The sequence below is a fragment of the Brevibacterium samyangense genome, from assembly GCF_039529845.1.
Lineage (GTDB): Bacteria > Actinomycetota > Actinomycetes > Actinomycetales > Brevibacteriaceae > Brevibacterium > Brevibacterium samyangense.
This window is the reverse complement of sequence record NZ_BAAANO010000023.1, coordinates 1-48,797: the sequence shown is the minus strand read 5'-3', so window position 1 is coordinate 48,797 and position 48,797 is coordinate 1. Positions and strand designations below refer to the sequence as shown.

The following is a 48,797-nucleotide window of genomic DNA, read 5'->3' as shown; positions in this document are numbered from 1 at the left end:
GGGATTATCTGCGGAATCAGGCGCAGGTGGTGGTGACGGTCCCGTACCTGAGCGTGTTCGGGAACCTCAACGGCGACAGTAACGGCAGCGGCGAAGGGGACGGAACCGGTCACCGGAACGGTGACGGGTACGGCCGCAGCGGCAGTCCAGGCGATGGGAACGGCCTTGGCGGCGGACTTCTGCCGGGCACTTTCCCGGATGGTTCCCCGGTCCCGGCGGAAGTCGCGAGAACCCTCGCCGGTTACTCGAGAACCCTGGTCCGGGTGCTCACGGACCCGGCAACAGGCACCCCGATCGATGCGAGAGCGAAGAAGTACGCGATTCCACCGGATGTACGAGCGGCCCTCATCCAGCAGTGGAGATACTGCACCGCACCGGGGTGCACGAGGCAGGCTGCGAAATCGGAAATGGACCACATACAGGAGTACAACCACGAGAACCCGGATGCGGGTGGGTTGACCGTGCTCGAGAACCTGCACCCGTTGTGTAAACGTCATCATCAGGCGAAGACCGACAGGAGACTCCGCGTATTCAAGACCCCTGATGGGGGTGTGCGGTGGGTGCTGCCCTACGGGAACGAGGTCACGGTGTTTCCTCCGGGGGATCCGGTGGAAGTGATGCACGCGGAGCAGTTCCGACGCCTGACCGACGGCGGTGACGACTCCGACGGTGATTCCGGCGGCGGTGGCGGTTCCGACGGTGATTCCGGCGGCGGTGGGGGTTCCGACTGCGGGGGTGGCGCTCCAGGGAACGGCGGTGCCGGTCGTGGTCCTGCAGGCCTCTCCGCACCGAGAGGTCCCAGCACGCCTGAAGGCCCGAGTGCGCCCGGAGGAGCACGTGTTCGCGATGTCCTCGGCCCCGTCGGCACTGTCGCCGCGGTAGAACGCACCTCTATCGCCGATCTCGGCAGCGACGCCGGTCGCGGAGTCGACCGTGGAAGCTCATCGGCTGCCGCCGCGGTCTGGCACACCGGCGGACTCGACGACCCGCCGCCCTTCTGAATTCCGAGCGGAACCCGAGGTTCGAGTCTGCGTACTACGTCGCATAATCGAGCTTAGCCCGCAAGGTGCGTGTCGGCTCCACCGCAGGGCGAGTCGTCCAGGGCGGGTGAGGCGAGCCAGGCCGGCCACCGCCGGTCGGGTGGGGCGGTCAGCCGCAGTCGGGGCCGTCGGGGTTCTCGATGCAGTTCTCCTCGACGAGGTACTTGTGGAAGCGGAAGACCTCGAAGGGGAGGGGTTCGCTGTCGACGGAGGCGGTGCCTTCGATGATGATCCAGTTGCCGCCGGCGATGGAGAACATTCCGGAGTACACGGTGGTGAGGCGGACGGTGACGGGGCCGGGTTCGGTGTAGCTGTGGGTGATGGTGGCTTCGTCGACGGTCTCGGGTGTGCCGCCGGTGTTGGTGGTGGAGTAGGTGGTGCCGTCGCCGAAGTCCCATTCGTATCGGACGGGTGTGGCGCGGACCTGGACGGGGAAGCCGAGGAGTTCGAGGTCGATGTAGCGGGTGCTGCCGTCTGCGTAGAAGCCGGTTTCGCGGTTGGTGACGGCCCAGGCCGCGGGGACGGCGTGGAAGTCGCTGGCGGGGATATCGAAGGACTGGAAGTCGGCGGTGGTGACCCAGGGGAGAACGACGGGTTCGGGTGGTTCGTCGGAGGAGGGTTCCTCTGGCGCTGGAAAGGCGCAAATGTACGCGGGCCGACCTTGCCCAAGGAGATTCACTAACCCGGCGGGAACACTGTTCTCACCAGAACCTGCTGAAATCGAGACGCCACAACCCGCGCTGCGTTTTCCAATGAAGCCGCAGCCGCCGGTAGCGGCAAATGCTGGTCCCGTCATCGCGAGCATGAACAGAAGTATGACTGTCGCGGCGACTGCGGAAATTGCTTTCAATTCGGCCTTCATGAGCAGTAGTTGCTCACGAGATTCTGCTCAGATACGAGCCACTGTTCGTCGTAGTTTCCGATGACGTACTCAAAGGTCGGGTCGTTCGGTGCTGGAGTACCTACCGCGTCACCGTGAGTGTCCACGAGCGAGAAAGCGGATTCGGAGTAACACGCTTGAAGTCGCACATAACTGATAGGCGACTCGGCACCTTCCTTGAGGTCGACTTCCGTCACGTCATACCCGTAATTCGTGATGCCTCCGTCGAACCTCCAGCCCTCGGACTCGAGTTGTCCGGCGTCGGCTTGCGACTGAAGGAGTACCGCATCACTTGCGACGTCCTTGAACTTCTCGGCTCCTTCGCCGCCGGCGCTGAATACCTCGTTCGACACCGCGATGTATTCCTCGAGGGCGGCCACTGCTGCGTCGGCAGCTTCCTTTTCCTTCACCGAGAGCGCGAGGTCGGTCGTGTAGTCGGGCGGGCCCGGGATTCCCTCGTCGGTCGCGCCGCTGTCGGAGCTGTCCTCGCTCTCCCGATCATGATCACCGCCGGTTCCAGCTGGAGCGGTGCCCGGGGGCCTGGGTCGTGTCGTCCTCCGTGGGTGATGTCGAATCGTCGCCGGGCGTCGGTGCCCCGGCGGCAGCTTCGGTCGCCGTCGGTGTGACGAGTTCGTGCGGCTCGCCGTCGTCGGTGCCGCACGCTGCGAGTGCGAGCGCGACAGTGAGGCTCGCTGCGAGCGCGAAGGCAGGACGACACGGACGCCGACGGGCCGCAACTCCGGGAGTCGAGGCAGAGATACCGGATGCGGCATGCGAACGAGGGGAGCGCGGCGGGGTCATGTTTCCGACACTATCGACGGGCCTCGAGCAGGAACAGATGCCATTCGTAAATTGTGGAAAAGTTGGAGACCGCGGATCTCGCGCGAGAGCCGGCTCTGCCCACGGAGCGAATCCAGCACTTTGCCCTCCGTGCACCAGGTCGATTCCTGTTTCACGGAGCAAACTGCTGCCGTGGGCGAAGTGAGCGTTCAACCCGGCCCCGAACACTCTCCCCGGCGGCTTCCTTGGCGGCTTCCCGCCGCCTGGCCTGACGGTGCCTACCCGACGGCGACCACGACGACGATCATGAGCAGCGTCGCGAGGAATCCGACGACGTAATTGAGCCGGATGAAGAGCTTCCACCCGCGGTTCGTACCGGCACTCGTGTCGTCGGTGACGTTCCAGAATCGGCCGGTGTTCCACACGTACGGGACCGCGAGCAATCCGGCCACGGCCACGGGCCACCCGGCGAACCCGCCACCGAACACCCCACCCGGTCCGAACAGCCCACCAGCAACGAGCACGACCCCGGCGACGACGAACGTCATCGTCGACAATCGCACCGTGGCCCGCGCACCGAAAGCCGTGGCGATCGAGCGCAGACCGCCGGCCCGATCGGGGAGGACGTCCTGGACGGCGCCGAACGCGTGCGCGGCGCAGCCCCACAGGAAGAATGCGAGAAGGACGAGCCACCCGGCTGGCGTCGGCAACGCCTCCGCCGCCCCATGTCCGAGCACCGTCACCGCGCCCGAGGTCGCGACATCCGCGAGGTCCTCGCTGCGTCCGTCCGCCGCCGCCAGCGCCACCCCGAGCCACGCCGGCGCGGAGAAATGCGTCGAGCTCGTGAGGGAATCGAGCACCGGGATCTCCTTGAACCGGAGGCCCCGCACGCTGTACGCGACCACGGCGAAGAGTGCGAGCACGAGGATCGCGTTCGACACCCACGACCCCACGACGAGGAGGAACAGGACGAACGGCAGACAGATCGCCGCCGACGCCCACAGGATCCGCGGATGCACGACCGCCGCGACCTCCCTCGACACGAGCCCACCCTCGACCCCGCCCTTGCGCGGGTTCCGGAGGTCCGACTCGTAGTCGAAGACGTCGTTGATCCCGTACATCGCGAGGTTGTACGGCACGAGGAAGAACAGGCATCCGAGCACGAACACGAGGTCGACCGGGGCACCCGCCAACAGGTACGCCGCGCCGAACGGGAACGCGGTGTTCACCCAGGAGATCGGCCGGGAGGCGAGCAGCAGCTCACGCATCATGGTCTCCTGCGGCGCGGGGCGCCTCGGGCGTGGAGGACCGCCGCCGAGGCGCCCCGGACTCCCGGCGCTCCGGCGCCGGGGTGCCGGACAGGGCTGCGCTCCGGTTCCCGAGCACGGTCCACAGGGCCGGGAGCGCGAGGACCGCGAACACGGTGTACGCGAGGTCCTCGACCGGCATGACACCGATCCGGATGCCCGAGGTCTGTGCATGCCCGTAGTCGACGAAACCCGCGGCGATCATGAGGTTGTTGAACACGAGGGTGAGGACGACGAGGAGCACCGCGGTGACGAGGAGAGCGACACCGGACACCCCGGCGGTTCCCGAGGTGTCCGCACGGAAGGAGGTGCGCGATACCCGGATCGCGGCCACGAGCAACCCCACCGCGACCGCGAGGAACACGAGATTCACGAGTGTGTACGTCATGCCGTCCCCCTCTGCTCGGTTCGCTCGGACGTGGCTGGCCGCTCGGACGCGGCTGGCCGCTCGGTCGTGTCGGATCGCTCGGGCGCGCCGGATCGCGCGGGCGCATCGGCGGGATTCGGCTCCGATGCCGTGCGCGAGCCCGCTCTCCCGCCCCGCGCCCGCGAGACGAGCCGTGCGCTGCCGCAGTACACGTTCATCGTGATCCAGCACAGGAAGAAAAGGAAGAAGGGTTCCTCGAGCGACATCTCGGGGGCGAGGGAGATGCCCGAGAAGTAGGGCGAGTCGCCCTGGGAGAAGCTCCCCGTGAGGATCCCTGCGACATCCCACAGGAGGAATACGAGCACACCGAAGCCGTGGACGAGTGCGGCGCGACGCCAGTGCGCGAACCAGAAGAGCCGGTAGCGCAGGTCGAGCATGCACATGCCGAACGTCGAGAACAGGAGACACCCGAGGTAGAGCCACTTCACGACGGCCCCCGCGCGCCGGTGTCGTGCACCCACCCGCCCGAGGTGTCGCCGCGGACGGCCTTGAGCACGTTCTCCGCGCCGATGAGGCACATCGGCAGTCCGACGCCGGGCGCACTGAACGCACCCGCGTGCAAGAGGTTGCCGACCTTCGGGTTCTGCGGCCTGCCGCGGAACCAGACGCTCTGGAACAGAGTGTGTGCCGGCCCGAGCACCGTTCCCCGCCACGCATGGAACTCGGTGACGAAATCGCCCGGTCCCATCGTCCGTCGGGAGACGACCCGGCTGCGGAGGCCCGGCACTCCTGCCCAGGCCCCGACCTGGTCGACGATCCGGTCACAGGCGGCCTCGAACGCGGGATCTCCGGCACGGGCGGATACATCGGTGGGCATCGGGACGAGGACGAAGAGGTTCTCGCGACCGGTCGGCGCGACCGTCGGGTCCGTCCGCGAGGGCGCACACACGTACACCGAGGCGGGGGTCGGGATCGCGGAAGGTGTGCCGCGGCGGCGCTCCCGCGGGCCGCCGCCGGGCCGAGCCGCCTTCCCGCTCTGACCGTTCGTCCCACCGAACACCGCATCGAAGTTCGCGTCCCAGTCGCGGGTGAAGAAGAGATTGTGGTGCTCGAGCTCCGGCACCCGGCCCTCGACTCCGAGCATCATGACGAGGCCGCCCATTCCTGGGTTCTTCCGCCGCCATGCCCGTGCAGGGATCGATCGGAAACGGGCGGGGAGCAGCTGCGTCTCCACGTGGTGGAGATCGGCGGTCGTGACGACGATGTCGGGGGTGAACACCTCGAGCCCGTCCGGAGTGCGGGCGACGACCTCGGTGACCCTTCCCGGTCCCGCACCCCTCACCCTGCGAGCGATGCCGGATCTCCGGACGTGCAACGCCGTCACCTCGGTGTTCGTGTGGATCCGCACGCCGGCGTCCACCGCAATGCGCGCGATCGCGTCGATGACGGTCCGCATCCCGCCGCGGGGGTAGTCGACCCCGTCGACGAGGTCGAGCCGACTCATGAGCTGGTAGATCCCCGGGGTCCGGTCCGGGCGGTTCGCGAGGAACACCGCCGGGTACCCGAGCATCTGCCGGAGCACCGGGTGCTGCACCGTCGCCTCGATCCGCTCCGCCAGCGAGGTGCCGAGCAGCGTCATGAGCGTGCCCGCACGCCGCACGACCTCCGGGTGCGCGAGCCTCGTGAGGTCCGCGAAAGTCGTGTAGAGGAAGTGCCGCAGCGCGAGGTCGTACGCCTCCGAGGCCGTGTCGAGATACGCGTTCACCCGCGGCGTGCACCCGGGTTCGAGCCGTTCGAACAGCTCGAGGACCCGGGCCCGGCCCCGGGGGACGTCGATCGGGAGTGCCCGAGGCGCCTCGTGAGTGGGGAGACCGAGCCGGGTGGGGAGACCGAGCCGGGTGGGGAGACCGGCGCCACCGGGAGACGGGACGGGTTCGGGGAACACCCGGTAGCCGGGGTCGAGGGGCACGAGGTCGAGTTGTTCGGCGCTCGAGGTGCCGAAGAGGCGGAAGAAGTGGTCGAAGACCTCGGGCATGAGGTACCAGCTCGGCCCGGTGTCGAAACGGAAACCGCCATCGACGTGGAGGCCCGCGCGGCCGCCCACCTCGGCGCCCCGTTCGAGGAGATCGACAGAGTGGCCCTCACGGGCGAGGAGCGCAGCGGTCGCGAGCCCGGCGATGCCGCCGCCGACGACGACCGTGTGCGGTGACGCCGTGTGCGGGCCGGCGGCAGCGCCTGTCATGCGCGTGCCCCGGTGGAAGCCCTGCCCGAGACAGCCCTACCCGAGAAAGCCCTGCCGGCGATGAGGAGTTTGCGGGCATCGGGCACCCGGACACGGCGGGTGAGGAGTTCGTGGGCGGGCGTCCGGCCGATCCGGGCGTTGAGCTCGGCGAAGATCCCGTGCGCGGTACGGACAGCGGGGCGGACCCCGGCCGGGAGGAGGTCGATCGTGGAGGCTGCGAGGTCGAGCTCCGCGGCGATCTCCGCGACGAACGCGGTCTTCGTGTCGTCGCTGAAACCGCCCGTGGAGCCAGTGACCGTGGAGCCTGTAACCGTGGGGTCGGTAGCGGAGCCGGGCGTGATGTCTGCGCCCAGGTACGTGCGTTCGAGGACCGCCGAATCGACCCCGAGGTCCCGCAGGAAGTTCACCTTCTGGAACGCCGACCCGAGGGCGTGGGCACCGGCGACGATCCGGGCACGGACCTCGGCGCGGACAGGGTCGAAATCGCCGTCGAAGAACGCGAGGACGCACATCTCGCCGACGACCTCGGCGGACCCGTGGACGTACCGGGAGAGGGACTCGCGGTCGTGCGGCTGCGGGTCGACGTCCTCGAGCATCGACGCGAAGAACGGGTCCCAGTGGGCCGGCCCGATCCCGGTGGCGCGCGCGGTGAGCGCGAAGGCATGGACGCACGGGTCGGTGGAGAAGCCCGCGTCGACGGCTCGGGCGACGCGGTGTCGGTAGTCGTGGAGCGCCTCGGCGGTGGCCTCCGGGGAGGCGGTGGGCCAGGCGCCGTCGACGATCTCGTCGGCAACGCGGACGACGGCGTAGATCGCCGCGATGTGCATGCGCACGCGGCGCGGCAGGGTGCGCGCGGCGAGGGAGAACGACGTGGAATACTGGTGGAGGACCTGGGCGGCCGCAGCGTACGCGGTCCGGTTCCACTCGGCTTCGGAGGTCATCCCTCAAGGGTAACCGGGCGGCCGCGGGCGCCACGAATACGGTGAGGGGCGCCACGGGAAGGTGGACGCGAAGAAACCCGGCACACGCCACGACCCCGGGTCGTGCAGCGGGAACGTTTACGCTCGGAACACACGCCCTCGTCCACACGTGCAAGGAGCCCTCCGATGGCCGAACTCACCGTTCTCTTCGACGGGTACTGCGGGATGTGCACCCGCAGCATGGAAGCCGTGAAACGCGTCGACCGGGCGGACCGGATCGAGCTCGTGGCGAACCAGGTGCCGGAGGTCCGCGAGAAGTACGGCCTCACGAAGGAGATGGTCGACTACCAGGTGTGGGCGATCGATGCCGCGGGGCGGAGGATCGGCGGCGCGCAGGCGATCGCGGCGATCGTCGACGTACTGCTCGGGCAGCGATCGGGCGTGCGCGGAGTGCTCGCGCGGACGACCTCGGTCCCGGGGATCGCGCACGCGATCGACGCGCTCTACCAGTGGGTCGCACGCAACCGGCGTCACTTCCCGGGGACGACCCCGTGGTGCGAGCGCCACGCGGGGGAGTGCCGCTGAGATGTGAGCGAGGTCCGACGACCGGAGCGACGTTGCGGATAGTGTGAGCAGCGAAGAGACCGACGACCCGAAAGGCCGTCCATGACCGCTCCGACCTCGTCCTCCCGTCCTTCGAAGCTCCTCGGCGCGTTCTCCCGGACCGCGGAACCGGCCCGCACCTGCCCTCGACCGAACCCCGGCGCCCTCGCGCTCGCCGGGACCGCCGCACTCCTCGGCGGTGCCGCGCTCGCCGCCGGCGGGTTCGCGCTCCACACCACGACCTACGCCGCGCTCGACCGGTGGCGTGCCGAACGTGCGGGATTCCGGACCGCCCACACCCTCGTGAACGGGTACGACCTCCACTTCGCGGAAGGCCCCGACAACGGCCCGGCACTCCTCCTCGTCCCCGGCCAGGGCAGCGATCTGTGGAACTACGCGCGGGCCATGCGCGAACTCGCCGCCGACTTCCACGTCTTCGCGATCGACCTGCCCGGACACGGGGAGTCCGAGTTCGACCCCGACCTCTACCACGGACCGGTCCTCGGGGAACTCGTCGCGGACTTCGCGGAGGGTGTCATCGGTGAGCAGGTCGTCGTGGCCGGGCACTCCTCGGGCGGGCTCGTCGCCGCGTGGATGGCGGCCTCCCGACCGGATGTCGTGGCCGCGGTGATCCTCGAGGACCCGCCGTTCTTCTCCTCCGAACACCCGCGCGCCCTGCGGACGTGGAACCACGTCGACCTCGCGAGCGCCGCCCATGCGTTCGTCTCACAACCGCAGGATGCCGACGAGGGCGAGAACACGGACCCGGAGTGGACCGACGACTTCGTGGAGTTCTACCTGGAGCACGGTGCGTTCTTCGCCCTCTTCGAGGGCCTCGAACCGACACTGCGGGCCTCCGGCCTGCGGAAGCGGGAGGCGAACCCCGAGGCGCCCGTCACCTGGCCGTGGATGCCGCCGGCCATGAACGAACTCATGCGCGGCCTCGACTCCTACGACCCGGCCTTCGGTGAGGCGTTCTACACCGGTGCCTTCCACGAGCACTTCGACCACGAGCTCACCCTCGCGGCGATCGGGGTGCCCGCCCTCCTCGTCGCATGCGACTGGGAGTACTCGGACGACGGGATCCTCCGCGCGGCGATGGACGCGGACGATGCGGACCGTGCCGCCGACCTCATCCCCGATGTCGAGTTCGTCCGGGTGAAGTCCGGGCACAACTTCCACTTCGCACACCCGCGTGAGTACGCCGCCGCGGTGCGTGACTTCCTGTCCGAGGCGATCGACGAGGTCGAGGTGTTCGCATGATGACGACGGTGTTCGCATGATGACGACGCAGGCAGAGCGCGCCGCCGTGAAGATGGAGGAGCATGCCCGGGCGATGCCCGGTGTGCACACGGTGCGGCGACCCGTCGTCGACGACGGTGTCGGGCGCCTCAGCGCGGACGAGGACGTCTTCGACCTCACGTACGTGCGGAACCGGGCGACAGCTTCCGGACCGCTCGTCGACCCCGGCACCTCCGTGCCGATCGTCGTGGTCCCCGGTGGGCCGGGACTGGCGTCCGTGCTCATGTACGCGCGGTTCCGGGAGGCGGCCGTGAAGCGGGGCCTCGACGTCGTCATGATGGATCACCGCGGTACCGGGTTGTCGCGGGTGCGCCCGGACGGCACGCTCCTGCCGCGTGAGGCGATGCGGTCGCGTTTCGTCGTCGACGACCTCGCGGCGATCCTCGACGCCGAGGGGATCGATCGGGCCGTCGTCGTCGGCTCCTCGTACGGCACCTATGTCGCGCAGGCGTTCGCCGTGGTCCACCCCGACCGGGTTGCGGGGCTCGTCCTCGACTCGCCGATGCTCGAGGTGTCGCCGACTGCCGCTCAACCCGCCGCTCAATCCGCCGCACAGCCTGCCGCACCTTCTGACAGAGAGACTGTCGCGCGGTACGCGGCCGCGGTGCTCGACACCCCGAAGTTCCGGTCCCTCGTGGAGGATGGCCCGATCGCGGGCGCGTCCGCCGGAACCCCGATTCCCGAAGCCGAACTCGGTGAACACGCGCGGATCCTCCACGAGTTCGCCGGCCCCGAGGTGCTCGATGCGTACCTCAACCAGCTGCGGCTCGGGAAGGCGCGGCGGACCCGGGAGTTCCTGACCTCCCTCGGTGGCAAGGATTTCGAATCGGACCGGCCGATGGTGTTCGCGGTCGACCTCGTGAACGAGATCGCGTACCGGGAACTCGGGTACGGGGTCGTCCCGGACAGCCCCTTCTCCGCCGCGGACCGGTTCCGTGAGGCCGCCGCGGGCTACTCCCCGTTCGAAGGACCCGATGTCGACATCGCCGCCGCGCTGCCGGAGTATCCCGGCCCCATCGCGGTGGTGAGCGGACGGCGAGACCTGCGGACGCCTCGGCCGGTGGCGGAGGCGATCGTCGAGCAGGCGCAGCACGGGGTGCTCGTCGACGTGCCGGACCACGGGCACAGCGCTCTCGACGCCCACCAGAGCGTGCTCCTCGCGGTCGCCGAGGCGGTCGTCGCCGGTCGCACGGACGAACTCGCGTGGAACCCCGGTCGCTGGGCGGGCATTCCGAGGTCGGGCACCGGCAATCACCTCATGGGGAAGGTGTTCCGCGCCGCGCTCGCCTGGGACCGCCTCACGAGCTGAGGCAGGTGCTCACTGGTCGACCCGTTCGTCGGCTCGTAGAGTCGAAGCATGAGCGAATCGGGTGGGCCGCCGTCACACGCTCTGCGGGAGCACGCGAACGAGGTACGCGCGATCCTTGCCGCCGTCGGAGCGCGGAATCCCCGCGTCTTCGGTTCCACGGCGCGCGGTGAGGACACTGCGTCGTCCGACATCGATCTGCTCGTGGACATGGACCCTGGCGCCGATGCATTCAGTCTGGCCGGAGCGCGACGTCTACTGAAGGACCTGTTGGGGTACGAGGTCGATCTCGTCAATGCCGGTTCGATTCCGTCTCGAAAGCGGAAGATGCTCGACGAGTCAGTGGGCCTGGGGACTTTTGCAGTCGGATCGAAGGCGCCTGACTGTCGGTCCGTGGGCCGGGGAGTGGTACCGGGCAGGGACCTGATCAACTGCGCAGTCCGGGACGATTCGACGGCGGTTCCTCGTCCCGGATCGCACAGCTGATCGAGGGTCACACCTCGGCGGTGCTGCTCACAGCCCCGCGAGGATCTCCGCGGTCGCGAGCGCGGCGACGGCGGCGTCGTAGCCCTTGTCCTCCTGCGAACCGGGGAGCCCCGCGCGGTCGAGGGCCTGCTCGTCGGTGTCGCACGTGAGGAGACCGAAGCCGACGGGCGTGCCGGTGTCGAGCGCGACACGGTTCAGGCCGTCCGTGGCCGCCGCGCACACGTAGTCGAAGTGCGGGGTGCCGCCACGGATGACGACCCCGAGGGCGACGACGGCGTCGTGCGAGGCCGCGAGCTTCTGCGCGACGACGGGCAGTTCGAAGCTGCCGGGGACTCGGACGAGCGTCGGCTCGATCCCGGCCTCCGCCGCGGCCTTCTGCGCGCCCGCGATGAGCCCATCCATCACCTCGTCGTGCCACGAGGACGCGACGATCGCGAGGGTCTTGTCCGTCTTCTGCGGCGCCAGCACCGGCGCACCATGTCCTGCCATCAGGACACCTTCCTTTCGCTGAGTTCCTGGCTGAGTTCCTGGTGAGTGGTGGTCGAAACCGTCCCCGAAGCGGTCCCCCGCGGAGCGCTCAGCGTGTGCCGCATGCGCACGCGTTTCGTCTCGAGGTACCGCGCGTTCTCCGGTCGGGCGGGCACCTCGACCGGGACGTTCTCGGTGACGGCGAGGCCGAGCGCGGTGAGCGCCTCCGCCTTCGCCGGGTTGTTCGTCATGAGCCGCACCCGGTCGATGCCGAGCTCGTGGAGGATCGCCGCGGCCGCCTCGTAGGAGCGCTCGTCGTCGGCGAACCCGAGGTCGAGGTTCGCGTCCACGGTGTCCCGCCCCTGTTCCTGGAGCGCGTACGCCGCGAGCTTGTTCGCCAGTCCGATCCCGCGCCCCTCGTGGTTGCGCAGGTACACGAGCACACCGCCCTCGGCCGCGATCCGCTCGAGCGCGACGTGCAGCTGCTCGCCGCAGTCGCACCGGTGGGACCCGAAGACGTCGCCGGTGAGGCATTCCGAGTGCAGGCGGACGAGCGGCGCGGTCTGTGCTTCCACCTCCTCCGGCCGACCCGCGTCGTCCGGACGACCCACATCCGCCGCCGAGGCGCCGCGCACCTCCCGCTCGATCGTGAGGTGCTCGACTCCCTCCACCGTCCACGCGCGGGCACGGAAGTCACCGAAGGCCGACGGGAGCGTCACCGGCGTGCCGCCGGTCGCGGTGGGGAGGGCGGACGGGGCGCCGTCCGGCCGGGTGATGGCCGGTGCCTCGGCGGTGGGGAGGGCGGTGTTCTCGGCATCCCGTGCGTCCAGCCAGGCACGGAGGTCCTCGATCGACACGACTGCGAGGCCGTGCTCCGCCCCGAAGTCGAGGAGCGCAGGCAGCCGCATCATCGAACCGTCGTCGTGGACGAGTTCCGCGATGACGGACACCGGGTGGGCCCCGGCGAGGCGCGAGAACTCGACCCCCGCCTCCGTGTGGCCGTCGCGTTCCCGGACCCCGCCGTCCTTCGCCACGAGCGGGAAGACGTGCCCGGGGCGGGAGATGTCGGCCGGGGTCGCCCCGGGGTCGGCGAGGACACGGACCGTGGTGGCGCGGTCGGCGGCGCTGATGCCGGTCGAGGTGCCGGCGACGGCGTCGCAGCTCACGGTGTACGCGGTGCCCTTGGGGTCCTCGTTCGCGGACACCATGGGCGGGAGCTTCATGAACGCGGCGCGCTCGGCGGTCATCGGTGCGCACACGACGCCGGACGTGTAGCGGATGAGGAAGCCCATCCACTCCGGGGTCGCGAACTCGGCGGCCATGACGAGGTCGCCCTCGTTCTCGCGGTCCTCGTCGTCGACGACGACGATCGGGCGGCCCGCGGCGACTTCCGCGATCGCACGGTCGATCGGGTCGAGCGGTCGCAGGGCGGAACCCGAGGCCGTGGGCGCGGCGCCTGTGGGGGTGGTGCCTGTGCTCGCGGCGCCTGTGTCTGCGGTGCCCGTGGGTGCGGGGTCGACGGATGCGAGTTCTGGTGTGGCTACGGGGTCGATGGAGGTCATGCGTGCTCCTCGGTGGGTGCGGGTGCAGTGCTGCCGGGTGCTGGGATGTCGACGGATGCGGACTCGGCCGAACCGGCGACGGTGGAGGGACGAGCGCCGAAGCCCAGGAGGCGTTCGGCGTACTTCGCGAGGACGTCGACCTCGACATTCACGCGGTCGCCGACCGCGGCGGTGCCGAAGACGGTGTGCTCGAGCGTCGCCGGGATGAGACCGACCTCGACCCACGGCTGTGCGGTATCCGCCGGGCTCACGGCGGTGAGCGTGAGGCTCGTGCCATTGAGGGCGATCGAGCCCTTCTCGGCGGTGTAGCGGGCGAGGTCGGAGGGGATGTCGACACGCATCCGCACCCATCCGCCGAGGTCCTCGAAGGCACTCACGGTGCCGACGCCGTCGACATGACCCTGGACGACGTGTCCGTCGAACCGACCGCCGGCGGGCATGCACCTCTCGAGGTTGACGCGGCTGCCCGCCGCGAGGGCTCCGAGGGCCGTGCGTTCGAGGGTCTCGCCCATGACGTCGGCGGTGAAGGAGCCGCGCGAGGTGCCGGTGTCGGTGCCGGCGGTGTCGGTGCTGGTGACAGTGTCGGCGGAGTCGACGGGGACCGCGGTGAGGCACACGCCGTTGACCGCGAGCGAGCCGCCGCGCGGCAAATCGGTGACGATGTCGCCGGCATCGACGGTGATGCGAGCGAACGAGCCGTTCTCGTGCACGGTGATGTCGGTGACCGTGCCGAGCGATTCGATGATTCCGGTGAACACGCAGGCTCCTCAGATCTCGGGGGTGGAGGTGGACGGAAGGTCGGGGGACGGCGCGGGTGCCGGGACGAGCCGGGTGAGGACGTCGGGGCCGAGTACCGCGGGGTTGCTGCTCGTGGAATCGGCCGCGTCGAGGACGAACCGGTGGGCCTCGAGCAAGGTCGTGGCTCCGAGGCCCCTGACCGCGGGCAGCCCGTCGCCGAGGAGGATCGGCGCGGTGTAGAGGTGGATCTCGTCGACGAGGTCGGCGGCGAGGAACGCGCCGCTCACGGTAGGCCCGCCCTCGACGAGGAGGTGGGAGATCCCCTCTGCGGCGGCCGTGCGGAGGTGGTCGGGGAGCGGAGTGGGTGCCTCGTCACCGGCGTCGTCACCGGCGCCGAGGTGCAGCGTCCGGGGATTCCGTGCGAGGTGCGACTCCGGCGAAAGGGGCGTCGATCCGAGGACGACGGGCCTCGGCTGCCGGTCGAGGAGGGCTCCGTCGGCGCCTCGGGCGGTGAGCTGCGGGTCGTCGGCCCGGACTGTGCCGGTGCCGACGAGGATCCCGTCGACACGGGTCCGGACGGTGTGGGCGTGGGCGCGGGAGGCGGCCGAGGTGATCCACCGGCTCGTGCCGTCGGCGGCCGCGACCTTCCCGTCGAGGCTCTGCGCGAGCTTGAGGGTGACGAAGGGACGGCCCTCGCGGTAGGCGCGGAACCAGCGGTCGTTGAGTGCGGTGGCCTCCGCGGCACGGACGCCGGATTCGACGTGCACGCCACGGGCGCGGAGCAGCGCGGCACCGCCGGCTGCCTGCGGGTTCGGATCGTCGATCGCGTGGACGACGTGGGGGATCCCGGCATCGAGGATCGCGCCGGTGCACGGCCCGGTGCGGCCCGTGTGGTTGCAGGGTTCGAGGGTGACGACGAGGGTGCTCCGCGTGAGGTCGATCCCGGCGGCCCGGGCGCGGGTGATCGCGTCGACCTCGGCGTGCGGGGTCCCGGCGCCGAGGTGCCGGCCGGTGACGATCCGCCCGTCGGCGGCGATGACCGCGGCTCCGACGAGGGGGTTCGCGCCCCGCGGACCGTCGAGTGCGGCGGCCAGGGCGGACTGCATGGCGGTGTCGAGGACTGCGGCGTCGAGGAGCGCTGAGTCCGGCAGTGCGGAGTCCGGCAGCGGAGTGTCGAGGAGTGCTGAGTTCGGAGACGCAGCGTTCGGGCATGAAAGAACCGCCCGGTCCCGGTCGCTCCGACTCGATGTCATGTCACCCTCCTGCGTTCCAGGAGAGTGGGAGCGGTGGGCGCCGAACGGTTCGACGATCACTCACGGACGCGTGCGTCCGTGTGGGCGGCCTGTCCACCTCCGCCGTGCCGGTGTCTCCACCGGTGCTGCGGGTGCGGGCGAGCTGCCCGTGTTCCTCCCATCCAGACTTTACTGTCGGTCTCGGAATTCCACCGAGTCAACCGTGGGGCCATGACTTTCATGGGCCGCCGCGGGTCGCGGACTGTCACCGCCGGTACGGAATCTCACCGTCCCCGGAACATCTGCCGACAACTGTACGACCGTTCGAGGCGAAGTCAAATGCGGTGTTTCGGAGTGTGACGACTTCGGAGTGTGACGACGGGACGTCGGCCGGACGGGAGGAGCGCTGGGTCAGCCGCGGGGCGCCTCGGCGGTGGGCTGTGCGGACTTCTCCTCGCTCTTCTCGACCACGTCCGCCGAGCGCCACTCGGTTCCCGGGGTGCCGTCGGAGCGTTCCCAGACGCACACCATGTCCTCGCGCTGGCCGAACTTCACGAGGTGCCGGCCGAGGACCGCCTCGAAACGCTCGATCGAGTCGGCGGGGCCCTCGACGGTCATGTGGAGTGCGCCGTCGAGCGCGCGGAGAGTGCCGAGCACCGCACCGTCGGCGAACTCGACCGTGCCCGCACCGGCCTCCTCGTCCCAGGTGAAGGGAACCTTGCGGCCCATGTGGGAGGCGAGCTGCTTGCCGTACCGGGCAGGGCGCTCGGTCGCGACCGAGGCGGTGGAGACGAGAGTGGTGTCAGTCATGCTCCGCAGTCTAGTTGCGCGCCCCGGAATTGCGAAAGGTGAGTGTTGTGTAACTCGCTCGTGCGAGGGAGCTCCTCAGCGGAGACGCCGTCACTCCGCCGGTTCGGTCTCCCGCGGTGCACCGTTGACATTCATCATCCACTGGACGCCCCAGGCGTCGAGGGCCATGCCGAAGGTGCCACCCCAGGGCGCCTCGGTGAGGGGCTGGAGTTCCTGGCCCTTCTCCGCGAGCGCGTCGAAGATCCGGGTGAACTCCTCGAGGTCTTCGGGCCCGCCGTGGAGTGCGACCGCGATCCTCGCTCCCGGGTCGTACTCCATGAACGAGGGGGTGTCCGACCCCATGAGCGAGAACCCGTTCGGCAGGTCGATCTGGGCGTGCATGACGAGGTTCGCGTCCTCGGGGGTGGGTGCGGCGTCGAAGTCGCCCATCGAGGCGATCTGCGCGGATCCGCCGAGCACCTCGGCGTAGAACTCGAAGGCCTGACGGGCCTCGGTGCGGAACCGGATGTAGGGGGTGATCTTCGTGGACATGGGGCACCTCCGCGGTGGTGGCCGCGCAGGTGTGCGGCGCCTCGGCATCAGTGTGTGCCCCGCGGCAGGCCTGCACAAGAGGGGAAGCGGGAGTCCGCCGTGACTGTTTGTGACACCGCGCGACAGGCATGTGACGCGGGCGGCAATCCGGTCCCGCTCCGAGTGGTTCCGTGGCGACATGTCGACCACTCGTCCCACTCCCGGCTCGCGCGGAGAACGCCCTCGCCTCCTCCTGAGCGCCTTCGTCATGAACACGCCCAACCACATCCTCGGCGGGCACTGGCGCAGGCCCGAGGCCCAGCAGCACCGGTTCAACGAACTCGCACTGTGGACGGACCTCGCGCAGCAGCTCGAGGACGCGCGGTTCGACGCGCTCTTCCTCGCGGACGTCGTCGGGCTCTACGGCGATCACGAGGGCGGGTTCGCCTCCCACGTCCGCCGGGGGCTCCAGGTGCCGGCGAACGACCCGCTCGTCCTCGCCTCGGCGCTCACCGCGGTGACCGAGCACCTCGGCCTCGCGTTCACGAGTTCGGTGATCCAGGCCCACCCCTTCCAGTTCGCCCGGCAGCTCTCCACCCTCGACCACCTCTCCCGGGGGCGGGTCGCGTGGAACATCGTCACGAGTGTCCTCGAGAACGCGCACCGGAACTTCGGTGCGGCGGAACTCGAGAAGCACGACCGCCGCTACGACTGGGCGGAGGAGTACCTCGAGGCCTGCTACAAGCTCTGGGAGGGGTCCTGGGACGAGGGCGCGGTCCTCGCGGACAAGGACTCCGGGCTCTACGGCGACCCGGCGAAGGTCCACAAGGTCCACCACCGCGGTGAGAGGTACTCGATCGACGGCCCGCACCTGAGCGAACCGAGCTCGCAGCGCACGCCCTTCCTCTTCCAGGCAGGCAGCTCTCCGCGCGGACAGGCCTTCGCCGGCACCCACGCCGAGGCCACGTTCCTCTTCGCCCCGAATCCGCAGGTCGCCGCCCGGAACTCCGCCGCCGTGCGCGAGGCCGCCGTTGCCGCCGGTCGAGCACCGGGGGACGTGAAGGTGTTCGCCGGACTGTCCTTCCTCGTCGGCAGCACCGAGGAGGAGGTCGCACGGAAGAAGGCGGAATTCGCCGAGACCCTCGACCTCGACTACATCATCGCCCACGTCGGTGGCGGACTCGGGGTGGACCTCGGTGGCCACGACCTCGACGCGACGCTCGATGACATCGCCGGTGGCACCGCCTCGACCGAGGGCAACCAGGGCCACCTCGCGACCCTGCGGAAGGTGTCCCGCACGGGCAATCCCACCCTCCGGGAGATCGCGGAGTCCCGCGCCTACGGGCAGCAGATCGCCGGCACCCCCGAGCAGATCGCGGACCGGCTCGAGGAGTGGCAGGACGCGGGCATCGACGGCATCAACATCATCAACCACGTGCTCCCCGGCTCGTACACCGACTTCATCGAGGGAGTCCTCCCGGAACTGCGGGCGCGCGGCCTCGCCCAGCGCGAGTACGCACCCGGCACCCTCCGGGAGAAGGTCTTCGGCCGAGGCGCCCGCCTCGGGAGCACACACCCCGCCGCCGCATGGCGCGGGGCCTTCACCGCCGAGGCGGCACGTACATCCGAGGCGACCGGCGCCTCGGCGGAGTCCGCAGCCGAACCCGAAGGAGCCCGGGTATGAGCACGTACGCAGAACTCTCCGCGCGTTTCGCGCCGCTGTTCGCGAAGATCGCGGAAGGTGCCGGGCAACGCGACCGGGACCGGGTCCTGCCGTTCGAGCAGGTCGCACTCCTCGACGAGGCGCGGTTCGGTGCCCTGCGGGTGCCGGAGTCCGCCGGTGGGTACGGGGCGAGCATCGAGACGACGGTCGCCCTTCTCATCGACCTCGCGGCCGCGGACTCGAACGTCGCCCATCTCTACCGTTCGCACCTCGGGTTCACGGAAACCCTTTCGTGGCAGCGGCCGGAGGTCCGCGACGCCTGGTACGCGCGGATCGCCGTCGGGGTGACGGTGGGGAACGCCTCGACGGAGATCGGCGGGAACGCGCTCGGCACGTTGAACACGACCCTCGCACGGACGGCCGACGGTCTCCGTCTCACCGGGAAGAAGTACTACTCGACCGGCACGATCTTCAGCGATTACACGCGGGTGAGCGTGAGCGTCGAGGAACGCCCGGGTGAACGCGGATTCGTGCTCGTGCGGACCGATGCTCCGGGTGTCACGGTCCTCGACGACTGGGACGGATTCGGGCAGCGTCTCACGGGTACGGGGACGACCGTGTTCGAGGACGTCGAGGTGTCCGAGGACGCCGTGCTGCCGCGCGTGGGGAAGTCCCAGGAGGCGATCCACGAGGCCGCGTTCTTCCAGGTCGTGCTCCTCGCGGTGCAGGCCGGGATCGCCCGCGCGGCACGGAACGACACCGCGGCGCTCGTGCGCGGGCGGAAGCGGACCTTCAACACCGGATCCGGCGCACTGTTCCGGGAGGACCCGCTCATCCTCGCAGAGGTCGGCACCATCGCGAGCAAGGCGTTCGCGGCCGAAGCGGCCGTGCTCTCGGCGGCGCGTGCCCTCGATGTGTCACGCGCGGCGTGCGACCGGCACCTGTCGGCGGATCCCGCGGACGTGCCGCAGGAGGCGATCGCGGCGGAACTCGCGGTCGAGGCGGCGCACGTGGTCGTGCCCGACCTCGCGATCTCCGCCGCGGAGAGCCTCTTCCGGTGCAGCGGCGCCTCCGCGACGAGCGCGGGCAAGGGGCTCGATCGGCACTGGCGGAACGCGCAGACCGTCGCGACCCACAACCCGATCCCGTTCCGGGCGCGGTCGCTCGGCGACTACTGGGTCAACGGCACGGTCCCCGAGGGGCTCAACGCGATCGGGGACGCGACACCCTCGACGCAGGCAGGATCGGCCGCCGAGGCGACGCCCGCGGCAGGGTGAGACCCGTCCTCAGGCAGTGAGTTCCGCGAGGAGCTTCTGCACGCGCGCGTCGATGTCGTCACGGACGAGGCGCATGCGTTCGACGCCCTCGATGCCGCGGAGGGAGGGCTCGTCGGTGTCCCAGGTCTCGATCGGGGCCTTCATCCCCTCGACGGGGTCGACCTTCGCCTCGGTGCCGAGGACGACCACCCGGTCGACGGTGCGCAGGAGCTCCGGGTCGATGCCCTTCGGGACACCGGCGGACATGTCGGCACCCGCCTCGGCGATCACCTCGGCGGACAGGGCGTTGATCTTCGAACCGGGATTCGTGCCGGCGGACACGACGTCGACGGCGCCGTGTGCGTGCTTCTTCATGAGTGCCTCGGCCATCTGGGACTTCCCGCCGTTGCGGGAGCACACGAAGAGGACGGTGGGGGTGGAGGACTCGGTCGTGGACATGGGGGCTCCTTCTGGAACGGTGGAGAGATGGTGGAGGCGAGATGACCGGCCGCCGAGGTGGGAGGGGCTCAGCCCCGGCGGGGCACCTCGGGGTCGTGGCGGAAGAGTCGCGGGCCCAGCCACAGGGTGACGTAGACGAGGGCGACGAGGACAGGCACCTCGATGAGCGGGCCGACGACTCCTGCGAGGGCCTGCCCGGAGGTGACGCCGAAGGTGCCGATCGCGACGGCGATCGCGAGTTCGAAGTTGTTGCCCGTCGCGGTGAACGCGACCGCGGTCGACTTCGCGTAGCCGAGCCCGACCGCCCGCGAGGCGAGCAGCCCGACGGCGAACATGACGAAGAAGTACGCGAGGAGCGGGAGTGCGATCCGGACGACGTCCCAGGGCGCGGAGGTGATCGCCTCACCCTGGAGGGAGAACAGGACGACGATCGTGAAGAGCAGTCCGTAGAGCGCCCACGGGCCGATCCGCGGCAGGAACCGCTCCTCGTACCACTGCCGCCCCTTGACCCGTTCCCCGATGACACGGGTGAGGAACCCGGCGACGAGCGGGATGCCGAGGAACACGAGGACGCTCAGGACGATCGACCACAGGGAGAACTCGGCGCTCGTCGTCGGCAGTCCGAGCCATCCCGGAAGGACCTGGAGATAGAACCAGCCGAGGAGCCCGAACGCGAGCACCTGGAAGACGGAGTTGATCGCGACGAGGACGGCGGTCGCCTCCCGGTCACCGCACGCGAGGTCGTTCCACACGAGGACCATCGCGATGCAGCGGGCCAGCCCCACGATGATGAGGCCGGTGCGGAACTCCGGCAGATCCGGCAGGAACAGCCACGCGAGGCCGAACATGAGAGCCGGGCCGACGAGCCAGTTGAGGACGAGCGAGAGGCCCATGAGTTTCCGGTCGGCCGCGATCCGGCGGGTCTCGTCGTAGCGCACCTTCGCGAGGACCGGGTACATCATGACGAGCAGGCCGAGCGCGATCGGCAGGGACACCGAACCGATCGTCACCGCCTCGAGGGCGTGGTTCAGGCCCGGCACGAGGCGCCCGAGCAGCAGGCCGAGCGCCATCGCGAGGAGGATCCACGCCGGCAACCACCGGTCGAGGAAGGACATCTGCGCGACGACGGGTGCGCCGTCGGTGCCGTGCGTGCCGGGGGTGCGGGGCGCCTCGGCGGTGGGATGGCCCGGGGTGCGAGTCGTGCTCACGGTGCGAGGACCTCCGAGATCTCGGTGAGGGCGCCGGGCACGAGCGCGAAGTACGCCCAGGTGCCGCGCTTGGTGCGGGTGAGGAAGCCGGCGTCGGTGAGGACCTTGAGGTGGTGGGACACCGTCGGCTGGCTGAGGTCGACGAGCTCCTGCAGGTCGCACACGCAGGCCTCGGTGCCGGCGGTCGCGGAGATGAGCGAGAGCAGGCGGAGGCGGGTGGGATCCGCGATCGCCTTGAGTTTCTTCGCGAGCACCTCGGCCTCGGCCGCGCCGAGCGGTTCCCGGGTGAGCGGCGCGCAGCAGTCGGCGCCCGCGGGGGCGCAGGTCGGGTCGCAGGAAGGTGCTGCCGGGGTGTCGACGATCGCCGCGGCGGGCGTCGGTGCGGTCTGCGTCGTGGTCATGGGACGAGCGTAAGCGAAATATTGATGACTGTCGATATTGACAGTCATCGATCCGTGGGGAATGCTCGGTGCCATGACGAGCTTCATCGATCTCACCCCCGTCGGCTCCGACGCCCCCGCTTGTGGGCCGGGTTCCGACTCCGCGTGCTGCGACCCCGCCGAGGCGCCCCTGGCTGCCGGCCTCGTCACGGGTCCCGTGGCGCAGCCGGTGGGTACCGGTCGACTCAGTACGCTGCCGGTCGCCGTCATCGGAGCAGGCCCCATCGGACTCGCGGCCGCCGCGCACCTGCACGCCCGGGGCATCGACTTCGTCGTCCTCGAGAAGCGCGACACCCCCGGGGCCGCCGTCGCCGACTGGGGCCACACCCGCCTCTTCTCGCCGTGGGAGCACCTCGTCGATCCGGTGACGAAGGACCTCCTCGAGGCCGCCGGGTGGACCCACCCGAAGGAGAGCCGCGCGCCGTACGGGAAAGAACTCGTCGAGCAGTACGTGACCCCGCTCGCGGAGCTTCCCGTCCTCGCCGCGCACATCCGCACGGGGGTCGAGGTCCTCGCCGTCACCCGTGAGGGCATGGACCGGTCGCGGAGCCGCGGCCGGGCCGAGGCGCCGTTCGTCGTCCGCCTGCGCGGCGCCTCGGGAGAGGTCCGTGACGAGACCTTCCGGGCCGTCATCGACGCGTCAGGGACCTGGGCGAACCCCAATCCGCTCGGCTCGAACGGACTCGAGCCGCTCGGCCTCGATGCGGTGCGCGACCGGATCGTGCCGGCGCTGCCGGACGTCCTCGGGTCGGACCGTGCCCGGTTCGCGGGCAAGCACGTCACGGTCGTCGGTGCCGGGCACTCGGCGGCGAACACGCTCATCGCCCTCGCAGGGCTCGCCCGGTCCGAGGAGGGGACGCGGGTGTCCTGGCTCATCCGCTCCCCGAAGGCCGTGCGGGTGACGACGGCGGAGGACGAGCTCGAGGGCCGCGGCGCGCTCGGCTCGCGTGTCGACGAGCTCGTCGTCTCCGGTCGGATCGACCTCGTGCCGAGCTTCGAGATCGTGGCGGCGGAGGAATCGCCGAGCGGGGGAGTGCGGCTCGTGGGGCGGGACGCCTCGGGAGTGTCCGGCGGTGCGGTCGGTGAGGGCGGTTCCGGTGGAGGGGCTGCCGGCGGTGGTGCTGCCGAGTCGCGCGTCCACGACACCGATGTCGTCGTCGTGTCGACCGGGTTCCGCCCGGACCTCGACATGCTGCGCGAGCTCCGCCTCGATCTCGACGAGGTCGTCGAGGCGCCGCGTGCCCTGGCGGACATGATCGACCCGAACGAGCACTCCTGCGGCACCGTCTCCCCGCACGGGTTCAAGGAACTCGCCCACCCCGAACCGGGGTTCTTCATCGTCGGGATGAAGTCCTACGGACGGGCGCCGACGTTCCTCCTCAAGACCGGCTACGAACAGGTGCGGTCCGTCGTCGCGTGGCTCGCCGGGGACGTCGAGTCCGCGTCCCGCGTCGAACTCGTCCTGCCGGAGACCGGCGTGTGCTCGACCGTCGAAGGAGGGTGCTGCTGATGACTGCTGTGCCCACTCCCCCTTCTGAGGAAACCACCATGCCCACCGTGCTCTTCGTCTGCGTCCACAACGCCGGCCGCTCCCAGATGGCGGCAGGATTCCTCGAACACCTCGCCGGTGATCGGGTGGAGGTGCTCTCGGCCGGCAGCGCACCCAGGGAGTCCGTGAATCCCGACGCCGTCGAGGCGATGGCCGAGGTCGGCATCGACATCGCCTCGAACACCCCGAAGATCCTCACGACCGAGGCGGTCAGCGAGTCCGATGTCGTCATCACGATGGGCTGCGGGGATGCGTGCCCGATCTTCCCGGGCACACGCTACGAGGACTGGGAACTCGACGATCCCGCCGGGCTCGATCCCGCGGGTGTCCGACGGGTGCGTGACGAGATCCGTGCGCGGATCGAGGCGCTGATCGAGGAGATCGTTCCGGTCCCGGGTTCCTGAGTCCCGTTGACCGACTCCGGTCGACAGACTGGCCGTCACAGGAGATTCGTCGAGTGGATGCCTACGAAGAGCGTGTCTCGACGACTTTCCCGTGACTCGAGGGTGCGGGGACTCGTGGGGCGATCTCCCGGCGGTGCCAGAGGCTCCAGAAGAGCAGGAGGGCGAGGCCTGCGAGGCCCGCGGAGAGGGTGTTGGCACCGAGGTACGCGTTCGACTCCCAGGTGTCGTCCTGCGCAGTGACGTCGATGCCCTGCGCGAGGCCCGAGCCCCAGAGGATCCCGCCGACGACGAGGAGCAGGGCGGACACCTCCACGAGGTCGGGCCGGGGCAGCACGAAGCGCTTGAGGGTCTGCGTGACGACCTGGCCGAGCACGATGACACCGACGCCCGCGAATGCGAGGTCGAGTCGGCGGCGGAGCAGCCCGATGAGGGCGACGGGGACTGCACGCTCGGTGGCACGTATACGTGCCATGAGGTGAGCGTAGAGGAGAATCAGTCCTCCGCGTCGACGTCCTTGCCCGTGGGATCCCACGGGATGAGGGCGACGGCGAGGGCGCCGCAGAGCGGGGCGATCGCGATGAGCCAGAAGACGTTCGTCGACATCGCGGTCGAGAGGATCGGGAAGCCGAGGAGCGACACGATCGAGAACAGGCGCTTCGCGGATTCGTTGAAACCGATGCCGACGCCGCGGAGGCGGGTCGGGTAGGAGAGCGTCGCGTAGCTCATGAGGTTCGCGCCGGGTCCGCCCGCCTGGGCGAAGACGAAGAGAGCGAGCATCGCGATCGCGACGAACACGAGGGCGTTCGCGGGCACGCCGACGAGTGCGAGGGTGCCGATCGCGATCGTCTGGAGGACGAATCCGACGAGGGTGATCCGGCGTGCACCGAAACGGTTGACGATCGCGACACCGAGGATGCCGCCGACGGCGCCGAACACGAGGTTGATGACGAGCGAGGACACGATCGTCGTGAGCGCGCCCTGGTGGAACAGCGTCGTGATGATGAGCGGGGTGCCGTACGCGACCGCGTTGTAGCCGAAGGTCGAGAACACGGACACACAGAGGGCGACGATCGTGCGGATGCGGTACTTCGGGGAGAAGAGTTCCGCGATGCCCTTCCACTTCCCGGATTCCTTCTTCTGCACCCGGGAACCGGCGGGCAGGTCGAGTTCGACGTCGAGCCCGTGGTGCGAGCGCATGATGTCGACGGCACCACGGAGGTCGCCCTGGTCGGCGAGCCACTGCGGGGACTCCGCCATGTACTTGCGGCGCACGAGGAGGACGACGATCGCGGGAACGGCTCCGAATCCGACGACGATGCGCCACAGGTAGTCGTGCTGGTCGATCGGCAGGAGGAGGAAGCAGACGAGGACGACGACGTAGCCGAACCCGGTCGCGATGTACCAGGCGGGTGACCACGCATTCACGCGCTGCGACCGGTTGCCCGATCCCCGGAGCTTCGAGAACTCCGCGAGGAACGCCATCGCCACCGGCAGGTCGAGGCCGACGCCGATGCCCATGAGGAAGCGGAAGAAGATGAGCGACCACTCCTCGGGAGCGAGCGCACAGCCGATCGCGGCGACGACGAAGAAGACCATGTCCGCCATGAAGAGCTTGTAGCGGCCGAACCGGTCGACGAGTACGCCGCCGAAGATCGCGCCGACGACGGCGCCGACCATGATCGAGGCGTTCACGAGGCCGGTCATGAACCCGTTCAGACCGAACTGCTCCCGGATCGCGGTGATGCCGAAAGCGAGCGAGGAGAAGTCGTAGGCGTCCATGAAGATGCCGCCGAGGGCGAGGAGGATGATCGCCTTCGACTTCGTGCCGCGGGAGCCGTGGACCGCGAGGATGCGGTTGACGTCGGCGGCGCTGCGGACGACCTCGCGGACGCCGGTGGGGGCTGTGGAGGAGGTGCCGGTGGCGGTGCCTGCGGGCGGGGTGGCTGCCGGCGTGGACGAGGCGTTCATGGGAGTGGTCACCCAGGAATGTTGAGATATATGTCGACAAGGGCCATTGTGCCGCGTCATACGAACGTCGCATGACGTCATACGACGTCACATCCCGGCGGGCGGGTCTGTGTCCGTGGGTCCTCGTAGGGTGGAGTGCGCACATGAGGACCGTGCGCATACGGGACGTGCACAGACGGGTCGAGAGGGAACGGGGTCGGACCATGAACGAACAGCTCCACGAGGCGGCACTCGGGATCCTGCGGGATCTCACCGGGGCACCGGAGGTACAGTTCCATCCCGGGCAGTTCGAGGCGATCGAGGCGCTCGTCGCAGACCGCCGCCGCGCGCTCGTCGTGCAACGCACCGGGTGGGGCAAGTCCGCGGTGTACTTCGTCTCCTCGCTCCTGCTCCGCCGGGCCGGGCGTGGGCCCACCCTCATCGTCTCGCCCCTCCTCGCCCTCATGCGCGATCAGGTGCAGGCGGCCGCCCGCGCCGGCGTGCGTGCCGTGACGATGAACTCCTCGAACGTCACCGAATGGGACTCCGTCGTTGATGCCCTCACCGCCGGTGAGGTCGACGTCCTCCTCATCTCCCCGGAACGGCTCACCAATCCGAGGTTCCGGGAGCGGGTGCTCGAACCGCTCATGGGGCGCCTCGGGATGATCGTCGTCGACGAGGCGCACTGCATCTCCGACTGGGGCCACGACTTCCGGCCGGACTACCGTCGGATCGGGGCGCTCCTCGCCGCTCTGCCGGCAGACATGCCCGTCCTCGCGACGACCGCGACCGCGAACTCCCGGGTCGTCGCCGACGTCGCCGAACAGCTCGGTTCGGACACCCTCGTCATCCGCGGATCGCTCTCCCGGAAGTCCCTGCGCCTCGGCGTCACCCCGGTCATGGACCCGAGTACGCGGATCGGTTGGCTCGTCGAGCACCTCGCGGACTTCACCGGCTCCGGGATCGTCTACACGCTCACGGTGTCCGCGGCCCAGGACGTCGCCCGCGCGTTGCGCTCGGCCGGGTGGGACGTCGCGGCGTACACCGGCGGCACGGACACCGAGGAACGCGAACGGCTCGAGGCGGCGCTCAAGAACAACGAGCTCAAGGCCCTCGTCGCGACCTCCGCCCTCGGCATGGGGTTCGACAAACCGGACCTCGGATTCGTCGTCCACCTCGGGGCGCCCTCGTCGGCCGTTGCGTACTACCAGCAGGTGGGCCGTGCCGGTCGTGGAACCGACTCCGCGGACGTCCTCCTGCTGCCGGGCAACGAGGACCCGGACATCTGGGAGTACTTCGCGACCGCCTCGATGCCGGAGGAGGATGCGGCGGCCGCGGTGCTCGCAACGCTCGACGCCTCCCCGGGGGAGGCCTGGAGCGTGCCGCGCCTCGAGACCGTCGTCGGGGTGAAGCGCTCGAAACTCGATCTCCTCATGAAGACCCTCCAGGTGGACGGCGCCGTCGAGCGTGTGCAGGGCGGGTTCGTCTCCACCGGGCGCGGGTGGGTGTACGACGCCGAGCGGTACGCGAAGGTCGCAGGCGCCCGCAAGGCGGAGGCACAGGCGATGCTCGACTACGAGGCGACGACGGGGTGCCGGATGCGGTACCTCGCCGAACAGCTCGACGATCCGCACGCGGAGGACTGCGGTCGCTGCGACAACTGCGCCGGGGTCTGGTGGCAGGAAGGGGTCTCCGAGGAGAGCCGGGCCGGTGCCCGGTCGTTCCTCGCCTCGGTCGGGATCCCGCTCGAACCCCGTGCCTCCTGGCCCTCCGGTCTGCCGAATATCGGGGTGATGCTCAAGGGAAAGATCGCGACGGAGGAACGTGCCGAGGAGGGTCGGGCGATCGCCCGCTTCACCGACCTCGGTGTCGGGATGCGGTTGCGCGAGTTCCTCGCCCCCGATGCCCCGGACGCTCCCGTGCCCGGGGAGTTCGGGAGGTTCTGCGTCCAGGTGCTCAAGGAGTGGAACTGGGCCGAGCGCCCCACTGCGGTCGTCGGGATGGCGAACCCGCGCAGGCCCACGACGGTGCGGTCGCTCGCGCACGAACTCGCCGGTGCCGGGCGGCTCCTCGACGCCGGTGACCTCGTCCTCCGCCACGAGACCGGGTCCCCGGACGTCAACAGTGCCTTCCGCGTCAAGGACGTCCACGACGCCTTCGTCGTGCCACCGGAGACCGCCGAGGCGATCGCCGGTCGCGTCGTCCTCCTCGTCGACGACATGATCGTGAGCCGGTGGAGCATGACGGCGGCGGCACGCGAACTCCGCAGAGCCGGTGCCGCCGCCGTGCTGCCCTTCGCGCTCGCGCTCCGGGCGTGAGCGCTTCCCGGTCAGCGCTCTCGGTCCGGACCGTTCAGCCGAGCGGTTGGTGGATCTGGAAGGTGCCGCCCTCCGGGTCGACCGCGGAGGCGACACGGCCGAACGGTGAGTCCATCGGCCCGTCGACGATCCTCCCGCCGAGCTCCGTCACCTTCGCACACGCCTCGTCGGCGTTCTCGGTGGTCAGGTAGACCCGCCACCGGGACTGCTCGAACCACTCCTTCGCATCGCACAGGCCCGTGACCGCGGTGTCGCCGGCACCGTGGGTGACGTAGCGCATCTCTCCCTCCGCCGGTTCGGCCCCGCTGCTGTCCGCTGCCGGGTCGCCCTCGCCGTCCGGGCCCATCCAGGCGACGTCCCAGGCGAGGACGTCACGGTAGAAGGGGAGCGCGGCATCGAAATCGGCGCTCATGTTCTCGAACCAGACCGGGGTGCCCGGGGTGAGCGGGAGCGAGAAGCCGGGGTAGGTGCCCCGCTGCCACAGGCCGACCGCCGCGCCGGCCGGGTCGGTGATGACGGTGAAGGTGCCGAGTTCGCCGACGGCCATCGGTGGGAAGAAGGCCGGAGCCCCTGCCGCCTCGGCCGCGGAGACGGTCTTCTCGATGTCGAGCGTTTCGAGGTAGATCATCCAGGAGGTCGGCATCTCCTCGGTGCTCGCCGGGGTGCCGTCCTCGTGCATGGCGGCGGCGAACCCGCCGACGTCGGTGCCGTCCTTGCGGATGAAGTGGTAGTGGCCGAAGTCCTCACCCTGGTCCACGAACTCCCACCCGAAGATCTCGGTGTAGAAGGTCTTCATGGCCTCGGTGTTGTGGCAGGTGTAGTCGATCCAGATGGGTGCGCCCTCGCGGGGTGTTTCCGGCATGACGAGCTCCCTCGCTCATGGAGTGCCCGGACCGTTTCCGGGCGGTGACAGGAACGGTACGGGGGAGGTGCGGGCGTGGGAAGAGGTGGTCTCAAGGTGGGTTGTGTCCGAGCGGGAACACGAACGGCAGTCCCATTCCGGTGATGTTTCCTACCCTTGTACCTGACATATGGGCTGCTGGACGACCGAACTGTGAAGGAGATGCCGTGTCTGTCGACATGAACGTCCCGGAAGTGGCGACGATGGGGAACAACTTCGCGACGTGGGCGACGACCCTGCAACCGGACGTGGCGAACCTCGAGACGACCTCCGAACTCCTCGGTTCGGAGGTCGGGGACATCGCCGGCGCCTCGCAGCTGGCAACGGAGGCGAACGCCGCCCGCGCGGCCGTGGCGACGCTCGGAAACGCCATCACGGAGACCCTCGCAGTGGACTCCGAGTACGTCCTGCTCGCAGCAGCGTTGGCCGAGGAAGCGTTCAACGGATGACGACGATCACACGCGAGGACGTCTGGTCCCTCGAGTCGGACATCGGTGCACTCGACACGGCGATCGCGAAATGGCGGTCCGCTGCGGAGGCGTTCGCCGCCGCGCGCACGAGTGTGGCCGATGGCGCGCAGGGCCGTCACGGCATCTGGAAGGACACCCACGCGACGAGCTTCTTCGAGTACGTCCCCACCCTCACAGGGCTGCTCGACTCCGCAGAAGCGCACGCGAACGCGGCGAAAGGCGCACTCAAGAGCGCACGGACCGAGCTCGAGTCTGCACAGGGGGAACTCGACGGCTGTCTCTCACGGTTGCCGCAGAAGATCACGCACTGGGGCTTCGGCGGTCTGCGGATCTTCTCCTACCCCGATGACGAGGAGGAGAACGCAGACCAGACCGACTATCGCGGGGCGATCGACGACGCCGCCTCACGCGCCGGGCAGATCCGGGAGGACGTGAACTCGGTGCTCTCAGCGGCAGCGACGACGCTCGGGAACGTCGCTTCCGGAGCCACGAACGATGCGACTGCGCTCACGGGGCCGGCGACGTCCGGAACTCCGAAGTGGGATCACCCCGAGTACGTCGAGCTCACCGAACCCGTCCTCCTGAAGACCTCCACCGGGGAGACCGTCATCGTGGGCGGTGCGGGCCCGGGCGACGGCTCTCCCGATGAGTACTACCGCGTGACCGTCGATCCTGAGACGGGAGAGACGATCGTCGAGATCTACACACTGCGCTACGAGGAGCGCCCGGCGCCGACCGAGGACGACCCGAATGCGGTGACCTATGTCGAGTCGATCGACGAAACCGTGCCCCCGACGACGTTCCGTATCCCGGCGGGTGAGGAGGTCGTCGTGAACGCGGGCGGCGGGAACGACCGACTCGAGGTGCCGGAAGGGACGGATGTGTCGATCCGCGTCTTCGGCGGGAGCGGCGATGACGACATCAACACGCGGGGTACCGGGCGGGACGCCGAGGTCTTCGGCGGCGCGGGGAACGACATCGCGGAGACCGGTGCCGGGTGGGACACGGTCTTCGGTGGGGCCGGTGACGACTACGCGGACACCGGAGCCGGGCACGACCGCGCGAGCGGAGGATGGGGCAACGACACGGTGTACGGGGTCGACGGAAACGACGTCCTCTCCGGTGGTGAAGGCGCCGACTACCTCGACGGCGGTCGCGGGAACGACACCGTCTCCGGTGGCGGAGGGAACGACACGATCGGTGGCGGCCTCGACGACGACGATCTGTACGGAAACGGTGGAGACGACGTCATGTACGGCAGCGACGGGGACGACTCCGTCGACGGAGGGACCGGGAACAACACCGCGAACACCGGTGCCGGGGACGAGGTGGAGAACGCCACCCACGTCGTCGTCGAGTACGACCCTTCGCTCGGTCAGGACATCGTGGTGAAGGGATCCCCGGAGTTCGTGGCACGCGTGCAGTCGGATCTCGAGATGATGCGGTCCTCGCCCGCCGGGCACGAACAGATGGGGAATGTGGATCAGAACCTCGAGGATTCCGAGGGGTTCCCGCTGTGGGACTGGAACGGCCGGGACACCTTCGAGATCGTCGAGTATCGCGGGGACGACCACGAGGACTTCTCCGACGGCGACGCGACGTGGGTGGAGGACAACGGAACCGGCGGGTATTCGGAAAGGTCCGTCGGAGGTCGTACCTACGCGATCAACTACAACCCCAACTTCCACACCCTCGACCCCGACGGTTCCGATCCGAGCGGTGAGAACACGACCCCGCCCTTCATCGTCCTGTATCACGAGTACGGGCACGTGAATCAGTTCTCTTCGGGAGAAGCGCCCGGAGGCGAGTACACCCAGGACGACGGTTCGCAGGTACCGCTCATCGAACGTCCGAACGTCGGGCTCGAATGGGACCACGACGGTGATCCGAACACCCCGGAGATCGTGCAGGACGAGTCCACGGGATGGGACTACGACTACACGGAGAACGGGATCCGTGAGGAAATGGGGCGGGACCAACGAGAGAGGTACTGATGACGAAGTTCGACAGGGGCCGCACGGGTGTCATGATCTGCTTGATCGGAAGTGCCCTGGCGTTGAGTGCATGCGGGACCGGGTCACCCTCGGGAGAGCAGAGTCCGGACGAGGACAGCGACATCGCCGGGTACTCACCGGTCGCCGCCGAGGCTCACGGGGCATACGCGGATTTCACGATCGACGCCACAGCCGATGGGGTGGTGATCGATTACACGGTGACGAACGACGGCCCGGACACCGTCATCGTCGTGGACCGTCTGCCACCCGTGCCCACTCTGGAGCAGATCACCGCGGACTCGGTCGACCCGAACCATGTGATCGTCGGGGTCGTCGACGGACGTGCGCGGATCTCCAAGCAGGTCTTCGGGGCGGCGAGTTCGGGCGGCTCCGCCGGGACGCCCAAGGTGGGTGGGACACGCGTGAGCGCCGGTGAGACCCATTCGGGTCGGGTCGAGCTCGCGCCCGAGATCACCATCACCGCGCCGGGTTACGGCGGAGCGGGATATACCGCCGAGGGCATCGACGACGCGACCGAGCTCGAGTTCTGCCTCGGCGTCGTGCCGAACTACGGGGACTCGACGGACCCCCTCGTCGCGGTGCCGATCGGTCATGTCGATCAACAGTTGCTGTGCTCGGACCCGGTGCCGATCCCCTCGACGGTGACGTTCGTTCCGCACCCGTGAGGGGTGCCCCCATGCGCATATCGCTCCGACGGGCGACGACGGTCCATGACGCCTTTCCGGAGTAGATTGTTCCCGCGCACCGGGATTCCTCGAGACAGGTGGATCGGGCACATGACGAGCACAGGCCGGGGCATCGGGATCCTCGCCATCACATTCACATCGCTCCTGTGGGGAACGACCGGAGCGGCCGCGACGTTCGCGTCAGGGGTGAGCCCTCTTGCGATCGGTTCCGCAGCGTTGGGAATCGGCGGACTGCTGCAGGCACTCATCGCGCTCCCGTCGATCGGTCGGGCGCGAGCACAGTTACGACTCCGTCCGGGGCTCGTAGTTGCCGGCGGTCTGTCCGTAGCGGTCTACCCGCTCGCGTTCTACAGCTCGATGCATCTGGCCGGAGTCGCGATCGGGTCAGTGGTGTCCCTCGCTTCGGCACCGCTCGCTGCCGGACTCTTCGAACGTTTCATCGACCGCGTCGAACTCAGCCGGTGGTGGTTGTCCGCTGCCGGACTCGGGGTGGTCGGCAGCGTCGCGTTGTGCGTGGCGAAGGTGGACTCGGAGCCGGGGGAACTCTCGTCGACGCTTGCGGGAATTGCGCTGGGTCTTGTCGCGGGTGCCTCCTATGCCGTCTATTCGTGGGCCGCGCGACGGCTCATCGCCGGTGGAGTTCCTCGCGCAGCGTCGATGGGAGCGGTGTTCGGCCTCGGGGGACTGCTGCTCATGCCGGTCCTTCTCCTGACCGGAGCTCCGTTGCTCGCGTCCGCATCGAACACACTCGTGGCTGTGTACATGGCGCTCGTTCCGATGTTCCTCGGGTACCTGGCCTTCGGTTTCGGTCTCACCCGGGTGTCCGCGGGAACGGCCACGACCATCACGCTCACCGAGCCGGCGATCGCGACAGTGCTCGCGGTCCTCGTCGTGGGTGAACGGTTGAGCGCAGTCGGGTGGACCGGTCTCGCTGTCATCGGCGCCGCGATCCTCGTGCTCGCGTTCGCACCGACGGATCGAGGAGACGCAGGAGAACAGGTCGACGAACGAAGCGAGGGAAAGAAACGCCTCGGCGTTCCGACGTGAAGCGCTTCTGCCGTCAGTTCGCCACCGGCACCGCCTGTGAGGCACCGTCGAGCAGTCGGCCCTCGCTCCGGGGCACCCGCCGCGACCGCAGCCACAGTGTCGCGACGGTCCAGTGCACGAGGCCGAATGCGATCCACCCGTTGACGATCGCCAGGCCGATCGTGGGTACTGCATCGATGCCGGCACTGCCTCCGAACTGCGCTGCCGGCCCCGGGGACACGGCCGACACCATCGGCTCGAGCGAGGCGCCGACGAACCCGACGGCGACTCCTGTCACGAGCGCGCCTGCCCATGCAGTCCGGCCGAGCGGTGCGAACACCGCCCCGAGCGCGATCCGCCACGGGGTCAGCAGGAGAACGAGGACCGCGCACGCATAGGTCGCCGCCAGGAGCAGCGAGAGCCCGGCGGCGAGTGTCGCGTCAGTCTGCACGCGGTACATGGGCACCGCGGTGAAGACGTAGACGCTCAGGAGGAACAGGATGAGCGCGAGGCACGTGACGACGACCGGCGCGCCGGAGCTGCGTTCCGTCCTGCGCGGCACGTCCGCCAGCCCGAGTCCGGTTCCGACGACGAGGAGGCCCGGACCGAGGACCAGCACGCTCGTGAGGGTGCCGGTCGGGAGTGCTCCGGCGACCGCCTCGGCAGAGAGGAACCCGACCACGAGCAGCACCGCGCCGACGGCGGCGCTCGCCACCGACCACGCGCCCCGGCGACCGCGGACGCGCACTGCGCTCCCGGCAGCGACGCCGAGTGTGAGCCAGAACAGCGGCACGAGGGGCCCGGCGACGAAGGTCGCCGCCCATTCGAGGACCACCGCCGAGGCGCCCCACCCACCCGGCACCGCCTCGGCCCCGGAGAACCCGGCCTGCGAGCCCGGCACCGCCGGCACGCCGTGGAGCCCGAGGACGAGAAGGCCGAGTCCGAGGACGAACCCGGACACGGAGATCCCGCGGAGGACGTCGAGGGAGAGGACACGCTGCTCGTTCATGGCGTCCAGTCTTCTCGCGTGCGCACGGATCCGCAGTGGAGTCGTCCGCCGTGCGACCGGGGGTTCTCCCTACCGCGAGTTCCTGCGGCAGGACTGCAGTGATGGGAAGGGCAAGTGCCGATGTGACGCCGAGAACGACGGAGCGGCACCTCCCCCCAAAGGGACGTGCCGGTCCGTCGTGTGTCCCGGAAACCGGACCGCTCAGTCGGTCCCGTCAGGCCGGTAGGATCCGCTTCAGCAGGTCGTCGATCGTCACGACACCGAGGAAGGCGTCGTCCTTCACGACGGTGGCGAGCTGGACCCGTCCGCGTCGCATCCGGGCGAGTGCGTCGTACGCCGAGGTCTCCGGCGCGACGACGAGAGCGTCGCGGGCCACCTCGGTCGCCGAGGTGTCCGGATCGACCGTGAGCGTGTCCCGCACGTGGGCGACCCGGGCGCCCGGCCCCTCGCCGACGAGCACCCGCAGGTGTCCGGTGGCAGCGGCACGCTCCTGGACGTCGGCGACCGTTGCGCTCGTGGTGACCGCGGTGGGCGTCCGCCCGGTGTCGACGATCTCCCCGACCGTGAGCCCACCGAGCTCGATGACCCGGGAGATCGGTTCCGAGTACTGGCTCTCGAGAGTGCCCGCCTCGCTCGAGTGCGCGACGAGCTCCCGGATCGTGTCGATGTCCTGGCCACCGGCGGCGGCCTTCTCCACGGGCTCCACACCGGAGGCCTTCACGAGGCGGTTCGCGATCCGGTTGATCCACAGGAGGAACGGACGCAACGGCCACGTGAGTGCCCGGGCGAGGACCGAGGTCGCCTTCGCCGCGGTCTCCGGGTGCGCGATCGCCCAGGACTTCGGCGCCATCTCGCCGATGACGAGGTGGAGGAACGTGACGACGACGAGCGCGATCATGAACGCGATGACGTCGGCGAGCACGTACGGCAGACCCCACTGCTCGAACACCGGGGCGAGCGCGTAGTCGATCGCGGGTTTCGTGATCGCACCGAGGAGGAACGTGCACGCGGTGATGCCGAGCTGCGCGAACGCGAGCATCACCGTGAGCTCGTTCATCCCGCGCAGGGCCGCGCGGGCGGATGCGCTCCGGTCGGCCTCCTCCTCGAGGCGGTGACGCCGGGCCGCGAGGAGCGCGAACTCGACGATGACGAAGAAGGCACTCGCGACGATGAGGGCCGTCGTGACGATCGTGACCATCCACCAGCTCATCGGTCGGCCTCCTTGTTCTCCACCGGCGTCTCTTCCACCAGGCGCACGGACAGGACGGAGGGGACGAGGCGGGAGACCTCGCGGACCTCCACCTCGAGGGCGCGGGTGATCTCCACGCCGGCGACCGCCTCGGCGGCCTTCTCCGGCAGTTCGATCCGCACCGTGCCGCCGACCGGCACGAGGTCACCGTGCTCGCTCACCGCGAGGCCGGAGATCGTCTCCGCGTCCGTTTCCGGAAGGTCGTGGCCGATGAGGCGCTCGATCTCGTCGAGGTGGACCTCGCCGGGCACCGACCAGTGGTCCTCGCCGAGGCGCACGATCTCGTCGACGACGTGATCGTGCTCGTCCGAGATCTCGCCGATGACCTCCTCCGTGAGGTCCTCGATCGTGAGGACCCCGTCGAAGTTGCCGTACTCGTCGACGACGCACGCGAGTTCGTTCCGCGTCCGCCGCATCTTCTCGAGGGCGTCGGGCAGCTGCATGGTCGTCGGGAGGACGACCGGCTGCCGCATGACCTCGGTGACGGGCACATCGTCCGCGTAACCACCGCGCAGCAGGTCGACGAGTTCGACGACCCCGATGGGGGAGTCCTCGTCGCCGACGACCGGATAACGGGTGTGCCCGACCGCCATGCGGGCCCGGACCTCGCCGACGGTGGTGTCCGGGGACACCGAGTCGGCGCGGGAACGGGGGACCATCGCATGCTCGACGTCGCGCTGCGGGAAGTCGAGGATGCGGTCGATGATCTTCGAGAGGTCGTCGGGCAGGTCACCGGTGGAGCGGGACTCCTCGACGATCGCCTCGAGGTCACTGGCGGTCGCGGCCGCGTCGACGTCCTCGAGCGGCTCGATGCGGACCATACGCAACAGGGCGTTCGCCGCCTTGTCGAACACGGTGATGAGCCACCCGAACACCGCGAGGTAGATACGGGTGGGCAGGACGAGCGCGCGGGCGAGCGGTTCCGGGCTCGCGATCGCGAGGTTCTTCGGATACAGCTCACCGAAGATCATGGTGACGACGGTGGCGAGCACAAGGGCCGCGCCGGTACCGATGAGGACGGACACCCCCTGCGGGATCCCGACGCCACCGAGGAGGGTGCCGATCGAGGCACCGATGAGGGGTTCGGCCACATAGCCGATGAGAAGTCCGGTGACGGTGATGCCGAGCTGGGCGCCCGAGAGCATGAAGGACGTGCGGCGGGTGATGGCGAGAACGCCCTTCGCCCTGCCGTCGCCCTTCTCCGCCTGTGCGGAGATCCGCGAACGGTCCACGGACATATAAGCGAATTCCTGCGCCACGAAGAAGCCGCAGGCCGCGATGATGATGGCTGTCAGCACGATTCCGCCGAGGAGTGTCAGCGTCGCTTCCAGCACGTTCGGTCACCCCCTCTCACATCGAGAGGGTACGAAGATCGACCCTCCTGGTCGTCGGAGGTTCGTCGAATGCTCACGGGTGTTCTTTCTGTTCAGGGCACGAGTGGGCTGCGTCCAGACTACCCAGTGCAGGCCCGGGCGATTCCCAGCCGTTTCCCGGCGAGCCACCGGCGTGGGAAACGTTGAGGGAAACGGCAGAAACCTTGCCGTGACACACCGCTCCGTAGACTTCCGGAATGCTCTCCGTCCCCTCTCCCGAGAACCCCGCCGAGAACCCTACCCATGGCGCCGTCGACCTCTCGTCCGAATCCCTCGGCAGCCACGTCGTCCGCTGCCTCGCGGCCCACGGAGTCTCGACCGTGTTCGGCATCCCCGGCACCCACAACATCGAGGTCTACCGCGGGCTCACCACCCACGGGCTGCGCCACGTCTCCACCCGCCACGAACAGGGCGCGGTGTACGCAGCCGACGCCTACGCGCGCACCGGCACCGGGCCCGGCATCGTCGTCACGACCTCCGGCCCGGGGCTCACGAACGCGCTCACCGGACTCGCGAACGCTCACGCCGACAGCGTGCCCGTCCTCGTGATCTCCCCGGGGGCATCGCGCGGCACCGAACGCCGCGACACCGGTGACCTCCACGAGACCCGCGACCAGCGCGCCGGCGCCGCCGCGTTCGTCCAGGACTCCATCCGAGTGGAGACGAAGGCGCAGGTGACGCGGGCGATCGAGGAGATCTTCCACTCCTGGGCCACGGCCCGTCCGCGTCCCTTCCACCTCGAGATCCCGCTCGACGTCATCGGTGATCCGTGTGCCACGGAGGACCCCGCCGACTACGCCGTCCGCCCCTGGTTGCCGGCCGCCACCCAGCCCTCTCCCGGAACCCTCGCCCGCGCCGCCGAGGTGGTCCGCGCCTCGGCCCGTCCGCTCGTCATCGCCGGGGGCGGGGCGGCGGACGGCGCGCCGGATCTCGTCGAGCTGGCGGAGCACCTCGGCGCCCCCGTGTACACGACGTCCCAGGGCAAGGGCACGATCCCGGAGACGCATCCGCTGTCCGCGGGTGTCCTCAGCGGCGGTTTCGTCGACGTCGCACCGCTGCACGAGGCCGACGTGGTCCTCGCGATCGGCACCGAGTTCAAGGACGCGAAGTACCTCGCTCCCGACGCCACGGTGGTCCGTTTCGACATCGACGCGAAGCAACTCCACTCCCAGCGGCGTGCCGACCTCCCGGTGCTCGGTGACGCCGCGACCTCGGTCTTCGACTTCCTCCGAGCGCTCGAGGCCGCGGAGGGCGCGGCGGACGGCAGGGCGGAGCCGCTCCCGGACCTTCCCGACGCGGTGCTGCAGGATGCCCTCGGTGCGATGGCCGCCGAGGTGGGGAGCGCCTCGGCGGACCTCCCGGCCCCACGGACCCCCGAGGACCGGGCCGCCTGGGTCGCCCGGGTGCGCGAGGACGCGCTCGCCCGTCTCGCGCCCGTCCTCGAGGAGTTCGGTGTCCTCCACGCCGCGCTCGTCCCCGCACTCGGCGACGACGTCGTCTTCACCGGCGACAGTTCGCAGGTGTCGTACTCCGGGACCGCGCTCGTCCCGCTCCTCACGGAGCCGCGCCGGTTCCTCACGACCGACGGATACGCCACCCTCGGATACGCGCTGCCGGCCGCCATCGGCGCGAAGATCGCCCGGCCCGAGGCCGACGTCGTGTGCCTCGTCGGTGACGGCGCGTTCGTGTTCAGCGTGCAGGAACTCCTCACCGCGGCGCAGGAGGGGCTCGGCCTCGCGGTCGTCGTGTACGACAACCACGGGTACCGGGAGATCCTCGGGAACATGACGGATGCCGGCGTCCCGCCGATCGGCGTCGACTTCGGTGGGCCCGACTACGCGGCGCTCGCCACTGCGATGCACTGCGGATTCGCCGCCCCGCAGAAGCCCGAGGAACTCTCCGCCGCCGTCCACGACGCGGTCCACGGCGACCGGCCGGTGCTCATCCACGTGACGGAGCAGGTGGTCGGAGGGTGGTGACCACGAGCCCCGCGAAATGAGCCCCGCCTTACCGAGGTTTGCCTGTCTTCACTGGTCAACGCGGTGAGGGGCACATAGTCTCGGTTCCACGGGTGCGGCTCGGGCGCTGCTCGACACGGCTCGGGCACCACCGAACCGGGGCCGGAGCCCGCCCCGCCGCACCAGCGCAGTACGGACGAGCAGTACCGACGAGTCAACAGGAGGAACCATGTCATACACCGTTCCCGGCCTCGGTCAGGACGAAGGTCGCAAGGTGAGCGAGATCCTGCAGGATCGCCTCAACGCCTTCAACGATCTGCACCTCACCCTCAAGCACGCGCACTGGAACGTCGTCGGCCCGAACTTCATCGGTGTCCACGAGATGCTCGACCCGCAGGTCGAACTCGTCCGTGGGTACGCGGATGCGGTCGCCGAGCGGATCGCCACCCTCGGCGGCGCACCCATCGGTGTTCCCGGCCGGTCGACCTACCAGCGTCCCTGGGACGAGTACACGCTCGACAAGGGCACGACCCTCGATCACATCGCCGCCCTCGACAAGGTCTACGCGGGCCTCATCGCCTCGCAGCGCGCAGCGATCGCAGACGTCGGTGACATCGACCCGATCACCGAGGACATGCTCATCGGCCAGTCCGCCGAGCTCGAGCAGTTCCAGTGGTTCCTCCGGGCCCACCTCGAGGACGCCGCCGGCAACGTGCCGTCCTGACGGGAGCGGCGGCCCCCGGGCCGCCCCACCCCACCACCGGCCGAGGCGCCGCGACCTTCCCAGGTCGTGGCGCCTCGGCGCGTCTGACCCGCGGAATCCAACGGCTTCACCCACGACGACTCAATCGGTTGCCGTCGCGCGGAACGGCAACCGAATGAGTCGTTCCTGGCGAATCCGTTGCCATGGCCTGCGCTGCCGAACCCGACCATGCGCCGAGGCGCCCGTTCCCCGCACAGGGAAAGGGCGCCTCGGTTCGTTTCCCACCGTCCAGCGAACTCTGAGCCGCTCACCCCTGGCCGGGCCCAAACGGGCCCGGTAGCGTTCGAGGTGCCACACAAGAACGTCCCGAGACACGATCGAAGGAGCACATTGTGACGAGCACCATTCCCGGTAAGCCCGGATCCGCTACGCCGAGCGTCGAAGAGCCCACGGCTCCCCGCGAGCCGCTTCCGGCAGCTCCCGACCAGCGTGGCCCGGAGAACGTGAGCGCGACCGGCGTGCCGACCGGCGCCCCCGAGGCCTCCCGCGCTCAGTCCGGAGCGGCCCTCACGACGGCCCAGGGTGTGCGCCTGCGCGACACCGACCACTCGCTCAAGGCCGGCAGCCGCGGGCCGACGCTCCTCCAGGATCACCACCTGCGGGAGAAGATCACCCACTTCGATCACGAGCGCATCCCCGAGCGTGTCGTCCACGCCCGCGGCGCCGGTGCCCATGGTGTGTTCGACTCCTACGGCACCGCTGCCGGCATCACCCGGGCGACGTTCCTCGCGGAGAAGGTCTCCACCCCGGTGTTCACCCGCTTCTCGACCGTGCTCGGGTCCCGCGGGTCCGCGGACACCGTCCGTGACACCCGCGGATTCGCGACGAAGTTCTACACGAGCGAGGGCGTGTTCGACCTCGTCGGCAACAACATCCCCGTCTTCTTCATCCAGGACGGCATCAAGTTCCCGGACGTCATCCACGCCGGCAAGCCGCACCCGGACCGGGAGATCCCGCAGGCGCAGAGCGCCCACGACACGTTCTGGGACTTCGTCTCCCTCCACCCGGAGGCGCAGCACCACACGATCTGGAACATGTCCGACCGGGGGATCCCGCGGTCCTACCGGACGATGGAGGGCTTCGGCGTCCACACGTTCCGCATGATCAATGCACAGAACGAGACGACCCTCGTGAAGTTCCACTGGAAGCCGAAGCTCGGCGTGCACTCGCTCACCTGGGAGGAGGCCCAGATGATCGGCGGCCTCGATCCGGACTTCCACCGCCGGGACCTCGCGGACGCGATCGAGGCCGGCGCGTTCCCGCAGTGGGAACTCGGGCTCCAGGTCTTCCCCGACACCCCGGACCAGATGTTCGAGGGGATCGACCTGCTCGACCCGACGAAGATCGTCCCGGAAGAACTCGTCCCGGTGCAGCCGGTCGGCCTCCTCACGCTCAACGCGAACCCGAAGAACTTCTTCGCGGAGACCGAACAGGTCGCGTTCCATCCCGGGCACCTCGTGCCGGGCATCGACGTGACGAACGACCCGCTGCTCCAGGCGCGGCTGTTCTCGTACATCGATACGCAGATCACGCGCCTCGGCGGGCCGAACTTCGCGCAGATCCCCGTCAACCGCCCGCACGCCCCCGTCAACGACATGTTCCGTGACGGGTTCCATCAGGACGCCGTCCACGAGGGCGTCGCCCCGTACAAGCCGAACTCGCTCGACGGCGGATGCCCGTTCCACGCGGCGATCGCAGGGGACCCGAACGCCGGCGACGCGCTCGTCGACGCCGCGTTCATCGACGTCCCCGAGGAACTCGGCACGGTGCGGAAGGTCCGTGAGAACCCGCAGTCCTTCGAGGACCACTACTCGCAGGTCACGCTGTTCTTCCGCAGCCTCAGCCCGGTCGAGCAGCAGCACGTGATCCAGGCCTACACGTTCGAACTCGGCAAGTGCTACGAGCAGGCGATCCGCGAACGCCAGCTCCAGCACCTCGCGAACATCGACGGGTACCTCGCCGCCGAGGTGGCACGCGGCCTCGGCCTGCCCGTCCCGGAACCGACGGTGCCGCCGGCCGAGGACGTCGTGCCCAGCCCCGCACTGTCCCAGGTGGGCAAGGAGTGGCCGCTCGACGGCCGGATCATCGGCATCGTCACGGACGACACCTCGGACGCCGAGGTGGTGCACGGCCTGCGCGAGGCGATCGACGCCAAGGGCATGGTGCCCCTCGTCATCGCCCCCACGGGAGCGCCGCTGCCCGACGGCAGCCCGGTGCAGCGCACGTACCTCACGGCCCGCTCCGTGGAGTTCGACGCACTCGTGTTCGCGACCGGGAGCGCACAGGTCGACGCAGGAACGCACCCGAACGAGGACGCGAAGATCGCGGACCCGGCCGGCGCGGGCACCGTCGACCCACGCCTCACGCTGCTCGCGGCCGAGGCGTATCGGCACGCGAAGGCCATGGTCTTCGCCGATCTCACTCCCGTGCTCGAGGGCGCGGGCGTCGACCGGGAGGCCCCCGGCGTGTTCGTCGGTGACCCGGCGACGAAGCTGCAGGACCTGTTCACGGCGATGACCACACACCGCGTGTGGCAGCGCTTCCCGTGAGCACGCGGCACTACTGAGCCGTCTGCGGCACCTCGACCTCACCACCTGCGGGGTGCATCCGGATCCCGGATGGACCGCATGCGCAGGAGAACGATCACCACGCACAGGAACACAGGAGAGGAGTCAGCACCATGAAGGCACGTGAACTCATGACGCCCGGCGCGGAATGCATCGGCGAGAACGATTCGCTCACCCAGGCTGCACAGAAACTCCGGGACCTGAACGTCGGATCCCTCCCGATCTGCGGCGAGGACGACATGCTCAAGGGAGCGCTCACCGACCGCGACATCGTCGTGAAGGCGCTCGCCGAGGGCATGGAACCGAACTCGACCCGCGCCGGTGCCCTCGCGGAGGGCAAGCCGGTGACGATCGGAGCGGACGACAGCATCGAGGAGGCGATCCGCACGATGCAGGAGCACAAGGTGCGGCGCCTGCCGGTCATCGACGGGCACGAACTCGTCGGCATGCTCGCGCAGGCCGACATCGCCCGGAACTTCCCCGAGGACCGGGTGGGCGAGCTCGTCGAGTTCATCTCGTACTGAGCCGTCCGGCACAGCAGCCGGGCGCGCACACCCGGCACAGAAACCCGGCACAGAGAGGAGTGAGCGCCATGGCGAACGACGCGAGTGAGGCACGCACGACGACCGATCACGACACCATCCGCGAATGGGCCGAGGCGCGCGGCGGCGTTCCCGCCACCGTCGCCGGCACCGAGTCCGGTGGGGGAGAAGCGGGCATTCTCCGTTTCGACTTCCCCGGAGGTGCGGGTGAGGACCAACTCGAGCACATCGACTGGGACGAGTGGTTCGACAAGTTCGAGAAGAAGAATCTCGCACTGCTCTACCAGGACGAGAAGTCCGACGGGGAGGGCAGCACCTTCCTCAAGCTCGTGACGCGGTAACCGCGCGCCGGTTCGGGCGTACGACCCCCGGGCACAGCACCGGGGCACGGATCCGGGACGCAATGGGGCGCCTCGGCGGAGGATCGGGTACCTTCGGGCAATGGTCCCGAACCCACCACCGCCGAGGCGCCGCGTCGTGTCCGACACCGGGGCTGTGCCCGGCACCGCCCCCGTGTCCCGGCCGGCGCGGTCGGTAAGTCGCCGGGAGGCGCTCGTGAATGCGGGGCTGCTCGGCGCCTCAACGATGGTGCTCCCGATGGTGCCGGCGATGCCGGGTGAGCAGCCGCAGGGCCCGGACGCCGTGCCGGTCGCCGGCCCCGACGGGATCGTCGACCCGGCGTTCGCCCACCATCCGCTGTACTCGACGGCGGTCGGCATCGGGGAGGACGGGAAGCGTCGCCTGCTACCGGTCGGAGAGGATCCGGGCTTCCTCGACGGCACCCGCGTGTACGGCGATTCCGCGCGGGCTCGCGCGCTCGCGGAGGAACAGACCGCATGGCTGGCGGCGGGCCGGGTGCCCGGCGGACCGGGATCCGGTGCCGCGGAGTTCACGGAGATGATCCGTACGGCGCTGCTCGATCTGCACACGCTCACCACCGAGGACGGCGGAGTGGCCGCCGGATGGTCGGTGAAATGGCGGTACCACTGGCCCCGGGACTGCGCGTTCGCAGCGCTCGCCTTCGCCCGGACGGGACACACGGCGGATGCGCTGCGGGTGCTCGAACGACTGTCCGCGGTCCAGCAGGAGGACGGTCGGTTCCAGGCGCGGTACGTACCGGGAAGTCGGGACGTGCCGGACCGCCGCGGGGTCCAGTTGGACGGGACCGGATGGGCGCTGTGGGCAGCCGCAGGGGTGCTCGCGGAGGTGCCGGATGCCGAGGTCCCCGCATGGTTCGCCCCGTTCGTCGATCGGTCGCTCGCGTGCCTGCTCGACCTCGTCGGGGGCGGCAACAGACTCCCGCCGCCGTCGCCGGACTATTGGGAGGTGCGGGACCTCGCGGTGTCCCTCGGCACGGCGGCGCCGCTCCTCGCCGGACTGTACGGTGCGGCTGAGGTCGTGGGGCGCCTCGGCGATTCCGCGCGGGAGCGCGAGGTGCGGGCCGCGGCCGAGCGCTACGAGGAGACGGTGCACGCCCACTTCGGCGCTGCCGGGTACCCACGGTTCCGGTTGTTCGGACGGTTCGACGCCTCGGTCGTGTTCCTGCTGCCGCCGTTCGTGCCCACGGGGACGGGCGCACGGTTCGCGGAGGACACCGCACGGGCGCGACAGAAGGCGGAGGCACGGATGCGCCGGCCCGCCGGCGGACTCGCTCCCGGGGAGGGCTGGAAGCGCGACGGGATCAGTTGGACCCCGGCGACCGCGCTCTTCGCCTGGAGCCACGCGAGCAGCGGTGAGACCCGGCGGGCGCGGGAGTGGATGCGGTGGCTCGAGGAGCACCGGACTCCCCACGGCGCCCTGCCGGAGAAGGTGCTCGCGGACGGTTCTCCGGCGGCGGTGGCACCGCTCGCGTGGACGGCCGCGCTCGTCGTGCTCACGGCGGTGGCGTTGGAGGGGCGCAGCGCCGAGGGGTGAGGACTCCGTCCGACGCCGGGCGTCACGGAATGTAAAAAGGTCCGTCCGAATCCGACCGCGGACGTAAACACCGCGTAACACGGAGTGAGACGGGGGTCACCCGGGCGTAGACATGGAGGGAGCACTTCGTCCCCAGGTGTACTCACCCGGTACCCGACCTCGACCCCAGAGGAAATCCCCGTATGACCGCCGAAGCCGTCGCACCCTCCGTACCGCCTGCCGCGCCGACCACCCCCGCAACCGCCACCCCTGTCATTCCCGAGGCCACCGCCGCGGTCCTCCCGGACCTCCCCACGGTCGACTTCCTCTGGCTGAGCGAACCGGACATGATCGCCGCCGGCGTCACGGACATGAAGCTCGTCGTCGACACGATGGAGAAGACCCTCGGGCTCCTCGCCGCCGGTGACTACCGGATGGCCGGCGACAACAACGACTCCCACGGCGCCATGGTCTCCTTTCCGGCGGACCCCACCCACCCGGGCATGCCGAAGGACGCCGAGGACCGCCGCTTCATGGCGATGCCCGCGTACCTCGGCGGGGAGTTCGGCACGACCGGCGTCAAGTGGTACGGCTCCAATGTCGACAACAAGGGCCGCGGACTGCCCCGCTCGGTCCACCTCTTCGTCCTCAACGACACGGAGACCGGCGCCCCCATCGCCCTCATGTCCGCGAACCTCCTCTCGGCGTACCGCACCGGTGCCGTTCCCGGCCTCGGCGCCCGGTACTTCGCCCGCCCCGACTCGAAGGTCGTCGGCGTCCTCGGGCCCGGCGTCATGGCGAAGACGACGCTCGCCTCGTTCGTCGTCGAATGCCCCGAGCTCGACACCCTCAAGCTCAAGGGGCGTGGGCAGAAGTCCCTCGAGAACTTCATCGCGTGGGTGAAGGAGACCTACCCGCAGTTCACGACGATCGAGGTCGTCGACACCGTCGAGGACGTCGTCCGCGGCTCGGACCTCGTCACCTACTGCACGACCTCCGGCGAGAAGAATCCGGATACGTACCCACTCGTGAAGAAGGAATGGGTGAAGCCCGGCGCGTTCCTCGCGATGCCGTCCTCGTGCAACGTCGACGACGCGATGCTCGGCACGACGAAGGTCCTCGACGGGTGGGGTCTCTATGAGGCCTGGTACCACGAGGTGCCGAAGCCCTCCCACCACCACGTCCCCATCCTCGGCTCCAAGTTCGCCGACCTCGTCTTCGACGGAAAGATGAAGCGTGAGGACCTCGTCGAGATCGGTGATGTCGTCAACGGCGACCGCCCGGCCCGGCAGTCCGACGAGGAGATCGTCATCATGTCCGTCGGCGGCATGCCCGTCGAGGACGTCGCGCTCGCCACCACCGTGTACCGCCGCGCGAAGGACCTGGGCCTCGGGCAGTCGCTGCGCCTGTGGGACGCCCCGGCACTCGCGTGATCGGGGGACCGGACATGAGCGCACACACAACCACGCCTCCCACCGACGACCTCGTCGACGTCGCCGTCATCGGCGCCGGCACCATGGGGTCGATGACCCTGTGGCAGCTGGCCGAGCAGCCGGGCCTCAGCGTCCTCGGCATCGAGCAGTACGGGCCCGCCCACTCCTACGGCGCCTTCACCGGGGAATCCCGCCTCTACCGCGCCGCGAACAAGGAGGGCCTCATCTACACCGAGGCGGCCCTCACCGCCCGGCGTCTGTGGGCCGAGCTCGAGGCCGCCTCCGGCAGGCGCATCCTCGAGAGGATCGGCGTCCTCGGGGTGGGCCCCACCGGGCACGACGCCCTCGAGATGACGATCCGCACCGCGACCGACAACAACCTCCCCATTCGCGTTCTCGACGCGACGGACCTCCGCCGCGAGTACCCGCAGTTCCACGTCGAGGACGACGACATGGGAGTCCTCGACCTGCTGGGCGGTGGGCTGCGGCCCGAGGTGGCGGTCGCCTCGGCGCTCCACGAGGCACAGAAGCACGGCGCCCGCGTCCTCTTCGACACGACGGTGCGGGCGATCGAACCGGGCAGCAGCCCGGACGCGCCCGTCGCGATCGTGCTCGACGAGGGCGGCGGCGCGAGGAGCAGCGACACGAGCAGCGGCGGTGAACTGCGCACCGTGTACGCCAGGAAGGTGGTCGTCACCGCGGGCTCGTGGACCGCACAGGTGCTGCCGGAGCTGAACGACCTCGTGAAACCGATCCTCTTCAGCCTCTTCTGGTTCATGCCGCGGAACGTCGACGCCTTCGCCCCCGATCGCCTCCCGGGGTGGATGCGGGACCTCGGCGAGCGCCATGCGTTCGGTGTGCCCTCGCTCGACGGCTACAGCTTCAAGCTCGCCCCGTCGATCGCCGGCAACGAACCGGCCGAGACCTGGGACGCCCTCGACTTCGACCTCACCCGCGAGCAGGTGCGCGAGGTCGGACGGATCGGCGCGCTCATGTTCCCCGACGTCGATCCGGAGCCCGTCCGCTGGTCCCGCCACCCGGACTCCACGACGGCCGATCACGTCCCCGTCATCGACGCGATCCACGACGGGAGGGTCGTCGTCGCCGGCGGCATGTCCGGCAACGGGTTCAAGTTCGCGCCCGCCTACGGGCGCATCGCCGCCGACCTCGCCCTCACCGGGACGAGCACCCTCCAACAGTCCATGTTCACCGTCGAGTCCCACCGCGCCCGCGCCGCAGCCCGGGCCGCAGGCGGCACCGTCGACGGAGCCGACCTCATCCTCCAGGGGCACTGAGCTCCTCAGGGGCTCTGCGTTCCCCAGGGGCTCTGCGTTCCCCAGGGGCACTGAGCTCCCCAGGGGCATCCGCCCGCATCCGCACTCCGAAGGAGTCCCCGATGAATCCGCCGCACGGCTTCTCCGCCGCCCCGGCGACGGACGGTACCCCCACCGCCGAGGCGCCCCGCGCCTCGGGAGGGCCCGTCACCGGCGTCGCCGAGGCACCCGCCCACACCCGGGACGTGCCCGCTGAGTTCGCCACCGAGGTGACGACCCTCGGAGCGCCGGTCGGCGCCTCGGCGGGTGATTCCGGGGTACCCGGGTCCGGCCGCCTGAGCGGCACGCTCGGCACCTTCGACATCGTGCTCATGGTCGTCGCGGCGGCCGCCCCGCTGTCGGTGACCGCGGCGACGATCCCGCTCATGTTCCTCGTCACCGGCAGCACCGGGGTGCCCGCGTACATGGCGGTCTGCACGCTCATCCTCCTCGTGTTCTCGGTCGGGTTCACGCGGATGAGCGCGTACATCCGCAATGCCGGCGCGTTCTACTCCTATGTGCAGGCGGGGCTCGGCCGGGTGCTCGGGAACGGCACCGCGTTCCTCGCGATCGGCGCCTACTTCCTGCTCCTGCTCGCGGTGTACTTCCTCTTCGGGATCATGACCGCGGACCTGTTCGGTGCGTTCTTCGGGCTCTCCGTCCACTGGGCGGTCCCGACGGCCGTCTGCCTCGTCGCGACTGCGGTGCTCGGATACCTCAACATCGACCTGAGCGCGAAGGTGCTCGGCGTCTTCCTCGTCCTCGAGACCCTCGTCGTCGCGGTCCTCGACGTCGTCATCATCGCCCGCGGGGGTGCCGAGGGCCTGTCGCTCGTGAGCTCGCTCGGCATCGGCGACCCCGCGTCCTCGTGGGGCCTCGGCCTCATGTACGCGGTCCTCGGGTTCATGGGCTTCGAGGCGACCGCGGTGTTCCGCAAGGAGACGAAGGACCCGGACACGACGATCCCGCGCGCCACCTTCCTCGCCGTCGTCTTCATCGGAGTGTTCTACACGCTTTCTGCGTGGTGCATGAGCATGGGCGTCGGCCCCGGTGGGATCGTCGACGCGGCGACCGAGGACTACGAGGGCGTCATCCTCACCCTCGGTGCCACGTACGTCGCTCCCGTGTTCAACTCGATCATGCAGGTACTCATCATCACGAGCCTCTTCGCCTGCATCCTCGCGTTCCACAACGTCACCGCCCGGTACCTCTTCTCCCTCGGCGGGACAGGAGCCCTCCCGAGGCGCCTCGGCCGTCCGCACGCCGCGTTCGGGACGCCCTCCTTCGCCTCCGCGGTCGTGTCCACCGGTTCCGTCGCCGTCGTCGGTGCGTACCTCCTGTTCGGGCTCGACCCGCTCACCGTCGGCTACACGTGGCTGTCGGGCACCGCGACCCTCGGACTCCTCGCGCTCATCGCTCTCACGAGCCTCGCCGTCATCGTGTTCTTCGCGCTCCGAACACAGGACCGGAACCCGTGGGGTACCCGGATCGCGCCGGGCCTCGCGCTTCTGGGGATGGCCGTCATCCTCACGGTCGTCATCGCGAACTTCGTCGACCTCGTCGGGGACCCGGTCGCCGCCGTCGTGCTGCCGGTCCTGCTCGCGGTGCTCCTCGGGGCGGGCATGGTGTCCGCGCTCGTCATGAAGGCACGGCGCCCGGCGGAGTACGCGGCACTGCTCGACCAGTAGGGGCGCGGCACAGGACGCGGCACCGGCGAATCCAGCACTCTGCCCCCGTGGCAGCAGTTCAAGTGGCTGTTGACGAATTGTCGGCCGTCCCCACCTCGGGGCTGTTGGAACCTT

45 protein-coding genes and 1 riboswitch are annotated in these 48,797 nt (G+C 69.6%); of the genes, 23 read left to right on the top strand and 22 right to left on the bottom strand.

What is annotated here, in order from left to right; all coding sequences use genetic code 11:
• Positions 1 to 26: 26 nt before the first annotated feature.
• On the top strand, positions 27 to 1,001 hold the full coding sequence (locus tag ABD172_RS12240; protein ID WP_344310034.1) for an HNH endonuclease signature motif containing protein: 975 nt from the start codon (positions 27 to 29) through the stop codon (positions 999 to 1,001).
• Between the two features lie 148 nt (positions 1,002 to 1,149).
• Here the strand turns inward: ABD172_RS12240 and ABD172_RS12235 are convergent, their stop codons facing one another.
• The 7 genes from ABD172_RS12235 to ABD172_RS12205 form a co-directional block, all read right to left on the bottom strand.
• On the bottom strand, positions 1,150 to 1,902 hold the full coding sequence (locus tag ABD172_RS12235; RefSeq protein WP_344310028.1) for a PKD domain-containing protein: 753 nt from the start codon (positions 1,900 to 1,902) through the stop codon (positions 1,150 to 1,152).
• Positions 1,899 to 2,330, bottom strand: coding sequence for a hypothetical protein (locus tag ABD172_RS12230; protein ID WP_344310026.1), 432 nt, complete (start codon positions 2,328 to 2,330; stop codon positions 1,899 to 1,901). Before ABD172_RS12230 ends, ABD172_RS12235 begins: the two co-directional genes overlap by 4 nt.
• A 648-nt stretch (positions 2,331 to 2,978) precedes the next feature.
• A complete protein-coding gene (locus ABD172_RS12225) occupies positions 2,979 to 3,971 on the bottom strand; it encodes a prenyltransferase (protein ID WP_344310025.1) in 993 nt (330 codons plus the stop codon).
• Positions 3,961 to 4,395: a lycopene cyclase domain-containing protein gene (locus ABD172_RS12220; protein WP_344310024.1), complete on the bottom strand. Its 435-nt coding sequence runs from the start codon at positions 4,393 to 4,395 to the stop codon at positions 3,961 to 3,963. Before ABD172_RS12220 ends, ABD172_RS12225 begins: the two co-directional genes overlap by 11 nt.
• Positions 4,392 to 4,862 (bottom strand): lycopene cyclase domain-containing protein, encoded by a 471-nt coding sequence (locus ABD172_RS12215; RefSeq protein ID WP_344310022.1) that lies wholly within the window; start codon positions 4,860 to 4,862, stop codon positions 4,392 to 4,394. The genes ABD172_RS12220 and ABD172_RS12215 overlap by 4 nt, the downstream gene beginning before the upstream one ends.
• Complete coding sequence (crtI, locus tag ABD172_RS12210) at positions 4,859 to 6,616, bottom strand: phytoene desaturase family protein (protein ID WP_344310020.1); 1,758 nt, start codon at positions 6,614 to 6,616, stop codon at positions 4,859 to 4,861. The genes ABD172_RS12215 and crtI overlap by 4 nt, the downstream gene beginning before the upstream one ends.
• Positions 6,613 to 7,557: a phytoene/squalene synthase family protein gene (locus tag ABD172_RS12205; protein WP_344310019.1), complete on the bottom strand. Its 945-nt coding sequence runs from the start codon at positions 7,555 to 7,557 to the stop codon at positions 6,613 to 6,615. Before ABD172_RS12205 ends, crtI begins: the two co-directional genes overlap by 4 nt.
• Before the next feature lie 165 nt (positions 7,558 to 7,722).
• Here ABD172_RS12205 and ABD172_RS12200 point away from each other — a divergent pair, with 165 nt between their 5' ends.
• The 4 genes from ABD172_RS12200 (at position 7,723) to ABD172_RS12185 (ending at position 11,233) form a co-directional block, all read left to right on the top strand.
• The gene (locus tag ABD172_RS12200) at positions 7,723 to 8,121 is read left to right on the top strand and encodes a thiol-disulfide oxidoreductase DCC family protein (RefSeq protein WP_344310017.1); all 399 of its coding nucleotides are present in this window, start codon (positions 7,723 to 7,725) and stop codon (positions 8,119 to 8,121) included.
• Positions 8,122 to 8,202: 81 nt separating this feature from the next.
• Entirely contained in the window at positions 8,203 to 9,402 is a 1,200-nt protein-coding gene (locus ABD172_RS12195; RefSeq protein WP_344310015.1) for an alpha/beta fold hydrolase, read from the top strand.
• Positions 9,403 to 9,418: 16 nt separating this feature from the next.
• Complete coding sequence (locus ABD172_RS12190; RefSeq protein ID WP_344310013.1) at positions 9,419 to 10,750, top strand: alpha/beta fold hydrolase; 1,332 nt, start codon at positions 9,419 to 9,421, stop codon at positions 10,748 to 10,750.
• Between the two features lie 48 nt (positions 10,751 to 10,798).
• Complete coding sequence (locus tag ABD172_RS12185; RefSeq protein WP_344310011.1) at positions 10,799 to 11,233, top strand: nucleotidyltransferase family protein; 435 nt, start codon at positions 10,799 to 10,801, stop codon at positions 11,231 to 11,233.
• 27 nt (positions 11,234 to 11,260) lie between these two features.
• On the opposite strand, the gene ribH is transcribed toward ABD172_RS12185, so the two are convergent.
• The 6 genes from ribH to ABD172_RS12155 form a co-directional block, all read right to left on the bottom strand.
• Complete coding sequence (gene ribH, locus ABD172_RS12180; protein WP_344310009.1) at positions 11,261 to 11,722, bottom strand: 6,7-dimethyl-8-ribityllumazine synthase; 462 nt, start codon at positions 11,720 to 11,722, stop codon at positions 11,261 to 11,263.
• A complete protein-coding gene (gene ribB / locus ABD172_RS12175; RefSeq protein WP_344310008.1) occupies positions 11,722 to 13,263 on the bottom strand; it encodes a 3,4-dihydroxy-2-butanone-4-phosphate synthase in 1,542 nt (513 codons plus the stop codon). Before ribB ends, ribH begins: the two co-directional genes overlap by 1 nt.
• Positions 13,260 to 14,021, bottom strand: a complete 762-nt coding sequence (locus ABD172_RS12170; protein ID WP_344310007.1) for a riboflavin synthase — start codon at positions 14,019 to 14,021, stop codon at positions 13,260 to 13,262. The genes ribB and ABD172_RS12170 overlap by 4 nt, the downstream gene beginning before the upstream one ends.
• Positions 14,022 to 14,030: 9 nt before the next feature.
• Positions 14,031 to 15,254, bottom strand: coding sequence for a bifunctional diaminohydroxyphosphoribosylaminopyrimidine deaminase/5-amino-6-(5-phosphoribosylamino)uracil reductase RibD (gene ribD, locus ABD172_RS12165; RefSeq protein WP_344310006.1), 1,224 nt, complete (start codon positions 15,252 to 15,254; stop codon positions 14,031 to 14,033).
• 145 nt (positions 15,255 to 15,399) lie between these two features.
• Positions 15,400 to 15,538, bottom strand: a riboswitch (FMN riboswitch).
• Positions 15,539 to 15,644: 106 nt separating this feature from the next.
• Positions 15,645 to 16,043 carry a DUF2218 domain-containing protein gene (locus tag ABD172_RS12160; protein ID WP_344310004.1) on the bottom strand — a complete coding sequence of 133 codons (399 nt, stop codon included), beginning with the start codon at positions 16,041 to 16,043 and terminating at the stop codon, positions 15,645 to 15,647.
• 90 nt (positions 16,044 to 16,133) lie between these two features.
• Positions 16,134 to 16,574 carry a VOC family protein gene (locus ABD172_RS12155; protein WP_344310002.1) on the bottom strand — a complete coding sequence of 147 codons (441 nt, stop codon included), beginning with the start codon at positions 16,572 to 16,574 and terminating at the stop codon, positions 16,134 to 16,136.
• A 178-nt stretch (positions 16,575 to 16,752) separates the two neighbouring features.
• Between ABD172_RS12155 and ABD172_RS12150 the strand changes: the two genes are divergently transcribed.
• Together ABD172_RS12150 and ABD172_RS12145 are read left to right on the top strand one after the other, a co-directional pair.
• Entirely contained in the window at positions 16,753 to 18,237 is a 1,485-nt protein-coding gene (locus tag ABD172_RS12150) for an NtaA/DmoA family FMN-dependent monooxygenase (RefSeq protein WP_344310000.1), read from the top strand.
• Complete coding sequence (locus ABD172_RS12145) at positions 18,234 to 19,493, top strand: acyl-CoA dehydrogenase family protein (protein ID WP_344309998.1); 1,260 nt, start codon at positions 18,234 to 18,236, stop codon at positions 19,491 to 19,493. Before ABD172_RS12150 ends, ABD172_RS12145 begins: the two co-directional genes overlap by 4 nt.
• A gap of 9 nt (positions 19,494 to 19,502) precedes the next feature.
• Here ABD172_RS12145 and ABD172_RS12140 read toward each other — a convergent pair whose 3' ends face one another.
• The 3 genes from ABD172_RS12140 to ABD172_RS12130 all read right to left on the bottom strand — a co-directional run bounded on the left by ABD172_RS12140 (position 19,503) and on the right by ABD172_RS12130 (position 21,540).
• Positions 19,503 to 19,931 (bottom strand): arsenate-mycothiol transferase ArsC, encoded by a 429-nt coding sequence (locus ABD172_RS12140; RefSeq protein ID WP_344309996.1) that lies wholly within the window; start codon positions 19,929 to 19,931, stop codon positions 19,503 to 19,505.
• 68 nt (positions 19,932 to 19,999) lie between these two features.
• On the bottom strand, positions 20,000 to 21,046 hold the full coding sequence (gene arsB / locus ABD172_RS12135; RefSeq protein ID WP_344310032.1) for an ACR3 family arsenite efflux transporter: 1,047 nt from the start codon (positions 21,044 to 21,046) through the stop codon (positions 20,000 to 20,002).
• An 89-nt stretch (positions 21,047 to 21,135) separates the two neighbouring features.
• Entirely contained in the window at positions 21,136 to 21,540 is a 405-nt protein-coding gene (locus tag ABD172_RS12130; protein WP_344309994.1) for an ArsR/SmtB family transcription factor, read from the bottom strand.
• 73 nt (positions 21,541 to 21,613) lie between these two features.
• Here ABD172_RS12130 and ABD172_RS12125 point away from each other — a divergent pair, with 73 nt between their 5' ends.
• Together ABD172_RS12125 and ABD172_RS12120 are read left to right on the top strand one after the other, a co-directional pair.
• On the top strand, positions 21,614 to 23,089 hold the full coding sequence (locus tag ABD172_RS12125; RefSeq protein ID WP_344309992.1) for an FAD-dependent oxidoreductase: 1,476 nt from the start codon (positions 21,614 to 21,616) through the stop codon (positions 23,087 to 23,089).
• On the top strand, positions 23,089 to 23,532 hold the full coding sequence (locus ABD172_RS12120) for an arsenate reductase ArsC (RefSeq protein ID WP_344309990.1): 444 nt from the start codon (positions 23,089 to 23,091) through the stop codon (positions 23,530 to 23,532). Before ABD172_RS12125 ends, ABD172_RS12120 begins: the two co-directional genes overlap by 1 nt.
• A 61-nt stretch (positions 23,533 to 23,593) precedes the next feature.
• Here ABD172_RS12120 and ABD172_RS12115 read toward each other — a convergent pair whose 3' ends face one another.
• Both ABD172_RS12115 and ABD172_RS12110 read right to left on the bottom strand, forming a co-directional pair.
• Positions 23,594 to 24,004 carry a hypothetical protein gene (locus tag ABD172_RS12115; RefSeq protein ID WP_344309988.1) on the bottom strand — a complete coding sequence of 137 codons (411 nt, stop codon included), beginning with the start codon at positions 24,002 to 24,004 and terminating at the stop codon, positions 23,594 to 23,596.
• A 20-nt stretch (positions 24,005 to 24,024) separates the two neighbouring features.
• Entirely contained in the window at positions 24,025 to 25,512 is a 1,488-nt protein-coding gene (locus ABD172_RS12110) for an MFS transporter (protein WP_344309987.1), read from the bottom strand.
• 191 nt (positions 25,513 to 25,703) lie between these two features.
• Between ABD172_RS12110 and ABD172_RS12105 the strand changes: the two genes are divergently transcribed.
• Positions 25,704 to 27,797 (top strand): RecQ family ATP-dependent DNA helicase, encoded by a 2,094-nt coding sequence (locus ABD172_RS12105; RefSeq protein ID WP_344309986.1) that lies wholly within the window; start codon positions 25,704 to 25,706, stop codon positions 27,795 to 27,797.
• A 34-nt stretch (positions 27,798 to 27,831) separates the two neighbouring features.
• Here ABD172_RS12105 and ABD172_RS12100 read toward each other — a convergent pair whose 3' ends face one another.
• Positions 27,832 to 28,659, bottom strand: a complete 828-nt coding sequence (locus ABD172_RS12100) for a VOC family protein (RefSeq protein ID WP_344309985.1) — start codon at positions 28,657 to 28,659, stop codon at positions 27,832 to 27,834.
• Positions 28,660 to 28,865: 206 nt separating this feature from the next.
• Between ABD172_RS12100 and ABD172_RS12095 the strand changes: the two genes are divergently transcribed.
• The 4 genes from ABD172_RS12095 to ABD172_RS12080 all read left to right on the top strand — a co-directional run bounded on the left by ABD172_RS12095 (position 28,866) and on the right by ABD172_RS12080 (position 32,916).
• On the top strand, positions 28,866 to 29,147 hold the full coding sequence (locus ABD172_RS12095) for a hypothetical protein (RefSeq protein WP_344309983.1): 282 nt from the start codon (positions 28,866 to 28,868) through the stop codon (positions 29,145 to 29,147).
• Complete coding sequence (locus tag ABD172_RS12090) at positions 29,144 to 31,162, top strand: M91 family zinc metallopeptidase (protein WP_344309981.1); 2,019 nt, start codon at positions 29,144 to 29,146, stop codon at positions 31,160 to 31,162. The genes ABD172_RS12095 and ABD172_RS12090 overlap by 4 nt, the downstream gene beginning before the upstream one ends.
• Complete coding sequence (locus ABD172_RS12085; RefSeq protein ID WP_344309980.1) at positions 31,162 to 31,848, top strand: hypothetical protein; 687 nt, start codon at positions 31,162 to 31,164, stop codon at positions 31,846 to 31,848. Before ABD172_RS12090 ends, ABD172_RS12085 begins: the two co-directional genes overlap by 1 nt.
• A gap of 111 nt (positions 31,849 to 31,959) precedes the next feature.
• Positions 31,960 to 32,916, top strand: coding sequence for a DMT family transporter (locus ABD172_RS12080; RefSeq protein WP_344309978.1), 957 nt, complete (start codon positions 31,960 to 31,962; stop codon positions 32,914 to 32,916).
• Between the two features lie 13 nt (positions 32,917 to 32,929).
• On the opposite strand, the gene ABD172_RS12075 is transcribed toward ABD172_RS12080, so the two are convergent.
• The 3 genes from ABD172_RS12075 to ABD172_RS12065 all read right to left on the bottom strand — a co-directional run bounded on the left by ABD172_RS12075 (position 32,930) and on the right by ABD172_RS12065 (position 36,451).
• Positions 32,930 to 33,904 carry a hypothetical protein gene (locus ABD172_RS12075; protein ID WP_344309976.1) on the bottom strand — a complete coding sequence of 325 codons (975 nt, stop codon included), beginning with the start codon at positions 33,902 to 33,904 and terminating at the stop codon, positions 32,930 to 32,932.
• Between the two features lie 214 nt (positions 33,905 to 34,118).
• Complete coding sequence (locus ABD172_RS12070; protein ID WP_344309974.1) at positions 34,119 to 35,114, bottom strand: CNNM domain-containing protein; 996 nt, start codon at positions 35,112 to 35,114, stop codon at positions 34,119 to 34,121.
• Entirely contained in the window at positions 35,111 to 36,451 is a 1,341-nt protein-coding gene (locus ABD172_RS12065; RefSeq protein WP_344309973.1) for a hemolysin family protein, read from the bottom strand. Before ABD172_RS12065 ends, ABD172_RS12070 begins: the two co-directional genes overlap by 4 nt.
• 272 nt (positions 36,452 to 36,723) lie before the next feature.
• Here ABD172_RS12065 and ABD172_RS12060 point away from each other — a divergent pair, with 272 nt between their 5' ends.
• The 9 genes from ABD172_RS12060 to ABD172_RS12020 all read left to right on the top strand — a co-directional run bounded on the left by ABD172_RS12060 (position 36,724) and on the right by ABD172_RS12020 (position 48,683).
• Positions 36,724 to 38,505, top strand: coding sequence for a thiamine pyrophosphate-binding protein (locus ABD172_RS12060; RefSeq protein ID WP_344309971.1), 1,782 nt, complete (start codon positions 36,724 to 36,726; stop codon positions 38,503 to 38,505).
• Between the two features lie 106 nt (positions 38,506 to 38,611).
• On the top strand, positions 38,612 to 39,208 hold the full coding sequence (gene dps / locus ABD172_RS12055; protein WP_344310030.1) for a DNA starvation/stationary phase protection protein Dps: 597 nt from the start codon (positions 38,612 to 38,614) through the stop codon (positions 39,206 to 39,208).
• 368 nt (positions 39,209 to 39,576) lie between these two features.
• Positions 39,577 to 41,796, top strand: a complete 2,220-nt coding sequence (locus ABD172_RS12050) for a catalase (RefSeq protein ID WP_425546683.1) — start codon at positions 39,577 to 39,579, stop codon at positions 41,794 to 41,796.
• Positions 41,797 to 41,927: 131 nt separating this feature from the next.
• Complete coding sequence (locus ABD172_RS12045) at positions 41,928 to 42,338, top strand: CBS domain-containing protein (protein WP_344309967.1); 411 nt, start codon at positions 41,928 to 41,930, stop codon at positions 42,336 to 42,338.
• A gap of 68 nt (positions 42,339 to 42,406) precedes the next feature.
• Positions 42,407 to 42,697: a hypothetical protein gene (locus ABD172_RS12040; protein ID WP_344309966.1), complete on the top strand. Its 291-nt coding sequence runs from the start codon at positions 42,407 to 42,409 to the stop codon at positions 42,695 to 42,697.
• Positions 42,698 to 42,833: 136 nt separating this feature from the next.
• Positions 42,834 to 44,270: a glycoside hydrolase family 15 protein gene (locus tag ABD172_RS12035; RefSeq protein ID WP_344309964.1), complete on the top strand. Its 1,437-nt coding sequence runs from the start codon at positions 42,834 to 42,836 to the stop codon at positions 44,268 to 44,270.
• Between the two features lie 182 nt (positions 44,271 to 44,452).
• Complete coding sequence (locus ABD172_RS12030; RefSeq protein ID WP_344309962.1) at positions 44,453 to 45,682, top strand: ornithine cyclodeaminase family protein; 1,230 nt, start codon at positions 44,453 to 44,455, stop codon at positions 45,680 to 45,682.
• Between the two features lie 14 nt (positions 45,683 to 45,696).
• A complete protein-coding gene (locus ABD172_RS12025; protein WP_344309961.1) occupies positions 45,697 to 46,977 on the top strand; it encodes an FAD-dependent oxidoreductase in 1,281 nt (426 codons plus the stop codon).
• A 101-nt stretch (positions 46,978 to 47,078) separates the two neighbouring features.
• Complete coding sequence (locus tag ABD172_RS12020; protein WP_344309959.1) at positions 47,079 to 48,683, top strand: APC family permease; 1,605 nt, start codon at positions 47,079 to 47,081, stop codon at positions 48,681 to 48,683.
• Positions 48,684 to 48,797 lie beyond the last annotated feature (114 nt).

What these genes read in the sequence shown, in the direction of transcription:
- ABD172_RS12235 (WP_344310028.1), bottom strand. Translation starts at nt 1,902, where the DNA reads ATGAAGGCCGAATTGAAAGCAATTTCCGCAGTCGCCGCGACAGTCATA.
- ABD172_RS12200 (WP_344310017.1), top strand. Translation starts at nt 7,723, where the DNA reads ATGGCCGAACTCACCGTTCTCTTCGACGGGTACTGCGGGATGTGCACC.
- ABD172_RS12105 (WP_344309986.1), top strand. Translation starts at nt 25,704, where the DNA reads ATGAACGAACAGCTCCACGAGGCGGCACTCGGGATCCTGCGGGATCTC.
- ABD172_RS12140 (WP_344309996.1), bottom strand. Translation starts at nt 19,931, where the DNA reads ATGTCCACGACCGAGTCCTCCACCCCCACCGTCCTCTTCGTGTGCTCC.
- ABD172_RS12060 (WP_344309971.1), top strand. Translation starts at nt 36,724, where the DNA reads ATGCTCTCCGTCCCCTCTCCCGAGAACCCCGCCGAGAACCCTACCCAT.
- ABD172_RS12130 (WP_344309994.1), bottom strand. Translation starts at nt 21,540, where the DNA reads ATGACCACGACGCAGACCGCACCGACGCCCGCCGCGGCGATCGTCGAC.
- ABD172_RS12070 (WP_344309974.1), bottom strand. Translation starts at nt 35,114, where the DNA reads ATGAGCTGGTGGATGGTCACGATCGTCACGACGGCCCTCATCGTCGCG.
- ABD172_RS12080 (WP_344309978.1), top strand. Translation starts at nt 31,960, where the DNA reads ATGACGAGCACAGGCCGGGGCATCGGGATCCTCGCCATCACATTCACA.
- ABD172_RS12030 (WP_344309962.1), top strand. Translation starts at nt 44,453, where the DNA reads ATGACCGCCGAAGCCGTCGCACCCTCCGTACCGCCTGCCGCGCCGACC.
- ABD172_RS12160 (WP_344310004.1), bottom strand. Translation starts at nt 16,043, where the DNA reads ATGACTGACACCACTCTCGTCTCCACCGCCTCGGTCGCGACCGAGCGC.
- ABD172_RS12150 (WP_344310000.1), top strand. Translation starts at nt 16,753, where the DNA reads ATGTCGACCACTCGTCCCACTCCCGGCTCGCGCGGAGAACGCCCTCGC.
- ABD172_RS12025 (WP_344309961.1), top strand. Translation starts at nt 45,697, where the DNA reads ATGAGCGCACACACAACCACGCCTCCCACCGACGACCTCGTCGACGTC.
- ABD172_RS12205 (WP_344310019.1), bottom strand. Translation starts at nt 7,557, where the DNA reads ATGACCTCCGAAGCCGAGTGGAACCGGACCGCGTACGCTGCGGCCGCC.
- ABD172_RS12120 (WP_344309990.1), top strand. Translation starts at nt 23,089, where the DNA reads ATGACTGCTGTGCCCACTCCCCCTTCTGAGGAAACCACCATGCCCACC.
- arsB (WP_344310032.1), bottom strand. Translation starts at nt 21,046, where the DNA reads ATGTCCTTCCTCGACCGGTGGTTGCCGGCGTGGATCCTCCTCGCGATG.
- ABD172_RS12190 (WP_344310013.1), top strand. Translation starts at nt 9,419, where the DNA reads ATGATGACGACGCAGGCAGAGCGCGCCGCCGTGAAGATGGAGGAGCAT.
- ABD172_RS12185 (WP_344310011.1), top strand. Translation starts at nt 10,799, where the DNA reads ATGAGCGAATCGGGTGGGCCGCCGTCACACGCTCTGCGGGAGCACGCG.
- ABD172_RS12195 (WP_344310015.1), top strand. Translation starts at nt 8,203, where the DNA reads ATGACCGCTCCGACCTCGTCCTCCCGTCCTTCGAAGCTCCTCGGCGCG.
- ABD172_RS12090 (WP_344309981.1), top strand. Translation starts at nt 29,144, where the DNA reads ATGACGACGATCACACGCGAGGACGTCTGGTCCCTCGAGTCGGACATC.
- ABD172_RS12075 (WP_344309976.1), bottom strand. Translation starts at nt 33,904, where the DNA reads ATGAACGAGCAGCGTGTCCTCTCCCTCGACGTCCTCCGCGGGATCTCC.
- ribH (WP_344310009.1), bottom strand. Translation starts at nt 11,722, where the DNA reads ATGGCAGGACATGGTGCGCCGGTGCTGGCGCCGCAGAAGACGGACAAG.
- ABD172_RS12145 (WP_344309998.1), top strand. Translation starts at nt 18,234, where the DNA reads ATGAGCACGTACGCAGAACTCTCCGCGCGTTTCGCGCCGCTGTTCGCG.
- ribB (WP_344310008.1), bottom strand. Translation starts at nt 13,263, where the DNA reads ATGACCTCCATCGACCCCGTAGCCACACCAGAACTCGCATCCGTCGAC.
- ABD172_RS12100 (WP_344309985.1), bottom strand. Translation starts at nt 28,659, where the DNA reads ATGCCGGAAACACCCCGCGAGGGCGCACCCATCTGGATCGACTACACC.
- ABD172_RS12155 (WP_344310002.1), bottom strand. Translation starts at nt 16,574, where the DNA reads ATGTCCACGAAGATCACCCCCTACATCCGGTTCCGCACCGAGGCCCGT.
- ABD172_RS12115 (WP_344309988.1), bottom strand. Translation starts at nt 24,004, where the DNA reads ATGGCACGTATACGTGCCACCGAGCGTGCAGTCCCCGTCGCCCTCATC.
- ABD172_RS12225 (WP_344310025.1), bottom strand. Translation starts at nt 3,971, where the DNA reads ATGATGCGTGAGCTGCTGCTCGCCTCCCGGCCGATCTCCTGGGTGAAC.
- ABD172_RS12040 (WP_344309966.1), top strand. Translation starts at nt 42,407, where the DNA reads ATGGCGAACGACGCGAGTGAGGCACGCACGACGACCGATCACGACACC.
- ABD172_RS12125 (WP_344309992.1), top strand. Translation starts at nt 21,614, where the DNA reads ATGACGAGCTTCATCGATCTCACCCCCGTCGGCTCCGACGCCCCCGCT.
- ABD172_RS12045 (WP_344309967.1), top strand. Translation starts at nt 41,928, where the DNA reads ATGAAGGCACGTGAACTCATGACGCCCGGCGCGGAATGCATCGGCGAG.
- ABD172_RS12020 (WP_344309959.1), top strand. Translation starts at nt 47,079, where the DNA reads ATGAATCCGCCGCACGGCTTCTCCGCCGCCCCGGCGACGGACGGTACC.
- ribD (WP_344310006.1), bottom strand. Translation starts at nt 15,254, where the DNA reads ATGACATCGAGTCGGAGCGACCGGGACCGGGCGGTTCTTTCATGCCCG.
- crtI (WP_344310020.1), bottom strand. Translation starts at nt 6,616, where the DNA reads ATGACAGGCGCTGCCGCCGGCCCGCACACGGCGTCACCGCACACGGTC.
- ABD172_RS12085 (WP_344309980.1), top strand. Translation starts at nt 31,162, where the DNA reads ATGACGAAGTTCGACAGGGGCCGCACGGGTGTCATGATCTGCTTGATC.
- ABD172_RS12220 (WP_344310024.1), bottom strand. Translation starts at nt 4,395, where the DNA reads ATGACGTACACACTCGTGAATCTCGTGTTCCTCGCGGTCGCGGTGGGG.